Origin of the sequence: Pseudomonas sp. B22(2017), from assembly GCF_002113105.1 — a bacterium.
GTDB lineage: Bacteria > Pseudomonadota > Gammaproteobacteria > Pseudomonadales > Pseudomonadaceae > Aquipseudomonas > Aquipseudomonas asiatica.
Genome location: NZ_NEJN01000016.1, coordinates 55,205 through 111,145, shown reverse-complemented (window position 1 = coordinate 111,145; position 55,941 = coordinate 55,205). Strand labels below are relative to the sequence as shown.

Genomic DNA, 55,941 nt, shown 5'->3' with positions numbered 1-55,941 from the left:
GCGCACCGATGGGTCACGCTCCTGGCTGCCTGCCACCTGATCGACCCCGGCGCACTCTTCGGCAGTAGCGAACAGCGGGCCCGGGATCGGCATTTTGTGCACGATGAACTCGCGGCCCTTGGCATCGCGGGTGTTCTTCAGCACCTCCATGGCGGCATGGCAGCGTGCATAGTTGGGGTCGTTGGAATCATCGGTCCAGGCCAGTAACACTTCGCCCGGGCGCACGTAACAGCAGAAGTTGTCGACATGGCCATCGGTCTCGTCGTTGTACAGGCCATCCGGCAACCAGACCACGGTGTCCACCGCCAGATGATCGCGCAGCACCGCTTCGATCTGCTCGCGGTTCAGGTGCGGGTTGCGGTTGCGATTGAGCAGGCATTCTTCGGTAGTAATCACCGTGCCTTCGCCGTCCACGTGGATCGAGCCGCCCTCGAGCACGAAGCCTTCGGTGTGGTAGCGCTGGCAGCGCTCCATTTCCAGGACCTTGGCCGCCAGCTCCTCGTCACGGTTCCACGGTGCGTACAGGCCGCCGTCGAAGCCGCCCCAGGCATTGAAGCCCCAGTCCACACCACGCACTTCACCCTGGTCGTTGATGACGAAGGTCGGACCGGTGTCACGCACCCAGGCATCGTCATTGCTGATCTCGACCACGCGAATGTTCGGCTGGTCGAGCTGGCGGCGGGCATTCTCGTACTGGCCAGCGGAAACCGCGACGGTTACCGGCTCGAAGCGGGCAATGGCCTTGGCCAGGGTCACATGGGCAGCCTGCGCCGGCTTGCCGCCCAGGCGCCAGTTGTCCGGGCGCTCCGGCCAGACCATCCACACCTGGGTTTGCGGGGCCCACTCGGCGGGCATGTGGAAACCATCGGCACGGGGAGTGGAGTTGAGGGTTTTCATGATTGACCTCTGTGATGGCCCTGAGCCGGACTGTGCTGGGGCGTTTGTCAATTTATAACCGATATATATCGATATTTGAAGCCCTATAATCGGGAAAATCATGAGCGATCAAGGAAATTAAATCGATAAGAATCGATACAACCCCAACCTTGGCCGAGGAGCGAAACGGCACGACATCTACCATAGCCAGCCCTTGTGAATGCCGTTGAAGCCCGAGGCGGAAAAAACGGCCAGACCGGCTAGGGTCAATACATGAGCAGAACGGGCCAGCGAACCGCCATGAACATCATCCCTACCGCGATCCCTGAAGTACTGATCATCGAGCCGAAGGTTTTCGGTGACAGCCGTGGTTTTTTCTTCGAGGCATTCAACGCCCGCGAGTTCGCCCGGCAAACCGGCGTGAAGGCCGAGTTCGTCCAGGACAACCACTCGCGCTCCATCAAGGGTGTGCTGCGTGGCCTGCACTACCAGGTGGAAAACACCCAAGGCAAGCTGGTGCGCGTGGTGCAGGGGGAAATCCGTGATATTGCCGTGGACGTGCGCAAGAGCTCGCCAACCTTCGGCCAATGGGTCGCGGTGCAGCTGTCGGCCGACAATCATCGCCAGTTATGGATTCCACCAGGCTTTGCCCACGGCTTTGCGGTGATGAGCGAGTCGGCCGAGTTCCTCTACAAGACCACCGACTACTACAACCCGGGTGCCGACCGCTGCATCCGCTGGGATGACCCGACGCTGGCCATCGACTGGGGGCTGCAGCAGCCACCGGTGCTGTCGGACAAGGACAAGCTCGGCCTGCCGCTGGCAGAGGCGGAACTGCTACCTTAACTAGCGCATAATTGCGGCAGACTTTTCTGGCGCATTTACGTGATGATTGCAAAACCCACGCCCCCACGCCGTCCCCGCTGGCGCAGCCTGGCCCTGTTGGCCGTGTGCCTGGTCCCGTTATTGTGGCCCCTGCATCACCTGGCCGAACGTTACTACCAGGAAGAACTGGCCTCGCAGAACCGCCAGACCCTCGACCTGTATGTCGCCAACCTGCTCGGTACCCTGCACCGCTATGAAACCCTGCCGCAGATACTCGGCGACCTGCCGGCGCTGCGCGGGGTGCTGGCCGACCCGTTCCGCCTGGAAGCGGTGACCAATGCCAACCGCCTGCTCAAGGACATCGTCCAGCAGACCGGCGCCGAGGTGATGTACCTGATGGACGTCAGCGGCAACACCCTGGCCGCCTCCAACTGGGACAAGCGTGACAGCTTCGTCGGCCGCAACTTCGCCTTCCGCCCGTATTTCAACGAAGCCATGGCCGGCCGCCTGGGGCGCTTCTTTGGCCAGGGCACCACATCGGCCAAGCGCGGTTACTTCTTCGCCGCCGCCGTGCGAGACCGTGAACGCATCGTTGGCGTACTGGTGGTCAAGGTCGACCTCGACCACACCGAAACCTTGTGGGGCCGCACCCCCGAGCAGCTGTTGCTGACCGACCACAATGGCGTGGTCATCCTGACCTCGCGGCCCGACTGGCGCTTCCGCGCGACCCGTGCGCTGACCGAGGCCGAGCGCCAGGCCATCATCGCCATCCAGCCCTACCCGACCCAAGCCCCGCAACCGCTGGTACTCAACCCGGACGCCTGGATCAGCCAGACCCGCGACATCAAGGAAACCGGTTGGCAGGTCAGCATCCTCGCTCCGCGCATGCTGGTCGACCGTTCGGTGCAAACCGTCATGGCCATCGGCGCTGGCACCCTGCTGGTGCTGATACTGCTGGCTGGCCTGGTGATGCAGCGGCGCCGTCACTACATCGACCGCATCGACTTCGAGGCACGCGGCCGCCAGGAACTGGAAAAACGCGTGGCCGAGCGCACCGCCGACCTTGAAGGCCTGAACACCCGGCTCAAGAGCGCCGTACTGGAGCGTGAGAACGCCCAACAGGAGGCCGTGCGCGCCCAGGACGAACTGGTACAGGCCGGCAAGCTGTCGGTGCTCGGCACCATGTCGGCCAGCATCAGTCACGAACTCAACCAGCCGCTGGCCGCCATCCGCAGCTACGCGGAAAACGCCGAGATCCTGCTCGACCACCAGCGAACCGAAGAAGCCCGCGGCAACCTCAAGCTGATTGGCGAGCTGACCGGGCGCATGGCCTCGATCATCGCCCACCTGCGCGCCTTCGCCCGCCGTGACCGCCATGCCCCGGAGAGCGTGGCCCTGCAGCCGGCCCTGGACGACGCCCTGGCGCTGCTGGCCAAGCGCCGCCGGGCAATGGCCGTGGAACTGATCCGCGACCTGCCGGAAGCCACCTTGTGGGTACAGGCCGGCGAGACCCGCCTGCGCCAGGTGCTCGGCAACCTGCTGGCCAATGCCCTCGACGCCCTGACCGAAAAAGCCAACCCGCGCCGCCTGTGGCTAAGTGCCGAACAGCGCGATGACTGCGTCTACCTGTACATTCGCGACAACGGCCCCGGCTTCAGCCGCCAGGCCCTGGAGCACGCCAAGGAGCCGTTCTTCACCACCAAGACCCGCACCCAGGGCCTGGGCCTGGGCCTGGCCATCTGCGAAAGCCTGATGCGTGCCCTGGGCGGTGAACTGCTGCTGGCCAACCACCCGGAAGGTGGCGCACTACTGACCCTGCAGCTGCGTGTGGCCGCGCCTGGCGCTACTTTGCCCAATTCGGAGGACCCCTCGGCATGACCACCGAGACACTGATCGACAGCCGAGCCCAGGTCATCCTGGTCGATGATGACCCGCACTTGCGCCAGGCCCTGAGCCAGACCCTGGACCTGGCCGGGCTCAAGGTGGTCGCCCTGGCCGACGCCCAGGGCCTGGCCGAACGCATCGAGGCCGACTGGCCCGGGGTGGTGGTCAGCGACATCCGCATGCCGGGTATCGATGGCCTGCAGCTGCTGGAACAACTGCACGGCCGTGACAACGAGCTGCCGGTATTGCTGATCACCGGCCACGGTGATGTGCCGCTGGCGGTGCAGGCAATGCGCGCCGGGGCTTATGACTTCCTGGAAAAACCCTTTGCCAGCGACGCCCTGCTGGACAGCGTGCGCCGCGCCCTGGCCCTGCGCCGCCTGGTGCTGGACAACCGCAGCTTGCGCCTGGCCCTGAGCGACCGTCAGCAATTGGCCACCCGCCTGGTGGGCCAGTCGCCGTCCATGCAGCGCCTGCGCGAGCAGATCGGCGCCCTGGCCGGCACCCGCGCCGATGTGCTGATCCTGGGTGAGACCGGTGCCGGCAAAGAGGTGGTGGCCCGCGCCCTGCACGACCTGTCCAGCCGCCGCGACGGGCCGTTCGTGGCGATCAATGCCGGCGCACTGGCCGAGTCGGTGGTCGAAAGCGAGCTGTTCGGCCATGAGCCCGGGGCGTTCACCGGCGCGCAGAAACGCCGCATCGGCAAGTTCGAGTTCGCCAACGGCGGCACACTGTTCCTCGACGAAATCGAGAGCATGAGCCTGGATGTGCAGGTGAAACTGCTGCGCATGCTTCAGGAACGGGTGGTCGAGCGCTTGGGTGGCAACCAGCTGATCCCGCTGGACATCCGCATCATCGCCGCGACCAAGGAGGACCTGCGCCAGTCCGCTGACCAAGGGCGGTTCCGCGCCGATTTGTATTACCGCCTGAACGTGGCGCCGCTGCGTATTCCACCGCTGCGCGAACGCGGCGATGACATCCTGGTGCTTTTCCAGCACTTCGCCGACGCCGCCAGCGAGCGCCATGGCCTGCCGCCACACGCCCTGCAGCCGGCCCAGCGCGCCATGCTGCTGCGTCACGACTGGCCCGGTAACGTACGCGAGCTGCAGAACGCCGCCGAGCGTTTCGCCCTTGGCCTGGAACTGGCTCTGGACGGTCAGGCGCCGCCGGCGGCAATGCCTTCGGTACCGATGCCGAGCGGCAACCTCAGCGAACAGGTCGAGCAGTTCGAGCGCTCGCTGATCGCTGCCGAACTGGCCCAGCCACACAGCTCCATGCGCAGCCTGGCCGAGGCGCTGGGCATCCCCCGCAAAACCCTGCACGACAAGCTGCGCAAGCATGGCTTGAGCTTTGATGGCGGTAGCGGCGGGCATGACGATCAAGAGGACAACCGTTAATGAACACCGATAGCCAGTACCTGCAGACCGTCCTGCACGGCGACATCCCCCTGACCCGCGAAATGGGCCTGGAAGTGCTCGATTGGCAGCAGCACACCCTGCGCCTGCAATTGCCGCTGGCGGCCAACGTCAACCACAAGAGCACCATGTTCGGCGGTAGCCTGTACTGCGCCGCGGTGCTGGTGGGTTGGGGCTGGCTGCACCTGCGCCTGCGCGAGTCGGGTATCGATGACGGGCATATCGTCATCCAGGAAGGGCAGATCAGTTATCCGCTGCCGGTTACCGGGGCGGCGGTGGCGCGCTGTGCGCCGCCGGATGAGAAGACCTGGGAGCGGTTCCTGACCATGTACCAGCGGCGCGGGCGGGCACGGTTGACGCTGGAGACCACGGTGAGCAATGCCGGTAGTGACGAGCCTGCTGTTACCTTCAGCGGCCAATACGTGCTGCACCGCTGACCGCGGGCAAGTACTGATGCCAGTCAGTTAGTGCTGTTGGGTCTGCTGCGCAGCCCATCGCCGGCAAGCCAGCTCCCACAGGTGCAGCGCCATGCTGAAGGTCTGCGCAGTACTTGTGGGAGCTGGCTTGCCGGCGATGGGCCGCAAAGCGGCCCCGGCGATATAGGCGGCGAAGCTGAAGTCCTGAGCTCCAACAGAGTGTGATGATACCCGTCAGATCAGGCTCAGGAAGGCTTCGCGCCAAGCAGCATTTGCCGGCAACGCCAGGAAATGCGGGTTGAGCAACAACTCCCGCGCCGGGTACCGGAACGGCAAGCCATCCAGCCCGATTACCTCCCCACCAGCCCCTTCCACCACCCCCTGCGCCGCCGCGGTATCCCACTGCGAGGTCGGTGCCAGGCGGGGATAGCAATCGGCGCTGCCCTCGGCCAACAGGCAGAATTTCAACGAACTGCCGATATTGGCCAGCTCCAGTTCACCCACCGCCGCCCCCAACCCGGCCAACAGCGCTTCCTGTTCCGGGCTGGAATGGCGACGGCTGGCAACCACGGTGAAACGCCCACCTGCCGGCGGCGCGTCGCGAACCTGGATCGGCTGCGGAGCCTCACCCGCTTCCGCACGCCAGGCGCCCAACCCACGCCCACCGAAGTAGCAGCGCCCGTTGGTCGGCATGGATACCACGCCGAACACCACCTCGCCGTTTTCGACCAGGGCGATGTTGACCGTGAACTCCTCGCTGCCGGCGATGAATTCCTTGGTGCCGTCCAGCGGGTCGACCAGCCACCAGCGGCTCCAACCCTGACGCTCGGCCAGCGGAATGTTGCAATCTTCTTCAGACAGCACCGGGATCTGCGGCGCCAGCGCCAGCAGGCCATCGGCAATCACCCGGTGCGCCGCCAGGTCGGCGGCGGTGACCGGCGAATCGTCGGCCTTGTTGGTCACGGCCACATCGGCGCGCCAGAACGGCAAGATCGCTTCGCCCGCCGCAAGGGCCAGCTTGACCACTTCGTGCATCAATTGCAGGTCGTTCATGCTTCCAGCAGCCCCCGCTGAATCAGTAGGTCACGCGCCAGATACAACGCCGCCAAGGCACGCCCCTCGGTGAACTGTGGGTGCATGGCCAGGGCCGAGAGTTCGCGCAGGTTGACCTTGTCGACCCGCATCGGCTCCGGCTCATCGCCCTCCAGGCGCTCCTCGTACAGGTCGCTGGCCAGCACCACCTGGATCTTCTGGCTCATGTAGCCCGGCGACAGCGACAGCTCGGTCAGGTGCTCCAGCTGGCGCGCGCCAAAACCGGCCTCTTCCTTGAGCTCCCGGTCGGCTGCCGCCAGCACGTCCTCGCCCGGCTCGATCAGGCCTTTGGGCAACGACAGCTCGTATTCGTCGGTGCCGCCGCAGTATTCCTCTACCAGCACCGCGTGCTCGGCATCGAGCATGGCCACGATCATCACCGCGCCGTAACCATTACCCCGGCCCACCAGGCGCTCGTAGGTACGCTCGTTGCCATTGCTGAAGCGCAATTGCACGGCTTCGACGCGAAACAGGCGGCTGCTGGCGACGATTTCGCGGCTGAGGACGGTGGGTTTCTGGCGCATGGGGCGGCTCCTTGGCGTGAACGGGTTACTATACCGTGGCTTGCCGACTGATCGAGAGTTTCCCATGCCTGTTCTTCCCTGGTCCGCCATCGATACCGTCCTGCTGGACATGGATGGCACCCTGCTCGACCTGCATTACGACAACCGCTTCTGGCTGGACCACCTGCCCCAGCGCTATGCCGAGCTGCACGGGGTGAGCCGTGCCATGGCGGAAATGGAACTGCAGCCGCTGTTCGAACGCAATGCCGGCACGCTTAACTGGTATTGCCTGGACTTCTGGAGCCGCGAATTGCGGCTGCCGATCCGTGAGCTGAAACAGGAAATCGCCGACCTGATCGCCCTGCGCCCGGATGCCGATACTTTCCTTGCCGCGATCCGCGACGCGGGCAAGCGCGTGGTGATGATCACCAATGCGCACCGGGATTCGCTGTCACTGAAGCTGGAGCGGGTGGAGCTGGCGCCGTACTTCGAACGGCTGATCAGCTCGCATGACTACGGCTACCCGAAGGAAAGCCCGCAGTTCTGGGACGCGTTGCAGGCGGACATCGGCTTTGAACCGGAGCGCAGCCTGTTCATCGATGACACCTTGGCGATTCTGCGCAGTGCGCGAAGGTTTGGCGTGGGGCATCTGCTGGCGGTGCGCCAGCCGGATAGCCAGGCAGGGCCGCGGGATACCGAGGAGTTTGCGGCGGTGGAGGATTACCGGGAATTATTGGTAGGCCTGTGAGGGCCCTTTCGCCGGCAAGCCAGCTCCCACATGTACCTCGCAGGCCCTCAGGCCTGTGGTAATCCTGTGGGAGCTGGCTTGCCGGCGATAGGGCCGGTACAGGCTGCAGAGATCAGTCAGGAATACGCAACACCTGCCCCGGATAGATCTTGTCCGGGTGCTTGAGCATCGGTTTATTGGCCTCGAAGATCTTCTGGTACTTGTTGGGGTCGCCATACACCTTCTTCGAAATGGCGCTCAACGTATCACCCTTTTCCACCGTCACGAACCGCGCGGCCTTGGCCACCGGTCCGGTCACGGTGATCTGGTCATCCACACTGGCAACGCCCGCGACGTTACCCGCCGCCAGGATGATCTTCTCCTTCTCCTCCTGGCTGGCCACCTCACCCTTGAGGATGATCGTGTCTCCCTCTACAGTGGCCGTGATATTCGGGTTGCCCAGGCCGACACTTTCCACGTGTTTCTTCAGTTGCTCTTCGGCATTGGCATTGCCGGGGGTCAGCAGGTCGATCAACTTCTCGCCCGCTTCCTTGACGAAACTGAACAAGCTCATAACGCTCTCCTTGTTGACGAAACCTCGGACACAGCAGTCTAGGCCAGCTTTTCCCCTGGCGCCCCATGCGACCAATCGACGCGGTCTATCAAGGCATAGACCCTAGCGATTAGACGCCGCCAGCCCGCACGCCTAGGCTTGTGCTATCTGAAAGTTGCCGATAGCCCGATGAACAGTCAGCTCCGATGAACAGCAAGCCTCCGGTCTGCGCGGCCTCATCGCCCTTGACCATGCCCGCCGCCAGCAACACCTACGATTACGTCCAGCTCAACGATGCCAGACGCGACAGCACGCCCCTGGCCGAAGAAGTGGCCCTGGCCATTGCCTACAACGGCCTGAACCAGGCGGTGATGCTGGTCAGCCCCACCGACCTGGAAGACTTCGCCGTCGGCTTCAGTGTCGGCAGCGGCATAGTCGAAGGCACAACGGAAATCTACGACCTGAAACTCTCCGGCAGCGGCTCGGCAATGTACGCCGACCTGGAGATTTCCAGCCGTGCGTTCTGGAACCTGAAAAACCAACGCCGCCAGTTGGCCGGCACCAGTGGTTGCGGCCTGTGCGGGGTCGAAGCGCTGGAGCAGGCACTGCCAGAGCTGGCCAAGCTGCCTGGCGCACCTTTGCCACCCGCGCAATGGTTGGTCGGCCTGCGTGAGCGCATCGATGCCTTCCAGCCCCTCGGCCAACACTGCGGCGCGGTGCATGCGGCGCTGTTCATGGACCGCCACGGCGAACTGCTGCTCGGCCGCGAAGACATCGGCCGGCACAACGCCCTCGACAAGCTGATCGGCGCCTTGCTGCGCCAAGACATCGACAGCCAGGGTGGCCTGGCCATCGTCACCAGCCGCTGCAGCCTGGAGCTGATCCAGAAGGTGCTGCGGGCCGGTATCCAGACCCTGGTCAGCCTGTCGGCGCCCACCGGCCTTGCCCTGCAATGGGCGCGCAAGCACAACCTCAACCTTATCCATCTGCCCAAGCACAGCGCACCGCGGGTCTACAGCCCAGCGGCGGAGTCGTAACAGTCGTGACCTCGTACCAACACCTCCCGGACAACGCCCCAGCCTCTCCACCTCGTTACAAGCCCTACCACGGCCCCGCCGGTGGCTGGGGCGCGCTGCGCAGCGTGGCCAAGGCCTGGGTTGGCAGCGATAACGCGCTGAAGAACATTCGCGCGCTGCTCAAGACCAACCAGAACGGCGGCTTCGATTGCCCCGGCTGTGCCTGGGGCGACTCGCCGGAAAGCGGCATGGTCAAGTTCTGCGAGAACGGTGCCAAGGCAGTGAACTGGGAGGCGACCAAGCGCCGCGTCGATGCCGCCTTTTTCGCCCGCTACAGCGTCACTTCGCTGCTGCAGCAGAGCGACTACTGGCTGGAGTACCAGGGGCGCCTGACCGAGCCGATGGTCTATGACGCGTCCAGCGACCGCTACCGGCCGATCAGCTGGGAAGCCGCCTTCACCCTGATCGCTCGCGAGTTGAACAAGCTGGCCAGCCCTGACCAGGCCGAGTTCTACACTTCGGGGCGCGCCAGCAACGAAGCAGCGTACCTGTACCAGCTGTTCGTGCGGGCCTACGGCACCAACAACTTCCCCGACTGCTCGAACATGTGCCACGAGGCCAGCGGCGTGGCCCTGGGGCAAAGCGTCGGGGTCGGCAAGGGCACCGTCACCTTCGACGACTTCGAGCACGCCGACGCGATTTTCGTCTGGGGCCAGAACCCCGGTACCAACCACCCGCGCATGCTCGACCCGCTGCGCGATGCGGTAAAGCGCGGTGCCCAGGTGGTGTGCATCAACCCGCTCAAGGAGCGTGGCCTGGAGCGCTTCCAGCACCCGCAGAACCCGCTGGAGATGCTGACCAACAGCGACCGGCCGACCAACACCGCATTCTTCCGCCCGGCCTTGGGCGGCGACATGGCGCTGCTGCGCGGCATGGCCAAGTTCGTCCTGCAATGGGAACGCGAAGCCCAGGCCAACGGCGAACCGGCAGTCTTCGACCACGCCTTCATCGCCGAACATGGCCATGGCGTCGACGACTACCTGGCGGTAGTGGATGCCACCCCGTGGGAGCACATCCAGACCCAGTCCGGCCTGGCGCTGGCCGACATCGAACTGGCCGCGCGCATGTACTGCCGTGGCAAGCGGGTGATCATGTGCTGGGCGATGGGCATTACCCAGCACCGCCACTCGGTGCCGACCATCCAGGAAATCGTCAACCTGCAGATGCTGCGCGGCAATATCGGCGTGCCAGGCGCAGGACTGTGCCCGGTGCGTGGCCACAGCAACGTGCAGGGTGACCGCACCATGGGCATCAACGAGCGCCCGCCGGTGGCCCTGCTGGACGCCATCGAGCAGCGCTTCGGCTTCCCCGTGCCCCGGCACAACGGCCACAACACCGTCGAGGCGATCCATGCCATGCTCGACGGCCGGGCCAAGGTATTCATCGGCCTGGGCGGCAACTTCGCCCAGGCAACGCCGGACACCGAGCGCACCGCCCAGGCACTGCGCAACTGCGAGCTGACCGTGCACATCAGCACCAAGCTCAACCGCAGCCACCTGGTGCACGGCAAGCAGGCACTGATCCTGCCGTGCCTGGGGCGCACTGACATCGACCTGCAGGCAGAAGGGCCACAGGCGGTAACGGTAGAGGACTCGTTCAGCATGGTCCACGCCTCCAATGGCCAGCTGAAGCCGCTGTCAACGCAGATGCGCTCGGAGCCGGCGGTCATCGCCGGTATCGCCGCCGCCACCCTGGGCAAGAAGCCCGTGGACTGGCACTGGCTGGTGGCTGACTACGACCGTATCCGCGAGCTGATCGGCGACACCATCGCCGGCTTCAGCGGCTTCAACCAGCGCCTGCGCGAGCCGGGCGGTTTCTACCTGGGCAACAGCGCCGCCAGCCGCGAATGGAATACCAGCACCGGCCGCGCGAACTTCAAGGCCAACCTGCTGCCCGACACGCTGCTCGACGAGCGTGTACGGGCCAGCGGCCAGGTGCCAGACCTGATCATGCAGTCAATGCGCTCGCACGATCAGTACAACACCACCATCTACGGCCTGGACGACCGCTACCGTGGCGTGCGTGGCCAGCGCGAGGTGCTGTTCGCCAACGAAGCCGACATCATCCGCCTGGGCTTCCAGCCGGGGCAGCAGGTCGACATCGTGTCGTTGTGGGGGGATGAGCATGTGCGCCGTGTGCACGGCTTCACCCTGCTGGCCTTCGACATCCCGGCCGGGCAGGCGGCGGCGTACTACCCGGAGGTGAACCCGCTGGTGCCGCTGGAGAGCATTGGCGATGGCAGCCATACGCCGACGTCGAAGTTCATTGCCATCAAACTGGAGCGGGCGCGGGACGACGGGCGCATCCTGTAGGAACGGTGTTGGCCTCTTCGCGGGTAAACCCGCTCCCACAGAGGCAACTCAAGGACCGAGAGCGGTGATATCCCTGTGGGAGCGGGTTTACCCGCGAAGAGGCCGGAAGCCCCTGCGCAAAAATCAAAAAAGCCCTGTTCCATACGCGGTTCAGGGCTTCGTCATAAAGGTCTCAGACAGCGAAAAAACGATAAAGTTTCACAGTAAATACAGTAAGTTAGAGAATTGTGTACAACTCGTGTTACTCGTCGGATTTCCGTTGCCAGCCGCGCCTGTAAGGCTCAAAAATCGCCCCGTCATCCTAATGAGGCTCTCTTGATGAAGAAGTACTCCTCGATACTGTTGTTGTCTTTCAGCTTGCTCAGCGGCGTTGCCATGGCAGGCGGCACCACCGAGGCCGGCATTGGCGGCGCATTGGGTGGGGTACTGGGCTCCGTGGTGGGCAACTCCATCGGTGGTAGCACCGGCGGCGCCATTGGTGCCGGCCTGGGCGGCGCGGCTGGCGGTGCCCTGGGTGCCGACAAGCGTCAGCGTGGGGAAGCCGCAATCGGCGGCGCGCTGGGCGCAGCAGGCGGTAACGTGGTCGGCCGCTCCGTGGGCGGCACTACCGGTAGCTACATTGGCGCAGCAGCCGGCGGTGGTGCCGGTGGCGCACTGGGTAACTACCTTGGTAAAGAGGCCGACAGAGACGATTACCACGATGGCCGCCGTTACCGTCGTGGTTATGACGACGACCGCCGCCACTGGGACCGCGGCCATCATTACGGCCATCGCAAGCACAAGCGCCACTGGCGCGACTAACGCCTGAGGGCCCTGCCCCGGCAACAAAAGCCCCGCCCCTGCCAGCGGGGCTTTTTTATGCCTGCTGTTCCAGCACTACACCAGACAGGATCACCTGCAGCGTCTCTGGCAATGCCACTGGCCGGCCACTGGCGCGTTCGATGAACACCTGCACCACCGTGCCTGCCGCACACGCCTCCGGCTCCCCTGGGCGGAACAGGGCCAGGCGGTACTCCACCGTGCTGCCCGCCAGGCGCGTCACCCCCAGCCCCACTTCCAGTACATCCGGGAACCCTGGCAGCGCGTAGAAATCCGCCGCCGAACTGACCACGAAGGCCGCCAGCTCGCCGTCACGCAGGTCCAGTTCGGCCTGTTCGACGAGGAACGCTTGGATGGCGGTTTCGAAAAAGCCATGCACGGTGGCACCGGCGACGTGGCCATTCAGGTCATTGTCCTGGGGGCGAGTGAGGATGGGGTGGAAGTGGGAGAAGGCAGTGCGCTGAGGGGATTCGGTCATCTGGCTGGCTCTTGTCTTCGCAATGAATGCTGACAGTGAAACAGAAAAACCGGATTTCCGCTGCTTGTGCCGGCCTCTTCGCGGGTCACGCTCCTACAAGAGACTGCACTCGCCGGGAATCAGAAAACAAAAAAGCCGCCCCAAGGGGCGGCTTTCTCGTTGCGGGCGGGTGCAGCTTACAGCTGCGGGCCAGCGGCCTTGATGGCGTCGGAAACTTCGAACTTCTTGAAGTTTTCGATGAACAGCTTGGCCAGGCCTTTGGCGGCCTCGTCGTAGGCAGCCTTGTCAGCCCAGTTGGTGCGCGGGTTGAGCAGCTCGGTATCAACGCCCGGAACGGCCTTAGGCACGTCCAGGTTGATGATGTCCAGGTGCTCGGTTTCGGCACCGATCAGCGCGCCGCTCTGGATCGCAGCGATCACGGCACGTGTGGTCGGGATGCTGAAGCGCTTGCCAACGCCGTAGCCACCGCCGGTCCAGCCGGTGTTGACCAGGTAGACCTTCGAGTCGAAGCCCTTGATACGCTTGATCAGCAGCTCGGCGTACTCGCCAGCCGGGCGCGGGAAGAACGGGGCGCCGAAGCAGGTGGAGAAAGTCGACTTGATGCCGCTGCCCGAACCCATTTCGGTGGAACCGACCAGCGCGGTGTAGCCGGACAGGAAGTGGTAGGCAGCCTGCTCGTTGTTCAGGATCGAAACCGGAGGCAGAACACCAGTCAGGTCGCAGGTCAGGAAGATGACTGCGTTCGGCTCGCCGCCCAGGTTCGCTGCGGAACGCTTGGCAACGTGCTCCAGCGGGTAGGCCGCACGGCTGTTCTGGGTCAGGCTGACATCGGTGTAGTCGGCGTGCTTGTTGGCGTCGAGGACGACGTTTTCCAACACGGCGCCATGCTTGATGGCTTTCCAGATGACCGGCTCGTTCTTCTCGGACAAGTCGATGCACTTGGCGTAGCAGCCGCCTTCGATGTTGAAGACCACGCCCTCGCCCCAGCCGTGCTCGTCGTCACCGATCAGGTAACGGCTTTCGTCGGCCGACAGGGTGGTCTTGCCGGTGCCGGACAGGCCGAAGAACAAGGTCACATCGCCTGCTTCGCCGATGTTGGCGGCGCAGTGCATCGGCAGCACGTCGGCAGCCGGCAGCAGGAAGTTCTGCACCGAGAACATGGCTTTCTTCATTTCGCCGGCGTAGCGCATGCCAGCGATCAGCACCTTCTTCTGGGCGAAGTTGATGATCACGCAACCATCGGAGTTGGTGCCGTCACGCTCAGGCTCGCACACGAAGTTGGCGACGTTGAGGACCTGCCACTCGCCACGGCCAGCCGGGTTGTACTGCTCCGGGTTGATGAACAGGCAACGACCGAACAGGTTCTGCCAGGCAGTCTGGGTGGTCATCTTCACCGGCAGGTAGTGCTCGGCGGCCGCCCCTACGTGAACGTAGGAAACGAAGTGATCCTGGGCGTTGTTGAACGCCTCGACGCGGTCCCACAGGGCATCGAACTTGTCGGCCGGGAACTTGCGGTTGATCGGGCCCCAGGCAATGGCGTCCTGGGTGGAAGGCTCTTCGACGATGAAACGGTCAGCCGGCGAACGGCCAGTACGGTGACCGGTCTCCACGACCAGTGCGCCAGTATCGGCTAGTACGCCTTCACCGCGTTGCAGCGCTTCTTTTACCAGCTCATCGACGCTCAGGTCGGTGTACACGGTGTTGTTGGCTTGCGTCATGAGATACCCCATCCGGCCCGAGGCCGAGTGCTCCAAACGTTTTGTAGTTGTCTTGAAAAAACTACTACAGCGAAAAAAGTGGCCGGATTATGCCAGAAACGCCCAAAAAAAGTAGGCCCCTCCTGTCAGAACTGCGCTTTTGCGCAATTCGACAGGAGATTGTCCTGTAGTTAAACGTTTCAGTGACGAGTTTCTGAGGCTACGTCAGTGCCGCCACCGGCAAACAGTTGCGCCACATCGCTGGCGTCGAAGAAATAGCGCTCGTTGCAGAACTGGCAATCGATCTCCACCTGCCCGCCGCATTCTTCCACCAGCGCCTTGGCATCGTGCTCGCCCAAACTGACCAGCGCATTGCCGGAACGTTCGCGAGAGCAGCTGCAGTTGAAGCGCAACGGCTGGATATCGAACAGGCGCACGGCATCTTCGTGGTACAGGCGGTGCAGCAGGGTTTCGTTGTCCAGCGCCCACTCATCGGCCTTGAGCGTGGTGGCCAATGCCACAACGTGCTGCCAGCTTTCTTCACGCTCTTCATCGTCCGGCTGGCGATCGCGCGGCAGTTGCTGCAGCAGCAGACCACGGGCCTTGCCGCCTTCGGCGTTGAGCCAGAAGCGCGTGTTGAGCTGTTGCGACTGGACGAAGTAGTTGGTGAAGCACTCCGACAGGGTGGCGCCGTCGAGGTCGACGGTGCCCTGGTAGCGCTGGCCCTTGACGGGATCGATGGTCAGGGTCAGGTGGCCGTCGGGCATCAGCTGCGACAGGGTAGCATCCGCCGGGATCTGGTCCGCTTCGTAACGGGCCATGCCACGGATGTCCCGGTCACCCGAACATTCGACCATCAACAGCGGGATCGGCCCTGCGGAACGCGCCTGCAGAATCAGCAGGCCGTCGAACTTCAGCGCCCCCACCAGCAAGGCGGTGGCGGCCATCAGCTCGCCCAGCAGTGCCTGCACCGGCTGCGGGTACTCATGACGCGCCAGCACCGCGGCGTAGCTGTCATCGAGAGACACCCACTCGCCGCGCACATCGCGCTCGTCGAAGATGAAACGTTGGGTGAAATCGGTATCAGGCAAGTCGCTCATAGGTTTTGGCTATCTGAAAAATAATGACAAAATGGTTACAAGGGTTGTCGGAAAACATGCGAGAACCCCGTGACAGAGCGCTCACAAGGCGCTCCGATTCCTGTTTGCAATAGAGGTATTTTATGGACAATCGACCACTGTTCCAAGCAAGGTGGTCCTGGGGGCCATTGGCAGCCTGTACGCTGCTTCCTATCGCTCTACTGTGTTTCTGGTTATGGCCCATTGGCCAGATCTTGTGCCTGACTTTCGACGAGTGGCTGTTCCACAGCCTGAATGCGCCGCTGGCCGACAACACCACCTGGCGCTACATCTGGACCGTCGGTAGCCTGCGCCCATTCGACATCGTCGTCGGCCTGATCCTTCTGGCAGTGCTTATCCGTGGTGACTGGGTGTTCAAGGCAACCCAGGTGCGCCAGGCCTTTTTCGGCTTCCTGGTCACGCTAATCCTCTTAGTGGTGATTCGCGCGCTGTTTTCCAAGTGGGTGGATGCAGCCGGCTGGCAGCACAAGAGCCCGTCGATGATGTTCGACGAGGTGGTGCACCTCAGCGACTACTATCCGAACCTGGAGGCGGCCTGGGAGCTCAAGGACCGTTCCAGCAAGAGTTTCCCGGGGGATCATGCCTCGGTACTGCTGGTCTGGGCGCTGTTCATGAGCGTGTTCAGCCGCCGCCTGGTGCAGTACCTGGTGGTCTGGGGGCTGGCGGTATTGTTCATGTTGCCGCGTCTGGTGGCCGGTGCCCACTGGGGGCAGGATGACTACATCGGCGGGCTGCTGATGGCGGTGCTGGCGTTGGGCTGGAGCTGCTATACGCCGCTGGCGGCCAAGGGGAGTGCAGTGCTGCTGCGCTGGACGGCGCCGTTGTTCGCGATAGCGGCCAAGTTACCGTTGGTCGGGCGCTTGGCGGTGACCCGCTAGATCCTTGGGGCTACTGCGTAGCCCATCGCGGCACAAGGCCGCTCCTACAGGGGGGCGCAGGCCTCAGGCCTTGTGCTGGCTGCCGTGGCCTCATCGCCGGCAAGCCAGCTCCCACAGGGATTGCACAAGTTTCAGGGCTTGCGCAGTACCTGTGGGAGCTGGCTTGCCGGCGATGGGCCGCAAAGCGGCCCCGGCTATTCGAAGCTCCCATGCAACTGGTGAATCTGCCGCCGCTGCTTCTTGGTCGGCCGCCCATCGGTGGTCACGCCCATCGCCCCGGCCTTGCGCAGTTCCGCCGCCTGTTCACGCCGGCGCACGCTGTCCTCGGTCTCTTCGTACAACGTCTGCGCCTCTGGCGCCCCACGCCGCACCACCGACAGAGCCTTCACCACCACGGTGCGCTCGTCGAATCCGGTGCGCAGCACGAACTCGTCACCCACCCGCGGCTCCTTGCCCGGCTTGCAGCGCTCACCCCGGCAATGCACCTTGCCGCTCTCGATCGCAGCCTTGGCCAGCGCGCGAGTCTTGTAGAAGCGTGCCGCCCACAGCCATTTGTCCAGGCGGACCTTGTCGTCGTCTTCGGCTTTTTGTGCCATCCCGTTACCTCGAACGCTGTGTTTCATCGAACTGTACTACCGTAACGATCGGATGCAAAAAATCCCCGCCGTGCTTACAGTTCACCACCTCATCCGCAGGGTGCGTTTCGTGAAGACATTTGACCATTTGACTGTGATCGGCCTGCGCGAGTGGGTCGCCCTGCCCGACCTTGGAGTGGCCGGGCTGCGCGCCAAGATCGACACCGGTGCCAGCACCTCCAGCCTGCACGCCACCGAAGTGGAACCGTTCGAGCGCGACGGCCAGCCCTGGGTCCGCTTTACCGCACATCTTGGCTCGGTAGTGCAGTTGCGCCACCGCCGCTGCGAGGCACCGCTGGTGACCATGAAAACCATCAAGAGCTCCAACGGCCAGGCCCAGACCCGCTATGTCATCCGCACGTCACTGGCCCTGGGCGACGGTGTGTGGGAAGTGGAGTTCACCCTGGCCTGCCGCAAGAACATGCGTTATCGCCTGTTGCTGGGTTCCAAGGCCCTGATCCATGGTCAGCTGGTGGTCAACCCTGGCCTCAAATACGTACAAGACAAACCGGCCTTCCCGGCCACCCTTTCTACTGCCACAGGTGCTGCATGAAGATCGCTGTGCTGTCGCGCAATCCGCGTCTGTATTCCACCCGCCGCCTGGTCGAAGCCGGTACCCAGCGGGGCCACGAAATGGTGGTGATCGACACCCTGCGGGCCTACATGAACATTGCCAGCCACAAACCGCAGATCCACTACCGCGGCAAGCCGCTGGAAGGCTTCGATGCGGTGATCCCGCGCATCGGTGCATCGGTGACCTTCTATGGCTGCGCAGTGCTGCGCCAGTTCGAGATGATGGGTGTGTATCCGCTCAACGAGTCGGTAGCGATAGCCCGCTCCCGCGACAAGCTGCGTTCACTGCAATTGCTGTCGCGGCGCGGCATCGGCCTGCCGATTACCGGCTTCGCCCACTCGCCGGACGACATCCCCGACCTGATCCAGATGGTCAACGGCGCCCCGCTGGTGATCAAGGTGCTGGAAGGCACACAGGGCATCGGCGTGGTGCTGTGCGAAACCACCAAGGCCGCCGAATCGGTGATCGAGGCGTTCATGGGGTTGAAGCAGAACATCATGGTGCAGGAATACATCAAGGAAGCGGGTGGCGCGGATATCCGCTGCTTCGTGGTCGGCGACAAGGTCATCGCGTCGATGAAGCGCCAGGCCAAGCCGGGGGAATTCCGCTCCAACCTGCACCGAGGTGGGGTGGCCAGCCTGATCAAGATCACCCCGGAAGAACGCATGACCGCCATACGCGCGGCCAAGGTGATGGGCTTGAGTGTGGCGGGTGTGGATATCCTGCGCTCCAACCACGGGCCGCTGGTGATGGAGGTGAACTCGTCGCCGGGGCTGGAGGGGATTGAAGTGACCACCGGCAAGAACGTGGCCGCCATGATCATCGAGCATCTCGAGAAGAATGGCGGGCCTAATCAGACTCGGACCAAGGGTAAGGGCTGAGATTTTGGGGCTGCTGCGCAGCCCATCGCGACACAAGGCCGCTCCTACAGGATTACGCGATCCTCTTTAGGAGCGGCCTTGTGTCGCGAAAGGGCCGCAAAGCGGCCCCGGCAATCACACGGCATTACGCGGCAGCAACAGCCCCAAAGGCAACCGTACCCGCGCCTCGATCCCACCCCCGGACCGATTGCGCAACTCCACATTCCCGCCATGCTGCGCCGCGATCCGCTTGACGATCGCCAGCCCCAGCCCGGTGCCCTTGCCCCCCCGGGCCCGGTCACCACGAATGAACGGGTTGAAGATGGTCTCCAGCTCCGACTCGTCGATCCCCGTCCCGCGGTCCAGTACGCTCAGCACCACATACGGTGCACTCTCGTCGCCCGACACATAGGCGGCCACCTCGACCCCCTTGCCGGCGTGGTGCAGGGCATTGCCGATCAGGTTGCCCAGCATGCGCTTGAGCGAAACCCGGCGCAGCGGGAACGGTGGGATCGGCTCCAGGCACAGCCGCACCCGTTCTTCCGGCTGGTTGTACGGCGCCACCACTTCGCGCACCAGGTCGGCCAGGTCGACCTCCTCAACCGGCTCGTCACGGCCGTCGCGGATAAAGGCCAGGAACTGGTCGAGGATCGCGTCCATGTCCTCGATATCGCGGACCATGTCGTCACTCAGTTCGCTGTCGCTGTCCAGCAACGACAACGACAGGCGCAGGCGCGTCAGCGGTGTGCGCAGGTCGTGGGAAACCCCGGCCAGCATCAGCTCGCGCTCGCGCCCGGCCTGCTCGACATCCTCAGCCATCTGGTTGAAGGCCTTGTACACCTCGGTCATCTCGCTGGGCGTATCGCTGATCGGCAGGCGCACGCTGCGCCCCTGGCCCAGTTGCCGGGCGGCGAACACCAGGCGCTTGAGCGGCTGGTTCAGCTGGCGCACGAAGATCCAGGCCGAAGCTGTGGACAACAGGCCGATGGCCAGGAACCAACCCAGCACGTTCCAGATCTTCTGCCCACGCAGCGGGTGCGGGTACAGCGGTACCTTCAACCAGCCCGGCCCCAGGCTTGGCGCATTGACCCACAACGCCGGCGGTGCATGAATGCGCAACCGTACCTCGGTGTCTTCGCCCAACTCGGCCTGCATCTGCCGTTGGTAGATTTCGCTGTAGGGCCAGTGCTGCTCACCCTCGGGCACGCCCGAGCCGGTGACCCGGATAAGGCCTGCCGCTTCGGCGATCTTGTCGCGGTTTTCTTCGTCGGCTGCCCAATAGGCGCGCAGGGTCAGCGCAACACCGTGGCTGTACTGACGGTCGACCAGCACGTCCTCGTTCATCAGCAGGTAGACCAGGGTCAAGGCCTTGGAGAACAAGACGACGATCAACACCAGCCACAGGGTGCGGGCGAAGAAACTTTGCGGAAACCAGAGCGGTGTTTTCATCGACGGCGCGGCATCATTTACCGGCGTTTCCGTCCGGCACGAACACGTAGCCCACGCCCCACACGGTCTGGATATAACGCGGCTTGGACGGGTCCGGCTCGATCATGCGGCGCAGACGCGAGATCTGCACGTCGATGGAGCGTTCCAGCGCATCCCATTCACGGCCACGCGCCAGGTTCATCAGCTTGTCGCGGGTCAGCGGCTCGCGCGCGTGCATCACCAGCGCCTTGAGCACGGCGAACTCGCCGGTAGTGAGCATGTGCACTTCGTCGCCACGCTTGAGTTCGCGGGTGGCCAGCGACAGCTCGTAGTCGCCGAAGGTGACCGACTCGTCTTCGCTACCCGGCGCACCCGGCACGCTCGGTGCCTGGCGGCGCAGCACGGCCTTGACCCGGGCCATCAGCTCGTCGGGGTTGAACGGCTTGCCCAGATAATCGTCAGCGCCCAGCTCCAGGCCCTTGATACGGCTGAGCTCGTCGCCCTTGGCGGTGAGCATGATGATCGGGATCTGGTTGTTCTGCTGGCGCAGGCGCTTGCACGCCGACAGGCCATCCTCGCCGGGCAGCATCAGGTCGAGAACCACCAGGTTGAACACCTCACGCTGCAGCAGGCGGTCCATCTGCTCGGTGTTGGGCACCGCGCGGGCACGGTAGCCCTTGCTGGTGAAGAAACGTTCCAGCAGGCTGCTCAGCCCCGGGTCGTCGTCGACGATGAGAATCTTGTCACCTTCAGCGGTGTTTGGCGTGCCGGTCATGAATAACTCCTCTGATATCGCCGCGCATTATGGCGTAGCCATTGCTGCACGTTGCGTGAGCATTGTTAGCAGATTTTTCCCCCGGCGCCAGTTCCGGCTGGCCGGGCGCCATCACCGCAAGCCGTTTGCGATGGGTATAATGCGCGGCTTTCATCCAGCGCCGCCGGGCGACAGGCCCACAGGCGACCCCCGTATTCACAAATGTCAGGTGGTTTACATGGACAGCATCAACAGCCGTATCGCCGAGGAACTGGGCGTACGCCCCCAGCAGGTCGAGGCGGCCGTGGGCCTGTTGGACGAAGGCTCGACCGTGCCCTTCATCGCCCGCTACCGCAAGGAAGTGACCGGTAGCCTGGACGACACCCAGCTGCGCCATCTGGAAGAGCGCCTGCGCTACCTGCGCGAACTCGACGAGCGCCGTGCCAGCATCCTGGCCAGCATCGAGGAGCAGGGCAAGCTGACCCCGGAACTGGCCCGCGAGATCAAGCTGGCCGATACCAAGACCCGCCTCGAAGACCTGTACCTGCCGTACAAGCAGAAGCGCCGCACCAAGGGCCAGATCGCCCTGGAAGCCGGCCTCGGCGAGCTGGCCGACGGCCTGTTCAACAACCCAGACCTTGCCCCGGAAAGCGAAGCCGCACGCTTCGTCAACGCCGACAAGGGCGTGGCCGACGTCAAGGCCGCGCTGGAAGGCGCCAAGTACATCCTCATGGAGCGCTTCGCCGAAGACGCCGCCCTGCTCGACAAGCTGCGCAGCTTCCTCAAGCAGGAGTCGGTGCTCAGCGCCCGCGTCGTGCCTGGCAAGGAAGAGGAAGGCGCCAAGTTCCGTGACTACTTCGCCCATGACGAACTGCTGCGCAACGCGCCGTCGCACCGCGCCCTGGCAATTTTCCGCGGGCGTAACGAAGGCGTGCTGAGCGCCTCGCTGAAAGTCGGCGAAGAACTGCCCGGCACCCTGCACCCGTGCGAACTGATGATCGGCAACCACGTCGGCATCGAGAACCGCAACCGCCCGGCCGACAAGTGGCTGGGCGAAGTGGTGCGCTGGACCTGGAAGGTCAAGCTCTACACCCACCTGGAAACCGACCTGTTCGGCGAGCTGCGCGACAACGCCGAAGGCGAGGCGATCAATGTGTTCGCCCACAACCTGCACGACCTGCTGCTGGCCGCCCCGGCCGGCCCGCGCGCCACCCTGGGCTTCGACCCGGGCCTGCGTACCGGCTGCAAGATCGCCGTGGTCGATGCCACAGGCAAGTTGCTGGACCACACCACGGTCTACCCGCACGCGCCGAAGAACGACTGGGACCGCACCATTTCGATCATGGCTGCACTATGCGCCAAGCACTCGGTGGAGCTAATCGCCATCGGTAACGGCACCGCCAGCCGCGAAAGCGACAAGCTGGTGGCGGAGCTGGTCAAGAAGTACCCAGCGCTGAAGATCACCAAGATCATGGTTTCCGAGGCCGGCGCTTCGGTGTACTCCGCATCGGAACTGGCCGCCCGCGAATTCCCGGACCTGGACGTGTCGATCCGTGGCGCCGTGTCGATTGCCCGCCGCCTGCAGGACCCGCTGGCCGAGCTGGTGAAGATCGACCCGAAATCCATCGGTGTCGGCCAGTACCAGCATGACGTGTCTCAACTGAAACTGGCGCGCGGCCTGGACGCCGTGGTCGAGGACTGCGTGAACGCCGTGGGCGTGGACGTCAACACCGCCTCGGTGGCCCTGCTGACGCGCATCTCCGGCCTTAACGCTACCCTGGCGCAGAACATCGTCGCCCATCGCGATGCCAACGGCCCGTTCGCCACTCGCGCGGCACTGAAAAAGGTCAGCCGCCTGGGTGAGAAAACCTTCGAACAGGCCGCCGGCTTCCTGCGTGTGATGAACGGCGACAACCCGCTGGATGCCTCCGCGGTGCACCCCGAGGCCTACCCGCTGGTGCAACGGATTGCCGCCGATACCGGCCGTGACATCCGCTCGCTGATCGGTGACAGCAGCTTCCTCAAGCGCCTGGACCCGAAGAAATTTACCGATGAAACCTTCGGCCTGCCGACCGTCACCGACATCCTGCAAGAACTGGACAAGCCTGGCCGCGACCCACGCCCCGAGTTCAAGACCGCCACCTTCCAGGACGGCGTCGAAGACCTCAAGGACCTGGAACCGGGCATGATCCTCGAAGGCGTGGTGACCAACGTCACCAACTTCGGTGCCTTCGTCGACATCGGCGTGCACCAGGACGGCCTGGTGCACATTTCGGCGCTGTCCGAGAAGTTCATCAAGGACCCGCGTGAAGCGGTCAAGGCCGGCGACGTGGTCAAGGTCAAGGTCATGGAAGTGGACATCCCGCGCAAGCGTGTCGGCCTGTCCATGCGCATGAGCGACACCCCTGGCGAGAAGGTCGATGGCAACCGCGGCGGTAACCGTGGCAATGGCGGCAACCGCCAGCAGCAGGCGCCGCGCCAGCGCGAAACCGCCACCGCAGCACCGGCCAACAACGCCATGGCAGCCCTGTTCGCCAACGCCAAGCAGCTGAAGAAGAAGTGATGGACGTTCCACGCGAATACGTCGAAAGCGCCTTCAGCCAGCTCCTCGGCTGCCGCCTGCAACGCCTGGAGACAGGTGTTGCCGAGGTAGCCCTGGCGCTCGAGCCACACTTGCGCAACCGTGGCCAGAAGCTGCACGGCGGGGCGATCTTCAGCCTGGTGGACATCGCCATGGGCCTGGCCTGCTCGGCCAGCCATGGTTTTGACCAGCAAAGCGTCACCATCGAGTGCAAGATCAACTACATGCGCGCCGTCAGTGACGGCGAGGTGCTGTGCACCGCCCGCGTGCTGCACGCCGGGCGGCGTACCCTGGTGGTCGACGCCGACGTAGTTCAGGGCGACAAGCTGGTGGCGAAAGCGCAAGGAACCTTCGCGGTTCTCTAGCTCACCAAGCATTATCTGCGGTATTTTCAGCAGTGCGCTGGCACTGCTGGATCCGCGTTAACCAGGCGACAACGCCAGTTCCTTTCTTCCTACCCTTGTAGACCGTTATCTCTACCCCCATATTGGGGCGACTGACGCGTGAAGGAATACATCTTGAGCGACCTCCTCAACCGCCGCCTGAGCCTGCTCGGCGCCAATCTTCCCCTGCTCAAGCAGTGCCTGCACGGTATTGAGCGCGAATGTCTGCGCGTGACCGACGAAGGTCGCCTGGCCCAGACCCCGCATCCGCAAGCCCTGGGATCGGCGCTGACCAACGAGCAGATCACCACCGATTATTCCGAGTCGCTGCTGGAGTTCATCACCCCGGCCCTTCCCGACCCGGCCAAGGTGCTGGAAAGCCTCGAAGAGACCCACCGTTTCGTCTACAGCAAGCTGGGCGACGAATATCTGTGGAGCCCGTCGATGCCCTGCACGCTGCCAGCCGAGGAGGACATCCCGATCGCCGAGTACGGCAGCTCGAACATCGGTAAGCTCAAGCATGTCTACCGCAAGGGCCTGGCCCTGCGCTACGGCCGCACCATGCAGTGCATCGCCGGTATCCATTACAACTTCTCGCTGCCCGAAGCGCTGTGGCCGTTGCTGCGCGCCGCAGAAGGCGGCAGCGAGAGCGACCGCGACTACCAGTCGTCGGCCTATATCGCGCTGATCCGTAATTTCCGCCGCTACAGCTGGCTGCTGATGTACCTGTTCGGCGCCTCGCCGGCCCTGGACAAAGGCTTCCTGCGTGGCCGCCCGCACCAGCTCGAAGAGCTGGACGCCGAAACCCTGTACCTGCCCTACGCCACCAGCCTGCGCATGAGCGACCTTGGCTACCAGAGCAACGCCCAGGCCGGCCTCACGCCGTGCTACAACAACCTGGCCAGCTACACCGACAGCCTGCGCAAGGCGGTGGGCACGCCCTACCCGCCTTACGTCGAAGTCGGCACGCACGTGGATGGCGAGTGGGTACAGCTGAACACCAACATCCTGCAGATCGAAAACGAGTACTACTCGAACATTCGCCCCAAGCGCGTCACCTACACCGGCGAGCGGCCGATCCAGGCCCTGACCTCGCGCGGCGTGCAGTACGTGGAAGTGCGTTGCCTGGACATCAACCCGTTCCTGCCGGTGGGCATCGACCTGACCGAGGCGCGCTTCCTCGACGCGTTCCTGCTGTTCTGCGCGCTGGAAGACAGCCCGCAACTGGACAACGGCGAATGCGGCCAGTGCACCAACAACTTCCTGACAGTGGTCAAGGAAGGCCGACGCCCGGGCCTGGAACTGCGCCGCAATGGCCAGCCGATCGGCCTGAAGACCTGGGCCAGCGAGCTGATCGAGCGAATCCGGCCACTGGCCGATCTGCTCGACCAGGCGCAAGGCGGTGCAGAGCACGGCAATGCCCTGGATGCCCAGCAGGCCAAGGTCGACGACGCCTCGCTGACCCCGTCGGCCCAAGTGCTGGCGCGCATGACCGAGCATAACGAAAGCTTCGTCAAGTTCGCCCTGCGCCAGAGTCGTATTCACGCCGAAACCTTCCGCGAGCAGCCACTGCCGGTCGAACGCCAGCAGGCCTTCGAAACCCTCGCCCGCGACTCGCTGGCCGAGCAGTCGCGCCTGGAACAGCAGGAAGTCGGCGACTTCGACCTGTTCGTCGGCGCCTACCAGGCCAGCATCCTGGCGATCAGCAACTGATGACCCGCACTGCCACCCCGCGCAAGCCGCGCGCCAGCAGCCAGGCCAGGATCGAGGCGATCCTGGCTGCTGCACGCGAGTTGCTGGCCGAGCTGGGGGTGGCGAGCCTGTCGATCTACAGCGTGGCCGAGCGCGCACAGATACCACCGTCGTCGGTGTACCACTTCTTCGCCAGCGTGCCGGCGCTGCTGGAGGCGTTGACGGCCGATGTGCACCGGGCCTTTCGGGAAGCGCTGAGCGCGCCGATCGACAGCAGTGCGTTCAACACCTGGCACGAGCTGTCACGGCTGATCGAGCAGCGGATGCTGAATATCTATAACGAGGACGCGGCGGCGCGGCAGCTGATCCTGGCCCAGCATGGCCTGAGCGAAGTGGTGCAGGCCGACCGGCAGCACGACATGGAACTGGGCGACTTGATGCACAAGTTGTTCGACCAGCATTTTCATCTGCCCGTGATGCCGGTGGATGTGGACGTGTTTGCCCTGGCCATGGAATTGAGTGACCGGGTGTATGCGCGGTCGGTGCAGCTGCATGAGGCGATCACCCCGCGCATGGCCGAGGAAGGCAAGCGAGTGTTCGAGGCGTATCTGGGGTTGTATCTGCCGCCATTTCTGGCCAAGCGTTAAATTTGATGGCCTCATCGCCGGCAAGCCAGCTCCCACAGGTACAGCACAAGGCCTGAAGCTTGTGGGCACCTATGGGAGCTGGCTTGCCGGCGATTGGGCTGCAAAGCAGCCCCATGGCCAACACCCATCACAGCTTGGCGATGGACACTTCAGTCGATTTCACGAAGGCAATCACTTCACTGCCCACCTGCAGCTCCAGCTCACGCACGGAGCGGGTGGTGATGACCGAAGTGACGATGCCCGAGGCAGTCTGCACGTCGATTTCCGACAGTACCGGACCTTCCAGGATTTCCTTCACGGTGCCTTTGAACTGGTTGCGAACGTTGATGGCTTTGATGGTCATGATTTGATTCCTTCTCTATGGCTTCAGTCTGGTAAGTGAGTCAGTCAGTGCGCCCAACGCAGTTGCGTGGGCAAAGGGGCTACAGGATCCGGCTCGGGCGCAGCGCCCGGGGCCGACAGAACACGGTTGAGCACTTCGCTTTCCAGCGCGGCCAGGCGGTGCGAACCACGCGCCCGAGGCCGTGCCAGGTCGACAGTGAGGTCGAGCCCGACTTCGCCGTCCTCGATCAGGATCACCCGGTCAGCCACGGCGACTGCCTCGCTGACATCGTGGGTAACCAGCAACACGGTGAAGCCGTGCTGACGCCACAGGCGTTCGATCAGTTGCTGCATCTCGATACGGGTCAATGCATCCAGTGCACCGAGCGGCTCGTCCAGCAGCAGCAGGCGCGGCTGGTGAATCAGCGCCCGGGCCAGGGCCACACGCTGCTTCTGGCCACCCGACAGAGCCGCCGGCCATTCATTGGCGCGATCGGCCAGGCCAACGGACTCCAACGCTTCCAGCGCACGCGGGCGCCAGTCGCCAGACAGGCCCAGGCCAACGTTGTCGATCACCTTCTTCCATGGCAGCAGGCGCGCGTCCTGGAACATCAGGCGGGTTTCTTCGCGGGCCTGTTCCAGCGGCGCGGCACCGGCCAGCAACTGGCCTGCAGTGGGCTGGTCGAGACCGGCCAGCAGGCGCAGCAAGGTGCTCTTGCCGCAGCCACTACGGCCGACGATCGCGACGAACTGGCCGGCAGGAATATGCAGCTCGATCCCCTTCAGCACTTCGCGCTGGCCAAAGGTCTTGCGCAGGCCGCTGGAAGCCAGCGGGATGCCACGCAGCAGGCGTGGCGGCTGTTCCTTGAGTACGGTCATGCGCCCTCCCTCCTGGCCACTTGATAGGCCGGGTGCCAGCGCAGCCAAACACGCTCCAGGCCCCGGGCTGCGAGGTCGGCAAGCTTGCCGAGCACGGCATACAGGACGATGGCCAGCACTACCACGTCGGTCTGCAGGAACTCACGGGCGTTCATCGCCAGGTAACCGATGCCGGCATTGGCCGAAATGGTTTCGGCAACGATCAGGGTCAGCCACATGAAGCCCAGGGCAAAGCGCACGCCTACCAGGATCGAAGGCAATGCCCCGGGCAGGATCACCTGGCGGAACAGGCTGAAGCCGGACAAGCCATAGCTGCGCGCCATTTCCACCAGCGCCGGGTCGACGTTGCGGATGCCGTGATAGGTGTTCAGGTAGATCGGGAACAGCGTGCCCAGCGCCACCAGGAAGATCTTTGCCGACTCGTCGATACCGAACCACAGGATCACCAGCGGGATCAGCGCCAGGTGCGGCACGTTGCGGATCATCTGCACCGAGCTGTCGAGCAGGCGTTCGCCCCAGTTCGACAGGCCGGTGATGAAGCCCAGCACCAGGCCGATGCTGCCACCGATGACGAAGCCCAGCCCGGCACGCCAGCCACTGATGGCCAGGTGGGTCCAGATCTCGCCGCTGCGCACCAGCTCGACGCCGGCGCTGACCACGGCGCTGGGCGCGGGCAGGATGCGCGTCGACAGCCAGCCGGCGCTTACCGCCAGTTGCCAGGCAGCCAGCAGCAGTACCGGCAGCGCCCATGGCGCCAGGCGCTGGCCAAGGTTGTTGGAAGTTGCACGACTCATGGCCTGGCCCTCAGCTCTGCGCAACGGACTTGGGCAGGATGTCGTTGGCCACCATTTCGCCAAACGGGCTCACATAGCCGCCGGCCTTGGCTTGCTCCGGGCGTTGCACATCCAGGTGCGGGAACAGCAGCTCGGCCACCCGGTACGACTCTTCCAGGTGCGGGTAGCCGGAGAAGATGAAGGTATCGATGCCCAGCTCGGCGTATTCCTTGATGCGTGCCGCGACGGTCGGGCCATCCCCCACCAGCGCGGTACCGGCACCGCCACGCACCAGGCCGACACCGGCCCACAGGTTGGGGCTGACCTCCAGCTTGTCACGGTTACCGTTGTGCAGGGCGGCCATGCGTTGCTGACCGACCGAGTCGAAGCGCGCCAGCGAGGCCTGGGCGCGAGCGATGGTGTCGTCGTCCAGGTGCGAGATGAGCTTGTCGGCAGCGGCCCAGGCTTCTTCGTTGGTTTCCCGCACGATCACGTGCAGGCGGATGCCGAAGCGCACTTCGCGGCCCTGAGCAGCGGCTTTCTCACGCACCTGGGCGATTTTTTCAGCGACCGCACTCGGCGGCTCGCCCCAGGTCAGGTACAGCTCGACCTGCTCGGCGGCCAGGTCCTGTGCGGCTTCGGAGGAACCACCGAAATACAGTGGCGGGCGTGGTTGCTGGATCGGCGGGTAGAGCAGCTTGGCGCCCTTCACCTGGATGTGCTTGCCGTCGTAGTCGACCACCTCGCCTTCCAGCACCTTGCGCCAGATACGGGTGAACTCTACAGAGGCTTCATAACGTTCCTGATGGTTCAGGTGCAGGCCGTCACCGGCCAACTCGTCCGGGTCGCCACCGGTCACCAGGTTGAACAGCGCGCGGCCGTTGGACAGGCGATCAAGGGTTGCTGCCTGGCGTGCCGCCACGGTCGGCGAAATGATCCCGGGGCGCAGGGCGACCAGGAACTTCAGCCGCTGGGTCACCGGGATCAGCGATGCCGCGACCAGCCAGGAGTCCTCGCAGGAGCGCCCGGTAGGTATCAGCACGCCACCAAAGCCGAGCCGGTCGGCCGCCTGGGCGATCTGCTGCAGGTAGCCATGGTCGACGGCGCGCGCGCCATCGGAGGTGCCCAGGTACTTGCCGTCACCGTGGGTAGGAAGAAACCAGAAGATGTCAAGGCTCATTGGAGTTGTCTCCTCAAGGGGGGCTCAGCCAGGGCGGCGCCCCGGCGCAGGCGAATCAATCAAGGCGCACTGGCGACCTTGGCCGGGGGTGTCCAGATCACGTCCTTGATGCTCAGCGGCTTGGGAATCAGCTTCAGTGCCTGGAACGTGTCGGCGATCTTCTGTTGCGCGGCCACCACTTCCGGGGTGAGCGGCGCGGCACCGTAGCCTTGGCGCTTGACCGAAGTCAGGGTGATATCGGCGGGCAGGCCGAGCAGCGGCGCGACCTGGTCGGTCACTTCCTGCGGGTTGGCCTGGGACCATCCACCCACGGCACGCACTTCTTCGATCAGGGTGTTGATCACCGCAGGGTGCTGGGTCGCGTAGTTGCGGGTGGCCAGGTAGAACTGATGGTTGTCGACCAGGCCCTTGCCGTCACGCAGGGTATGAGCCTGCAGCTGTTTCTCGGCGGCAGCCTGGTACGGGTCCCAGATCACCCAGGCGTCCACGCTGCCGCGCTCGAAGGCGGCGCGGGCGTCGGCCGGGGGCAGGTACACCGGCTGGATGTCGCTGTATTTCAGGCCGGCGTCTTCCAGGGCGCGAACCAGCAGGTAGTGAACGTTGGAGCCTTTGTTGAGGGCGACTTTCTTGCCCTTGAGGTCCTTGACCGACTGGATCGGCGAGCCCTTAGGCACCAGGATCGCCTCGCTGTGCGGTGCTGGCGGCTCGTAGGCGACGTACAGCAGGTCGGCACCGGCGGCCTGGGCGAACACCGGCGGGGTTTCACCGGTGACGCCAAAATCGATGGAGCCGACGTTCAGCCCCTCAAGCAGTTGCGGGCCGCCGGGGAACTCGGTCCATTGCACCTGCACGCCCTGCTCGGCCAGGCGCTTTTCCAGCGTGCCCTTGGCCTTTAGCAGCACCAGGGTGCCGTATTTCTGGTAACCGATACGCAGGCTCTCGGCCTGGGCTTGGGTGATGGCGCCGAAGGACACAGCCGCCGCAAACAGGGCGACCAGACCGCGACGCAAGAAGACTGTGCGCATGGCGCTCTCCTGTGCGAGTGGGTTCGGGTTGCACCTGCTTGCCTCGTTGTCGGGCGAGTAAGGTGATGAAGCGGGTTGGGCCGGTCAGATGCTCCAGCGAGCGCTGATCAGGCGTTCGTTCAATATGCCGGGCGCCACGGGGCGCGGCCGGCGGGCTAGTGCAACGTGGAAGGTTTCCAGCGCGTCCTGCAGGCGTTCTTCCAGCGCCGCTACCAGCTGCGCGGGCCTGGAGCCTTCTGCGTAGGCGACCTGGCTGTCGTCGGCGAAGATCCCTTGCAGGGTCTCTTGCGCCTTGAGTGCCGACAGCACGGGTTTCAGCGCGTAATCCACCGCCAGCATGTGGGCGATGCTGCCGCCGGTGGCGATCGGCAACACGATCTTGTGTGCCAGGGCGCGTTCGGGCAGCAGGTCGAGCAAGGTTTTCAGGGCACCGGCGAACGAGGCCTTGTACACCGGCGTGGCGACGATCAGGCCATCGGCCTGGGCCACCAGCTGCTGGAAGTGCTGCACCTGCGGGCTGTCGAAACGGGCGTGCAGCAAGTCTTCGGCGGGAAAGTCACGTACCTGGAACGTCACTACCTCGACGCCACGGTCCTGCAGCCACTGGCGAGAACGCTCCAGCAGCACGCCGGAGCGTGAACGGGTACTGGGGCTACCACCGATTGAGACGACCAGCATTGCAGCGCTTCCTTGTGTTTTGTTGGAGGTGACATTAACAGTCGTCGCATATATCTAGAAATCATATTTTTTCATTTATTTATTCCATTTTTATCAATCTCCTGTTTTGGCCCTTTCGCGGGTAAACCCGCTCCCACAGGGATCGCACAAGGCCTGGGACTTGCACTATTCCTGTGGGAGCGGGTTTACCCGCGAAGAAGCCCACGCAGTTTCAGCAGGCATAAAAAAGGGCCGTCGAAACGGCCCGAATATCCCTGCTTTGGCTAAGAGCAATGCAACGAGGAATCCTTTAACGATTGGGCTGCGGAGTCAGCCGCAGATAGGGTTTGACCGCCCGGTAACCTTTGGGGAAACGCTGCTTGATCTCTTCCTCGTCCTTCAGCGAGGGCACGATTACCACGTCGTCACCGTCCTGCCAGTTACCTGGCGTGGCGACCTTGTGGTTGTCGGTCAGCTGCAGCGAGTCGATCACCCGCAAGATTTCGTTGAAGTTGCGCCCGGTACTGGCCGGGTAGGTAATGGTCAGGCGCACCTTCTTGTTCGGGTCGATGACGAACAGCGAGCGCACGGTCAGGGTGTCGCTGGCATTCGGGTGGATCAGGTCGTACAGGTCGGACACCTTGCGGTCGGCGTCGGCAATGATCGGGAAGTTGACCACGGTGTTCTGGGTCTCGTTGATGTCATCGATCCAGCGGTGATGCGAATCGACCGGGTCCACCGACAGGGCGATGGCCTTGACCCCGCGTTTGGCGAAATCGTCTTTCAGCTTGGCGGTCAGGCCCAGCTCGGTGGTGCACACCGGGGTAAAGTCGGCTGGGTGAGAGAACAACACCCCCCAGCTGTTGCCCAGCCACTCGTGGAAGCGGATCTTGCCTTCGCTGGAATCCTGTTCGAAATCGGGGGCGATATCGCCGAGTTTTAGGCTCATGGGCTGCGGCTCCTGTGCTGGGTTCTGTACCGTGTGGGTTCAATGTGCCTGCATTCGATTAAAAATAAAAAGAATAAATACTGATTTGTTTATAACCAAAATAATACGATATTGCAGACACAAAAAAGCCTCGCACTAGGCGAGGCTTCTTGTTCAGCTACGGCTTACAGGAAGTTGTAAGTGTAGTTCACGATGAAGCGAGTCTGGTCTTTGTCCCCGATGCTTTCGCCGCTACCACGGTAAACACCCTGACGCAGGCTGAAGCCCAGGCCTTTGAGAGTGCCTTGCTGCAGGGTGTAGTCGACGCGTGCGTCACGTTCCCATTCGTTGTAGCTGCCGTCGCCCGACTTGTTGCGGATGTCGTCACCACGCAGGTAGGCCACCGAAGCCTTCAGGCCTGGAACGCCCAGGGACGCGAAGTCATAGGAGTACTGACCGAAGGTGGTGTTCTCACCGGCACGAGCGAACTGGTTGATCATGCTATCGGTGAACAGGTAGAAGCTCGAGCCGCCATTGCCTTCCAGCGACGAAGTGGAGCCGTCCTTGCGGACACTACCTTGGTTCAGCCAGACGAAACCACCATCGTCACCTACCTGCTGGTGACCGACCATCAGCGCATGGCCACCCAGGGTGTATGTGAACATGGCGCTCCAGGTCTTGTTGTCGACCTCGCCTGTGTTCTTCGCGTAGCCACCGTTGTTGTCGAAGGCGTAACCGGTCTCGCCATTCTTGCCGTCGCTGCGGCTATCGAAGTAGCGCAGGTCGGTCTTGAACGACTGGTTGTCGGCGATCTTGAAGACGTGGGTAGCACCCAGGAAGTGCTGCTTGTAGAAGTCTTCCAGGTTCGAGTAGTAGTACTGCAGGGTCAGGTCGGGAGTGAGCTTGTAGTCACCACCGGCGAACTGGAACTTGTTGCTGTCGCGGAAGGCGCCAGAAACGGAAAGACCGGTACGGTTGCTCGAAGCACGACCCATGGCGTGGGTCAGTTGACCTGCGTTGAAGGTCAGGTTGTCGATTTCCTTCGACTGGAGGGTGCCACCCTCGAAGGTCTGCGGCAGCAGACGGCCGTCGTTGGAGACCAGGATCGGCAGCATAGGCGCCAGGGCGCTACCGTAGTGGACCTCGGTCTTGGAGAAGCGAGCCTTGGCGTTACCACCAATGCGTGCCCAGTCGTGAACTGCCGAACCATCGGAGTCGCTTGGGAAGAAGGTGTTGTTGGCATCTGGACGGCTACCACGGCCACCATCCAGGTGAATGCCCCACAAAGCCTGGACGTCGACACCAAAACCTACGGTGCCTTCGGTGAAACCAGACAGGTAGTCGAGCTTGAAGCCCTGACCGCTTTCTTTCTGGTCGATACCGCTTTCGCGGTTGTCATCGTTGAAGTACATGGTGCGCGAGCTGAGCGACAGCTTGCTGTCTTCAACGAAACCGGCAGCGCCTGCTTGTTGGGCGAGAACCCCCAGTGCCACGGCCAGGGCCAGGCTGGACTTGTACATGTTTTGCTCCTCTACGTTCTAATTCTTGTGTATCTCTGGTGGCGGGATCTGCTGCCCCGCTCACCGTGGATTGGCGATTTAGTCCCAAAGCGTGACCGTAAAGTCAATCGTTTCTAAACGTTTCGCGACTTTGGTCTAAGACGCCAGCTGCGCTACAGGATAATGACAATCCTATAAATCCAAAATGACCGTTTTATGAATTGGTAAGATTTTTAAGGAATATGTTAGGAATTATTACTGCTATTCGTTAGAAGCAGGACTCTTTTCATAACTAATAGTTATTTGCAAACGTTTGCTCATAACCTAATTCCGTATCGTTCTATCGGGACGAAAAAGCCTAGCAGCACTCTCGGATTTCACCATTGAGCGAAATCACAGCGTTTCCCTGTTAACGCGTCTCAAACCATTGGCTCCTAAGCTAATGCAAAAAAGTTATTTATTTTACATTTCTTAGATCAATTAGCCTTCTCGTCATCCACCACACCTATTGCCTGACGAGAGGTTCACCATGATCCCGCACGCCCCGCTGCGCCTGTTCGCCGCCCTGACCCTCGCCAGCGCCAGCTGGTTGGCCCAGGCTGCTGACCTGACCGTGGCCTACCAGACCACCGTCGACCCGGCCAAGGTGGCGCAGGTCGATGGCGATTACGAAAAAGCCAGCAAGGCCAGCATCGACTGGCGCAAATTCGATAACGGCGCCGACGTGATCACCGCCGTAGCCAGCGGCGATGTACAGATCGGCTACCTGGGCTCCAGCCCGCTGGCCGCCGCAGCCTCCCGCAAGCTGCCGGTCGAGACCTTCCTGATCGCCACGCAGATTGGCGGCGGTGAAGCACTGGTCGCCCGCGACAGCATCAAGACTCCGCAAGACCTGGTCGGCAAGAAAGTCGCCGTGCCTTTCGTCTCCACCGGCCACTACAGCCTGCTGGCCGCGCTGAAGAGCTGGAACATCGACCCGGCCAAGGTGCAGATCCTCAACCTGGCGCCACCGGCAATCATTGCCGCCTGGAAGCGCGGCGACATCGATGCCACCTACGTCTGGGACCCGGCCCTGGGTGTGGCCAAGGAAAACGGCAAGGTGCTGATCACCTCCGGCGAGCTGGCCGAGAAAGGCGCACCGACCTTCGACGCATGGATCGTGCGCAAGGACTTCGCCGCCAAGCACCCCGACGTGGTCAAGGCTTTTGCCAAGGTCACCCTCGACGCCTACGCCGACTACCGCAAGAACCCGCAAGCCTGGCTGGCCAACCCCGACAACGTGAGCAAGCTGGCCAAACTGTCTGGCGCCAAGCCTGCCGACATCCCGGTGCTGCTACAGGGCAACGTCTACCCGCTGGCCGCCGACCAGGCCAACGCACTGGGCGCACCGACCACCCAGGCGCTGACCGACACGGCCACCTTCCTCAAGCAGCAAGGCAAGGTCGACGCGGTGCTGCCGGACTACTCCCCGTACGTCAGCGCCCAGTACCTCCCCAACTAAGCCTGTAGAAAACCGACCGGAGCCTGCCATGGCCTTGCTCGAACTGGAGCGCATCAGCGCACAGTACCCCGGTGCCGAAACCCCGGTACTGGCCGACATCAACCTGAGCCTGGGGCCGCGCCAACTGCTGGTGGCCCTGGGTCCTTCCGGCAGTGGCAAGACCTCGCTGCTCAACCTCATCGCAGGCTTCGTCGCCCCCAGCGGCGGGCGCATCACCCTGGACGGCGTGCCCGTCCAGGGCCCCGGCGCCGAGCGCGGCGTAGTGTTCCAGGACGATGCGCTGCTGCCCTGGCAGAACGTGCTGGGCAACGTCGCATTCGGCCTGGAACTGGCCGGCGTGCCACGCGCCGAGCGTGAGGCCAAGGCCCGCGAAATGCTGGCCCTGGTCGACCTTGACGGCTTTGGCGAACGGCGTATCTGGCAATTGTCCGGTGGCCAGAAGCAGCGTGTTGGCCTGGCCCGGGCGTTGGCAGCCGATCCACGAGTGTTGCTGATGGACGAACCATTCGGCGCACTTGATGCCTTCACCCGCGAGCAGATGCAGGAGTTGTTGCTGCAGGTATGGCAACGCACCGCCAAGCCGGTGTTCCTGATTACCCACGACATCGAAGAAGCCGTGTTCCTCGCCAGTGAACTGGTACTGCTGGCGCCCAACCCGGGGCGCGTGGTGGAGCGCCTGCAACTGGACTTCGGCCAGCGCTACGCAGCGGGTGAATCGGCGCGGGCTATCAAGTCCGACCCGGCTTTTATCGAAACCCGCGAGCACGTACTTGCGCGGGTGTTCTCTCAACGCCAAAGCCTGCAGGAGCGCGCATGAGCAGCCTGGACCTGCCGGTCACCGGCAAGCGCAACACCCAACCCCGGCCAGCCACCAAGCTGCGCCGCCCCCTGCCCACCCGCTGGATCAGCACCCTAACCCTGGCCAGCCTGCTGTTGGCCTGGTGGCTGGTGACCGCGGCCGGCTGGATCGAGCCGCTATTCCTGCCCTCGCCCGCCGACATCCTGGCCAAGGCCGGGACCCTGCTGACCCAAGGCTATATGGATGCCAGCCTGTGGCAGCATCTGGGTGCCAGCCTGGGGCGCATCGGCGTGGCCCTGCTTGCCGCCACCCTCACCGCCATCCCGGTGGGTATCGCCATCGGCTACAACCGCGTGGCCCGAGGCATTCTCGACCCGCTGATCGAGTTCTACCGGCCGATCCCGCCGCTGGCCTACCTGCCGCTGATCGTCATCTGGTGCGGCATCGGCGAGCTGTCCAAGGTGCTGCTGATCTACCTGGCAATCTTCGCCCCCATTGCCATTGCCACTGCCACCGGCGTGCGCACGGTCGACCCGGCCAAGCTGCGTGCCGCGCAGTCGCTGGGCGCGACCAAGGCCCAGCTGATCCGCCACGTGATCCTGCCCAGCGCCCTGCCCGACATCCTCACCGGCATCCGCATTGGCCTGGGGGTTGGCTGGTCGACCCTGGTGGCTGCCGAGCTGATCGCCGCCACCAGCGGCCTGGGCTTCATGGTGCAGTCGGCGGCGCAGTTCCTGGTCACCGATGTGGTGGTGCTGGGGATTTTGCTGATCGCCCTGATCGCCTTCGCACTGGAAATGAGCCTGCGTGCCTTGCAGCGCAGGCTGGTGCCTTGGCACGGGCAGAGCCACTGAATCCTGTGTGACCACGCCAGCAGCCTGGCGCCTGATTGAAGAGACCGACATGAGCCTGACCATCACCCCCCTCAGCCCGGCGCTCGGCGCCCAGATCAGCGGCGTGGACATCAGCCGCGATATCACCGTCGAAGAACGAGACGCCATCGAGCAGGCGCTGCTGCAGCACCAGGTGCTGTTCTTCCGCGACCAGCCGATCAACCCGCAGCAGCAGGCGCGGTTTGCCGCCCGCTTCGGCGACCTGCACATCCACCCTATCTATCCCAACGTGCCGGAAACCCCGCAGGTGCTTATCCTCGACACGGCGGTGACCGATGTGCGCGACAACGCCGTGTGGCACACCGATGTGACCTTCCTGCCGACCCCGGCCCTGGGCGCGGTACTCAGCGCCAAGCAGTTGCCGGCCTACGGCGGCGACACCCTTTGGGCCAGCGGCATCGCTGCCTTCGAAGCCTTGTCGGCGCCGCTGCGCGAGATGCTCGACGGGCTGACAGCCACCCATGACTTCACCAAGTCGTTCCCGCTGGAGCGCTTTGGTACCACGCCGGAAGACCTGGCGCGCTGGGAAGCAACCCGGCGGAACAACCCGCCGCTGTCACACCCGGTGGTGCGCACGCATCCGGTGAGCGGGCGCAAGGCGCTGTTCGTCAATGAGGGGTTCACCACGCGCATCAATGAGCTGGGCGAACTGGAAAGCGAGGCACTGTTGAAACTGCTGTTCGCCCATGCGACGCGGCCGGAGTTCAGCATTCGCTGGCGGTGGCAGGAGAATGACGTGGCGTTCTGGGACAACCGCGTGACCCAGCATTTTGCGGTGGATGACTACCGGCCGAACCGGCGGGTGATGCATCGGGCGACCATCCTCGGGGATGCGCCCTTCTGAAACTGGGAGGCCTTTGGCCTCCATTCGCAGCACAAGGCTGCTCCTACAGGGAAGCGCGATCCCTTGTAGGAGCAGCCTTGTGCTGCGAATGGGCCGCAAAGCGGCCCCAGCGATCTAGCGGACCAGATGCAGGTACTGCATGTGCCGTTCGTACTGGTCGAGGATGTCGTTGATGATCTGCTCCTTGCTGTAGCCCACCAGGTCATAGTTCTGGCTGCCTTCGCTCAGGTGCACCTCCGCCCGGTAGTAACGGCGGTTCTTCAACTCTTGCGTACCCAGCCCACCCAGGGCGAACGATGGCGTGAAGTAACCACGCATCTGCACCTGGTAAATGAACGGCTGTTCCTCGCCATGGCCAATCTTCAGGCTGACGTTGTCGTGGCTCGGGTCGTCCTGGGTAATCAGCACCAGGCCCTTCTGCTCGAACACTTCACGCACATCGGCAATTGCCGGGCGGACCACGTCGTCCATGAAGCGGTATACCTCATCACGCGACGGGAAGTGCACCGCCTGGCTCAGGCGCTGGCGCCAGCCGCCACGGCCGCGGCGTGACTGGGCGAACGGGGCCAGCGAATGCATCTGTGCGATCTGCCGTTGCGACTCCAGGTAGAACGCCTTGTGCAGCCCCCACATCATGCACAGCAGGATCAGCGAGAACGGCAACGAGGTCAGCACCACCGCCGACTTCAGCGAGTCGATGCTGCCGGCGAACAGCAGCGCGCTGGTGATCAGCGCGGTCATCGCCCCCCAGAAGATACGCAGCCAGTTCGGCCCATCCTCGTCCGCATCACCGCCCTTGGCCGACAAGGTCGACAGCACCACGGTGCCCGAGTCGGCCGAGGTGACGAAGAACACAAAGCTGATGAACACCGTCACGGCGATCACCGTCTTGCTCCAAGGGTAGGTCTCCAGCAGCAGGTACAGGCTCATCGACGGGTTATCCAGCGCCGACTGGCCCAACGCTGTCATGCCGTGGTTGATGACTTGGTCCAGGGCACTGTTGCCGAAGATCGACATCCACGCCAAGGTGAAGCCCAGCGGAATCAACAGCACACCAAAGACGAACTCGCGGATGGTGCGGCCACGGGAGATGCGGGCGATGAACAGGCCCACGAACGGCGCCCAGGCAATCCACCAGGCCCAGTAGAACACCGTCCAACCGCCCAGCCAGTCGCGGTTCTCGCCGTAGGCATAAACGTCGAAGCTCTTGCGCGGCAAGGCACCCAGGTAGTCGCCGAGGTTCTGGATCAGCGTGTTGAACAGGTGCTGGGTAGGCCCGGCGAACAACACGAACAGCAACAGCGCGCAGGCCAGGAACAGGTTGATGTCGCTCATAACCCGCACGCCCTTCTCCACCCCGGCGACCGCCACGGCCACCGCCGCGCCCATCATCAGGGTAATGAGCAGCACTTGCACCCACTGGCTGTGGTCGATGCCGAACAGGTAGTCGAGGCCGGCGTTCAGGTGCAGCACGCCAAAACCCATGTCGGCACCCAGGCCGAACACCGTGGCGATGATGCCGAAACCGTCCACCGCATAACCGATCGGCCCGTTGATGCGCTTGCCGATCAGCGGGTACAACGCCGATCGCAAGGCCAGCGGCAGGTTGTGCCGATAGGCGAAGTAGGCCAGGGCCATGCCGACGAAGGCGAACACGCCCCAGCCATGCAGGCCCCAGTGCAGGAACAGGATCTGCATCGCCTGGCGCCCGGCCTCGGCCGTGCCCGCTTCGCCCTGGGGCGGCTGCAGCATGTGGGTCAGGGGTTCGGACACGCAGAAGAAGAACAAGGTGATACTGATGCCGGCGGCGAACAGCATACCGGCCCATGACAGGTAGCTGAACTCGGGTTCGTCGTGGTCGGCACCGAGCTTGATCTTGCCGTAGCCGGACAAGGCGGTGACCACCACGAAGACCAGGTACAGCGTCATCGCCAGCATGTAGTACCAGCCGACCGTGTTGGCCGCCCAGTTCTGCGCCGCCAGCAACCAATCGCCTGCTGCTTGTGGATAGGAAATGACCACGAGGCCGAAGATGAGGATGAAACTTGCCGCGAAATAGAACACCGGGGGGTTCATGCGGATCTTGCCATTGGCAAGGGAAGGGGTCGGTGCACTCATTGGGGGCGCACCTCGTCGAATGACGTAAGGCTCGGAATGAACGGGTTCAGCAAAGGAATCCTCCTGTTGAACACCGGCAGCGGACCAGCGTTTTTTCATTGAACAAGCGTTCAAGTTAAACATGGATCGGATTTCAATGCGAATTGGGGCGCTGATTGGTGCCCTCCTGCACTGACCTCTTCGCGGGCTCGCCCGCTCCCACAGGGACCGCACGAACATTGAATTTTGTGCAGTAGCTGTGGGAGCGGGCAAGCCCGCGAAGAGTCCGGTACAGGCCAATGAAATGCCAGATCAGTTCTTGTCCTGGCAATCCAGCTGCAGGTTGGCCTGGGTAATGTTGCTCTCGGCCGGCACACTGCGGGTCAGCCACACATTACCGCCAATGGTCGAGCCTTTGCCGATGGTGATCCGCCCCAGCACCGTGGCCCCCGCATAGATCACCACATCGTCCTCAACGATCGGGTGGCGTGGCAGCCCCTTGTGCAAGGTGCCCGATTCATCGCTGGGGAAGCGCTTGGCGCCCAGGGTCACCGCCTGGTAGATGCGCACACGCTCGCCGATGATCGCGGTTTCGCCGATCACCACGCCGGTACCGTGGTCGATGAAGAAGCTCGGGCCGATCTGCGCCCCGGGGTGAATGTCGATCCCCGTGGCCGAATGCGCCAGCTCCGAGCTGATCCGCGCCAGCAGCGGCAGGCCGGCCTGGTACAGATGGTGCGCCAGGCGATGGTGGATGATCGCCAGGATGCCCGGGTAGCACAGCAGCACTTCATCGACACTGCGCGCAGCCGGGTCGCCGTGATAGGCGGCCAGAACGTCGGTGTCCAGCAGCACGCGCAGGCCCGGCAGGGCGGCGGCGAATCCCTGCACCAGGCTCAGCGCATGAGCATCGACGCCGGCCAGTTCGCCCTTGCTTTGTCGTGCGGCGTAGCGCAGCTCCAAGCGGGCCTGGGCCAGCAAGGCGGTCAGGGCGGCATCCAGCGTATGGCCGACGTAGAAGTCTTCGCTTTCTTCGCGCAGGTCGACCGGGCCAAGGCGCATGGGGAACAGTGCGCCGCACAGTTGCTCCAGGATGTGCCGCATCGCTTCGCGCGAAGGCAGCTCACGCCCGCCCTGCTCGCCGCTGCTGCGGCCATTGCGGGTGCGCCATTGTTCACGGGCGCCGCGCAGGCCGGTGACGATGCTCTGCAACTGCCAGTGCCCGGATGAAGGTTGTTCGCTCACGGTTTTCTCCTGCCTGAGTAGGCCAAACTCATTTTTATTTGCAGGTCCGGCCTCTTCGCGGGCTCGCCCGCTCCCACAGGGACCGCACAAATTCCAAGCCCTGTGCAGTACCTGTGGGAGCGGGCGAGCCCGCGAAAGGGCCGGACCTGCCTACATGCAATTCACTCTACGGCAAATCCGTCTCTTGGAAAAAACAACGCTTTATTCCATCCTGCGCTAAGTCAGGCATAAGCCGCGATGACGGAGCAGGCAACCTCGCCTACCCTCAATGCAGCCAGCACCTGGCAAAATCCAAAAGGAAATAACAAAATAATTTTTTAGTATTTCTTGGCCTAAGCAGCCGACCCTATAGTCGCCACCCACTACTTACACAACAAGCGCGGGGCTCTGAAATGTCGAAATTCGCCAAACCGCTACTCAACGCCAGCCTGGCACTCCTGCTGGGTGCCGGCCTGCTCAGTCAGGCCTTCGCTGGCGAGCAGCTCAAGACCATCCAGGAAAAAGGCGTGATCAACGTCGGCCTCGAAGGCACCTACCCACCGTTCAGCTTCCAGGACGAAAACGGCAAGCTGACCGGCTTCGAAGTGGAACTGTCCGAACTGCTGGCCAAGGAGCTGGGGGTAAAGGCCAAGGTGCAGCCGACCAAGTGGGACGGCATCCTCGCCGCACTGGAATCCAAGCGCCTGGACGTGGTGATCAACCAGGTGACCATTTCCGAAGAGCGCAAGAAGAAGTATGACTTCTCCGAGCCTTACACTATCTCCGGCATCCAGGCGCTGATCCTGAAGAAGAAGGCCGAGCAGCTGAACATCCACAAGGCCGCAGACCTGGCAGGCAAGAAGGTCGGTGTAGGCCTGGGTACCAACTACGAGCAATGGGTCAAGAAGGACGTGCCGCAAGCCGATGTACGCACCTATGAAGACGACCCGAGCAAATTCGCCGACCTGCGCAACGGCCGTATCGACGCCATCCTGATCGACCGCCTGGCCGCGCTGGAATACGCGCAAAAAGCCAAGGACACCGAACTGGCCGGCGATGCCTTCTCGCGCCTGGAAAGCGGCGTGGCCCTGCGCAAGGGTGAACCGGAACTGCTGGCAGCGATCAACAAGGCGCTGGACAAGCTCAAGGCTGACGGCACGCTGGCCAAGCTGTCCGAGAAATACTTCGGTGCCGATGTCACCAAATGATCGCTGAAAGCCTGCAACTCGTTGTCGACTCCGCGCCCTTCCTGCTGAAGGGCGCGGGCTATACAGTGCTGCTCAGTGTTGGCGGCATGTTCTTTGGCCTGGTGCTGGGCTTTGCCCTGGCACTGATGCGGTTGTCGAAGATATTGCCCCTGAACTGGCTGGCGCGGGTCTACGTGTCGTTCTTCCGCGGCACGCCGCTGCTGGTGCAGCTGTTCGTCATCTACTTCGGCATGCCGCAGATCGGCATCGAACTCGACCCGATCCCGGCTTCGCTGATCGGCCTGTCGCTGAACATGGCCGCCTACATCTGCGAAATCCTGCGCGCGGCGATTTCCTCGATCGACCGTGGCCAGTGGGAAGCCGCCGCCAGTATCGGCATGACCCGCGTCCAGGCCATGCGCCGGGCGATCCTGCCCCAGGCCTTGCGCACCGCACTGCCGCCGTTGGGCAACAGCTTCATCTCGCTGGTGAAGGACACTGCCCTGGCGGCAACCATCCAGGTGCCCGAGCTGTTCCGCCAGGCCCAGCTGATCACCGCACGCACCTTCGAAGTGTTCACCATGTACGTGGCGGTGGCGGTCATCTACTGGGTGTTGTGCAGCATCCTCGCGCACTTCCAGAACCGCATGGAAGCGCGAGTCAACCAGCATGACCAGGAGCATTGAGCATGATTGAAGTCAAAGGCCTGACCAAGCGGTTCAAAGGCCAGACCGTGCTCAACGGTATCGACCTGACCGTACAGCCCGGCGAAGTGGTGGCCATCATCGGCCCCAGCGGCTCGGGCAAGACAACCTTCCTGCGTTGCCTGAACCTGCTGGAAACACCCGATGCCGGGCAGATCCAGATTGGCGATATCAGCATCGACGCCAACCGCCCGCTGGGTGGGCAGCAAAGTGCGATTCGCCGCTTGCGCCAGCAGGCCGGGTTCGTGTTCCAGAACTTCAACCTGTTCCCTCATCGCACCGCCCTGGAAAACGTGATCGAGGGGCCGGTGATCGTCAAGAAGACGCCCCGCGAGCAGGCGATCGAACTGGGCCGGCGCCTGCTGGCCAAGGTCGGCCTGGCCGGCAAGGAAGACGCCTACCCGCGGCGCCTGTCCGGTGGCCAGCAACAACGGGTGGCCATCGCCCGCGCCTTGGCCATGGAGCCGGAGGTGATCCTGTTCGACGAGCCGACCTCGGCGCTGGACCCCGAACTGGTGGGTGAAGTGCTGGCGACCATCCGCGGCCTGGCCGAGGAGAAGCGCACCATGATCATCGTTACCCACGAGATGAGCTTTGCCCGCGATGTGGCGAACCGGGTGATCTTCTTCGACAAAGGCGTGATCGTTGAGCAGGGCGAGGCCAAGGCGCTGTTTGCGGCGCCGAAGGAAGAGCGTACCCGGCAGTTCTTGCGCAAGTTCCTCGGTACTGCTGCTTCCGAATAGGCACGCACATACACAGATCCCTGTAGGAGCGGCCTTGTGTCGCGACGGGGCGCGCTGCGACCCCAGGCTTTCAGCTTCACCGCCGAGATTGCCGGGGCTGCTGTGCAGCCCTTTCGCGACACAAGGCCGCTCCTACACCGATCGCGCCGGCCTGGAACAGACACTCTCCCCCTTCCATCTATACATATTCCAAAAAGTTAGTTCATAAACTTTTTATAAAGCATTAGGGTATATAAACCGGACCACCGGACCAGCACACATCTGTCGCGATCAGCTGTTAGCGACATAATTCATTTGTGAGGTCAGGAATGGTCAGGATCACGATCACCCCAGTGCGGAACGCCAGGGCATTGAGTGCAGCCAAGGAGCGGTACTGATGTCCAGCCAACCCGATACCCAATTCCACAGCGATCTCGACAGCTCGCCCCTGCTGCTGCCGGCCAAAGTTCTACGCAACGACACCGAAGCCCTGCAAGCAGCCCGCGAACTGGCCGAGGTCGCCCGCGAGCAGGCCGCCCGCCGCGACCAGCAACGCAAACTGCCATGGGCCGAGATCGAACTGTTCACCCGCAGCGGCCTTGGCAGCATCAGCGTACCCAAGGCACATGGCGGCCCGGAGGTGTCGTTCGAGACCGTGGCTGAAGTGTTCCGCCTCATCAGCGCCGCCGACCCGGCCCTGGGGCAGATCCCGCAGAACCAGTTCGGCATGCTGCAACTGTTGCGCCTGACTGCCACCGAGGCGCAGCAGGCGGTGATCTTCCGCAGCGTGCTCGATGGCTGGCGCATCGGCAATGCCGGCCCCGAACGCGGCACCAAGGACACCCTGACCCTCAAGGCCAGGATCACCCGCGTCGGCGACAGCTATCGCATCAGCGGCGAGAAGTTCTATTCCACCGGCGCCCTGTTCGCCCACTGGGTGGCGGTCAAGGCACTGGACGACCATGGTCGCCAGCGCCTGGCATTCGTCCGCCGAGGCAGCCCGGGGCTGCGCATCGTCGATGACTGGTCCGGTTTCGGGCAGCGCACCACTGCAAGCGGCACCGTGCTACTCGACCAGGTCCCGGTGGATGCCGACCTGGTGATCGACAACTGGCGCCAGCGCGACATTCCCAACATCCAGGGCGCTGCCTCGCAGCTGATCCAGGCGGCGATCGATGCTGGCATTGCCGAAGCAGCGATCGAGGACGCCATCAGCTTCGTGCGCGAAAAGGCCCGGCCATGGATCGAAGCCAAGGTCGACCGCGCCAGCGACGACCCTTACGTAATCGCCGACATCGGCCGCTTGAAGCTCGAGCTGCACGCCGCCGAAGCCCTGCTGCGCAAGGCCGCGCAGGTCCTCGACGAGGTCAACGCCGAGCCAATCGATGCAGCAAGCGCAGCGCGGGCCTCGATCGCGGTGGCCGAGGCCAAGGTGCTGACTACCGAGATTGCCCTGCAGGCCAGCGAAAAGCTGTTCGAGCTGGCCGGCAGCCGCGCCACCCTCGCCGAGTTCAACCTCGACCGCCACTGGCGCAATGCCCGGGTGCACACCCTGCATGACCCAGTGCGCTGGAAGTACCACGCAGTTGGCGCTTACCACCTCAACGGCACCTTGCCTGCACGGCATTCCTGGATCTGATTTGTGGGCCTTGGGGCTGCTTTGCAGCCCATCGCGACACAAGGCCGCTCCTACAAGGGATCGCGTACCTCCTGTAGGAGCGGCCTTGTGTCGCGATGGGCCGCAGAACGGCCCCGAGGCCCCGGAGAAACACCATGACTACAAACATCATCACCAGCGACACCGAAGCCCTGAACGTCGCCGAAGAAGTCGCCCGACACCTGCGCCGCGACAGCGCCCTGCGCGACCGCGAGCGCCGTCTGCCGCACGCCGAACTGGAACTGTTCACTCGCTCCGGCCTGTGGGCCATCAGCGTACCCAAGGCCTTCGGCGGCGCCGGCGTGTCCAACATCACCCTGGCCAAGGTAATCGCCCGCATCGCCCAGGCCGACGGCTCGCTAGGGCAGATCCCGCAAAACCATTTCTACGGCCTGGAAGTCCTGCGGGTAAACGGCACACCCGAACAGCAACAGCGCTTGTACGCCGAAGTACTGGCGGGCAACCGCTTCGGCAACGCCCTGGCCGAACTGGGCACCAAGACCGCCAACGACCGCACCACGCGCCTGTCCCGCGACGGCGATGGTTTTCGCATCAACGGCCGCAAGTTCTACTCCACCGGCGCCATATACGCCCAGCGCATTCCCACTTCGGTGGTCGATGAGCAGGGCGTGCAGCACCTGGCCTTCGTCCCGGCCGACAGCCAGGGCCTGCAGGTGATCGACGACTGGAGCGGCTTCGGCCAGCGCACCACCGGCAGCGGCTCGGTGGTGTTCGATAACGTGTATGTCAGTGCCGCCGACGTGGTGCCGTTCCAGAGCGCCTTCGAACGCCCCACCCCGGTCGGCCCGCTGGCGCAGATCCTTCATGCCGCCATCGACACCGGCATCGCCCGCGCCGCATACGAAGATGCCCTGCACTTCGTGCGCACCCGCAGCCGCCCCTGGGTCGACTCCGGCCTGGACAAGGCCAGCGATGACCCGCTTACGCTGAAGAGTTTCGGCCATCTGGCGATCCGTCTGCACGCCGCCGAAGCCTTGCTGGAGCGCGCGGGCGAATATCTGGACCGCGCCCGCGACGACAGCACTGCCGAAAACGTGGCCGCCGCCTCCATCGCGGTGGCCGAGGCCCGCGCCATCAGCACCGAGATTTCCCTCGCGGCCGGCACCACCCTGTTCGAACTGGGCGGCAGCCAGGCCACACTGGCCGAACACAACCTTGACCGCCACTGGCGCAACGCCCGCGTGCACACCCTGCACGACCCGGTGCGCTGGAAGTACCACGCCATCGGCAACTACTACCTCAATGATGCCAACCCACCACGCCGGGGGACCATCTGATGGCCAAGCAGATCCTGCTCAATGCTTTCAACATGAACTGCATCGGGCACATCAACCACGGCCTGTGGACCCACCCACGGGACACCTCGACCCAGTACAAGACCCTGGACTACTGGACCAGTCTGGCGCGGCTGCTGGAGCGCGGCTTGTTCGACGGGCTTTTCATCGCCGACATCGTCGGCACCTACGACATCTACGGCCAGTCGCTGGACGTCACCCTCAAGGAGTCGATCCAGCTGCCGGTCAACGACCCGCTGCTGCTGGTCTCGGCCATGGCCGCCGTCACCCGCCACCTGGGCTTCGGCCTTACCGCCAACCTCACCTACGAAGCGCCGTACCTGTTCGCTCGCCGCCTTTCCACCCTGGACCACCTGAGCCATGGCCGAGTGGGCTGGAACATCGTCACCGGCTACCTCGACAGCGCCGCCCGGGCCATGGGCCTGGCGCAGCAACCCGAGCATGACCGCCGCTACGACCAGGCCGACGAGTACCTGCAGGTGCTGTACAAGCTGCTGGAAGGCAGCTGGGCTGACGATGCCGTGGTCGCCGACCGCCAGCAGCGCGTCTATGCCAGGCCCGACAGGGTGCGCAAGGTCAACCACCAGGGCGAGTTCTACAAGGTCGACGGCTACCACCTGTGCGAACCCTCACCGCAGCGTACACCGGTACTGTTCCAGGCCGGCAGCTCGCAGCGTGGCCTGGCCTTCGCCGGCAACCATGCCGAATGCGTGTTCATCAGTGGCCAGGACAAGGCCGCCACCCGCGCCCAGGTCGACAAGGTGCGCGCCGCCGCCCAAGCCGCTGGCCGCGACCCGCAAGCGGTCAAGGTGTTCATGGGCATCACGGTGATCGTCGCCGCCACCGAGCAGCAGGCCCAGGCCAAGCATGCCGAGTACCTGCGCCATGCCAGCGCCGAGGCCGGGGTCGCGCACTTCGCAGCGTCCACCGGCATCGACTTCGCCGCCTACGCCCTGGACGAGCCGATTGCCTTCAGCCAGGGCAACGCCATCCAGTCGGCCACGCGCCAGTTGCAGGACAACGTCTGGACCCGCCGGCGCCTGCTGCAGCAGCACGCCCTGGGTGGCCGTTACGTGACCCTGGTCGGCGCGCCCGAGCAGGTGGCCGAACAGCTGATCGCCTGGGTCGATGAAACCGGTCTGGACGGTTTCAACCTGACCCGCACCGTAACCCCGGAAAGCTTCGAAGACTTCATCGACCTGGTCATCCCGCAGTTGCAACAGCGTGGCCGCTACAAGACCGCCTATGCCGAAGGCACCCTGCGCGAAAAACTGTTCCAGGCCGACCACCCGCATTTGCCCGCCGACCACCCTGGCTCGGCCTACCGCTTTACCTCTACCCCTGCCCCGACTGGAGCCCTGCACCATGCTTGATAAATTGTTCCGGCCCGTCGCGGCCATTGCCCTCTCCCTCGGTCTGTCCGCCAGCGCGCTGGCTGCCGAACCGCTGAAGATCGGCACCACCTCGGCCTTTGCCATCCCGCTGGAAGCCGCAGTGGAAGAAGCGCACAAGCAAGGCCTTGAAGTGAAGCTGGTCGAGTTCAGCGACTGGATCGCACCCAATGTCAGCCTCAATAGCGGCGACATCGACGTGAACTACTTCCAGCACATCCCGTTCCTGGAAAACGCCAAGGCAGCCGCAGGCTTCAACCTGGTGCCCTACGCCCCGGGCATCATCAACAACGTCGGCCTGTACTCGAAAAAGTACAAGAGCTTCGCCGACCTGCCCGAAGGCGCCAGCGTGGCCATCGCCAACGACCCGATCAACAGCGGCCGTGGCCTGCAGCTGCTGGCCAAGGCCGGGCTGATCACCCTCAAGCCGGGGGTCGGCTACAAGGCCACCGAGGACGATATCGTCGCCAACCCGAAAAAACTGAAAATCCTTCAGGTCGAGGCCGTACAGCTGGTTCGCGCCTATGACGACGCCGACCTGGTGCAGGGCTACCCGGCCTACATCCGCCTGGCCAACAGCTTCGACGCCGGCTCCGCACTGCTGTTCGACGGCCTGGAGAACAAGGAGTACGTGATCCAGTTCGTCATTCGACCGCAAAGCAAGGACGACCCACGCCTGGCCAAGTTCGTCGACATCTACCAGCACTCGCCAGTGGTGCGCGCAGCCTTGGACAAAGCCCACGGCAAGCTCTACCAGGCCGGTTGGGAGGGCTGACATGAGCCAGGCCAGCGCGCTGCGGGCGCCCACCACACAACCACTGCCGCCAACGGCCAGGGAGCAGGCCCTGCGCCCGGAGGTCAATGAAGCCCACGTGCGCTTCATCGGCCTGGGCAAGACCTACCCGGGCCAGGCGCAACCGGCCTTGCAAGGCATCGACCTGAACATCCGCCATGGCGAGATCTTCGGCATCATCGGCCGCAGCGGCGCCGGCAAGTCATCGCTGCTGCGCACCATCAACCGCCTGGAGCAACCCAGCCAGGGCCGGGTGCTGATCGACCAGGTGGACATCGCGCCCTTCGACGAGGACCACCTGGTAGCCCTGCGCCGGCGTATCGGCATGATCTTCCAGCACTTCAACCTGATGTCGGCCAAGACCGTGTGGCAGAACGTCGAGCTGCCCCTCAAGGTGGCCGGCGTGGCCAAGGCGGAGCGCCAGCGCAAGGTACGCGAACTGCTGGAGCTGGTCGGCCTGCGGGAAAAGCACCACGTGTACCCGGCGCAGCTGTCCGGCGGGCAGAAGCAGCGCGTGGGCATTGCCAGGGCGTTGGTGCATGACCCCGAGATCCTGCTGTGCGACGAGGCCACCTCGGCGCTGGACCCGGAGACCACTGCTTCCATTCTCGAACTGCTGCGCGACATCAACCAGCGCCTGGGCCTGACCATCGTGCTGATCACCCACGAGATGGCGGTAATCCGCGATATCTGCCACCGGGTGGTGGTGCTTGAACGTGGAGAAGTGGTCGAGCAGGGTGAGGTCTGGCGGGTGTTTGGCTCACCACGCCACGAAGTCACCCGTACCCTGCTGGCACCGTTGCAAGCCAGGTTGCCAGCCGCGCTGCAAGCCAGCCTGCGGGCCAACCCGGCAAGCCGCGACAGTGCCGTGGTGCTGAGGCTGACCCTGCTCGGCGAGCCCGAACTGTCTGCCCTGTTCAACGACCTTGGCGGCCGCGTACGCCTGCTGCAGGGTGGTGTGGAAACCATTGGCGAGCATGCCCTGGGGCAGCTGATCCTGTCGGTGCAGCACTCACCGCACGACACCCATCAATTGCTGGAGCGCGCCCGCCGCTGGGCTGAGGACGTGGAGGTACTGGGCCATGTGGTTTGATCGCCTGCTGGAAGGTTTGCTCGATACCCTGCTGATGGTCGGTGTGTCGTCGCTGATCGCCCTGCTGGTGGGGGTACCGATGGCGGTGCTGCTGGTCACCAGCGACAAGGGCGGGATCTTCGAGGCGCCGCTGCTGAACCGGGTGCTGGGTGCATTCGTCAACCTGTTCCGCTCGATCCCGTTCCTGATCCTGATGGTCGCGCTGATCCCCTTCACCCGCTTGGTAGTGGGTACCACGTATGGCGTGTGGGCGGCAGTGGTGCCACTGACCATTGCCGCCACTCCGTTCTTCGCGCGGATTGCCGAGGTCAGCCTGCGCGAAGTCGACCACGGCCTGGTGGAGGCTGCACAGGCCATGGGCTGCCGGCGCTGGCACATCGTCTGGCACGTGCTGCTGCCCGAGGCGCTGCCGGGAATTGTCGGGGGCTTCACCATTACCCTGGTGACCCTGATCAACTCCTCGGCCATGGCCGGAGCGATCGGTGCCGGGGGCTTGGGGGATATCGCCTACCGCTATGGCTACCAGCGCTTCGACAGCCAGATCATGCTGACCGTGATTGCCATGCTGGTGGCGTTGGTGGCGTTGATCCAGTTGGGTGGCGACCGGTTGGCGAAAGGCTTGAGCAAACGATAGTTCGGGGGCCGCTGCGCGCCCCATCGCCGGCAAGCCAGCTCCCACAGGGCCAGCGCTGCCCTCCAGCCTTGTGAGTACTTGTGGGAGATTACCCAGCCCTTTTGGGCTGCGCTGTCGCGCAGAGAACAAATATCGCTCGTCTGAGGCGGCCTTTGTAGGAGCAGCCTTGTGCTGCGAAGAGGCCGGTACAAGCAACAGACAGGCTTTGTCAGTACCGGCCTCTTCGCAGCACAAGGCTGCTCCTACAGAACCTCGCCGAACCAATGAGTCATGTGTTGTTCTATGAGAGCTGGCTTGCCGGCGAAAGGGCCGCAAAGCGGCCCCGGCGATCTCAACCCCAGCCCAAATCCCCGGCAGGCACCGGCCGCCCGAACCAGTACCCCTGCCCAAGCTGACACCGCTCATGCAGCAGGAAGCTGGCCTGCTCGGCCTGCTCGATGCCCTCTGCATGCACTTGCATGCCCATGCTGCGGGCCAGGGCGATGATCACCCGGACGATCGCGATATCGTCCTCATCCAGCGGCAACCCGGCAACGAAGCCTTGGTCGATCTTCAGCTTCTGCACCGGCAAGCGCTTGAGCCGCAGCAGCGATGAATAACCAGTGCCAAAGTCGTCGATAGCCAAGGTCACCCCCAGCTCGCGCAGGCGATGCAACTGCTCCAGCGCCACCTCCGGGTCCTCCATCACTGCGCTCTCGGTCACCTCCAGCTCCAGCAAGGCCGGGGCCAGGCCGGTGTCGTCCAGCACCTCGGCCACCTGCTGGTACAGCTCGTGCTGGCCAAACAGGCGGCTGGAAATGTTCACCGCCACGAATGCCAACTGCCGCCCTTCACCCTGCCATCGCACCATCTGCCGACACGCCTGGCGTAGTACCCAGGCGTCGATCTCGGCAATCAGCCCGGTACGCTCGGCAATCGGGATGAATTCGCCCGGTGGAACCAGGCCGCGCTCAGGGTGCTGCCAACGCACCAAGGCTTCGACGCCGACCTGGCGGCCGGTCGCCAGGTCGTGCACCGGCTGGTAGAACACCCGCAGCTCGTCCTGCTCCAAGGCTCGGCGCAGCTCGCCGGCGGTTTCGACCCGGTGTTGGGCGTGAGCGGTCAGTTCTTCGGTGTACAGCGCATAGCAGGCCCGCCCGTTGCTCTTGGCCTTGTACAACGCCGAGTCGGCATTGCGCAGCAACTGCTCGGCACTCAAGGCATCGCTGGGGAACAGGCTGATGCCCACGCTGACGCTGATGAACAGGCGGTGACCGTCGAACTGGAACGGCTCGCGCATGCGCTCGATGATGCCCTGCGCCAGCTTGCCCGCCTGGCCAACCTCATGGCAGTTTTCCGCCAGCACGCCAAATTCGTCGCCCCCCAGGCGCGCCAGGGTCACGCCGCTGCGCAGCACCTCTGCCAGGCGCTCGCCCACCAGCTTCAGCAACTGGTCGCCAATGGTGTGGCCAAGGCCGTCGTTGATGCTCTGGAAATGGTCCAGGTCCAGCAACAGCAGGGCACAACCACGCTTGTTGGCCTGGGCTGCGGCCAGCGCCTGCTCGACCCGGTCGTTGAACAGCAGGCGGTTGGGCAGGTCGGTCAGCGGGTCGTGGTGAGCCAGGTAGGCCAGTTCCTGTTCAGAATGCTTGATCGCGCTGATGTCGCTGAACACCGCCACGTAATGGCTGAGCTCGCCTTGATCGTCGCGGATGGCGCAAATGGTCTGCCATTGCGGGTAGATTTCACCGCTCTTGCGCCGATTCCATATTTCGCCGCTCCACTCGCCCTTTTCCGCCAGAGTGGCGAAGATCTGCTGGTAGAACGCCAGGCCATGGCGGCCCGACTTGAACTTGTTCGGGCGCTGGCCGATGACCTCGTCCTGCTGGTAGCCGGTGATACGCATGAAGGCACGGTTGACGTGCACGATCAGGCCATGGCGGTCGGTCACCAGCACGCCTTCGAGGGTGCTGTCGAACACTGCCGCAGCCATGCGCAGGCGTTCACGGTCTTCACCACGCATACGCGCGCCAACACCGATGAAGTCGAGCAGCCGCACCCGCGACACATAGATCAGAAAGGCGCTGAGCAGCACCCAGACCACCACGTTGATCTGCCGGCCCACGGTCAGTGCCAGGGGGTCGTCGGTCATGCCGTGCAACACCACCTCGGCCAGCGTCAGCCAGAGGATCGAGAGCACCACATACAGCGCGGCCATGCGCAAGGCGTCGCGAACGGAAACAGACATGTCGGGTGCAATTGCCCATGAAAAATGATGGGGCATTATAAAGGCTGAAACATGTCGTGACTTCCTATCTGAATGGGTAACTGTATTTATTTCCTGCCCAAGGGATAATCAGCCCCTCCTCCTGCATTCCGAGGGTATTTACACCTATGTGGTACAACGGCCTGCTCGACTTGTCGGCCTGGCAACTGGTCGGCATTACCCTGCTGATGACCCACGTGACCATCGTCAGCGTCACGGTCTACCTGCACCGTTACTCCGCGCACCGGGCCCTGGAGCTCAATGGCGCGCTCAAGCACTTCTTCCGTTTCTGGCTGTGGCTGACCACGGCGCAGAACACCCGCGAATGGACTGCCGTCCACCGCAAGCACCACGCCAAATGCGAAACCCCCGACGACCCCCATAGCCCGCTGTACAAGGGCCTGGGCACGGTGCTGCGCAAGGGTGCCGAGCTTTACCGGGAAGAGGCGCGCAACCCCGAAACCCTGCGCATCTATGGCAAGAACTGCCCGGACGACTGGATCGAGCGCAACCTCTACTCGCGCTACAAGCTGGGCGGCATCGCGCTGATGGCGGTGATCGACCTGCTGCTGTTCGGCACCATCGGCATCACCATCTGGGCAGTGCAGATGATGTGGATTCCGTTCTGGGCCGCCGGCGTGGTCAACGGCCTGGGCCACGCTCTCGGCTACCGCAACTTCGAGTGCCGCGACGCCGCGACCAACCTGGTGCCGTGGGGCATAGTCATCGGTGGCGAAGAGCTGCACAACAACCACCACACCTACCCCAACTCGGCCAAGCTGTCGGTCAAGCGCTGGGAGTTCGACATGGGTTGGGCGTGGATCCGCCTGTTCTGCCTGCTGCGCCTGGCCAAGGTACAGCGCGTGGCGCCCATCGCCCACCGGGTGGCAGGCAAGGCCAGCCTGGACATGGACACCGCCATGGCCATCCTCAACAACCGCTTCCAGATCATGGCCCAGTACCGCAAGCTGGTGATCGGCCCGCTGGTCAAGCAGGAGCTGGCCCGCGTCGATGCTTCGCTGCGTCACCACTTCCGCCGCGCCAAGCGCCTGTTGTCGCGCGAGACCAGCCTGCTGGAAGACCGTCACCATGTGCGCATCGAGTCGATGCTCGCCCACAGCCAGGCGCTGAAGACCATCTACGAAAAACGCCTGGCCCTGCAGCAGATCTGGGCGCGCACCAGCGCCAACGGCCACGACATGCTGGCCGCCATGAAGGACTGGGTACACGAGGCGGAAACCAGCGGCATCCACGCCCTGCGGGACTTCGCGGCACAGCTGAAGACGTACTCCCTGCGCCCGACCAGCGCCTGACCGCCGTTGATCGGCACGCCCATTTGGCCGGGCGTGCCGTCCGGAACTTCGCCCTCTCGTTTACACTCATATCTGGCACATCGCCCGCGTGGCGGGCCAGATGCTGGCCGCACGCTTTCACGCCGAGATCTGCTCCGTGCACATGGCCAAGAACATTCCGACGACACTGCCCGGCACCCCGCCTCCGGAAGCCGCCCAGACCTTGCTTGCGCTGTTCCACGCCCAAGGCGAGGTTGCCCGCCTGAGCGAGCGCGAACAGCTGTTCAGCTCGCTGCTCGACAGCGTCAATGCGGTGCTATGGGCCTTCGACTGGGAAACCCGTCAGGTGCTGTACGTCAGCCCCGCCTACGAACGCATCTTCGGCCGCCCGGCCAGCCTGGTGCTGGCCGACTACAACGAGTGGCGAGACAGCATCTACCCCGACGACCTGGAGTTCGCCGAGCGCAGCCTGGCCCAGGTACTGCTCAAGGGCTCGGTGGAAGACCGCGAGTACCGCATCCTCAATGCCGACGGCCAGCTGCGCTGGCTGAGCGACAAGTGCTACATCAACCAGCAACGCGATGGCGACCGGGTGATCATCGTCGGCATCGCAGAAGACATCACCGAGAAGAAGCAGCTCGAAGGTGAGCTGCAGCGCCTGGCCACCACCGACGTGCTGACCCAGAGCAGCAACCGCCGGCACTTTTTCGAATGCGCCCAGCAAGCCTTCGACAGCGCCCGCGAAGACGGTACACCACTGGCCTTCCTGCTGCTGGACATCGACGACTTCAAGCGCATCAACGACAGCTACGGTCACCAGGAAGGCGACCAGGTGTTGCAGCAGATCGCCGACAGCGGCAAGGCCGTGCTACGCCGAGGTGACCTGTTCGGGCGCATTGGTGGCGAGGAATTTGCGGCAGTGTTCCCCGGCTGTAGTGCCCAGGTCGCGGAGCAGATTGCCGAGCGCTTGCAGCGGCAGATCCAGCGGCTGAGCTTCAGCCATGGGGAGCAGACCTACGGGGTGACGGTGAGCCAGGGGGTGACCGGGCTGACTGACGAGGATGTGGCGCTGGACAGCCTGTATGCCCGGGCCGATGCGGCGATGTACCAGGCCAAGCGGCAGGGCAAGAACCAGATCGTCCGCGGCTGAGCTCTGGGGGTGCTCTGCACCCCAATCGCCGGCAAGCCAGCTCCCACAGGTACGGCGCAATCCTCCAGCCTTGTGCAGTACCTGTGGGAGCTGGCCTGCCGGCGATGGGCCGCAAAGCGGCCCCAAAATCTCAGCTGGAAACCTCGGCCTCAGCCACCGGCGGCTCTTCCTGCGGCTTCACCTCCGGGTTCTCCACCTTACGCAACCGCCTCAGCTCCGGCAGGCCAAGCTTGAGCAGGCGCGCCGTCTTGCTGCTGGCCACCTTCTCCAGCCCCTGCTCGGCCGACAGCCGCGACAACTGCCCGGCCAGGTTCATGGCCAGGATCTCCCGCGAGTAAACCCCGCCGCCCAGCTGGTATATCGCCGCGATCAACTCGCGCAAGCCCAGGGGCAACCGCCAGCGCGTACGCAGCGCCGAGCCGAACGCCGCACCGAACTCATTGAGCGACAGCTGCACCTGGTCCTCATCCAGCTCGCCCCCGGCCAGCCGCCATTCCTGCAGGCAGCGCAGCACCGCCAGGTCGCCCAGGCAATGCAGCAACCCCGCGCAATAACAACGCCCTTCGTCCAGCTCGAGCATGCGTGCCAAGGTGCGGCCATATTCGGCAGCGTGCAGCGACAACTCCCAGTAGCGGGCAGCATGCTCCGCCAGCAGCGGGTCGCTGAGGCGAGCGCTGCGCTTGAGGGTCATGCCCAGGATCAGGTTCATGCTCTGGGTGCTGCCAAGCTTGTTCAAGGCCTGCAGCAGCGTCTGCACTGGTGCTTCGCGGTGCAGCGCTGCGCTGTTGGCCGCCGCAATCAGCACGGCTGTGATCTGCGGGTCGCCCTGCACTTCCTCTTCGAGCACTCTCAGGTTCAGGCCCTGGGGGTTGAGCGCGCGCTTGATCGCCACC

52 protein-coding genes (2 of these 52 only partly in view) are annotated in these 55,941 nt (G+C 63.8%); 30 read left to right on the top strand and 22 right to left on the bottom strand.

All coding sequences use genetic code 11. The annotated features are described in order from the left end of the window. Positions 1-897, bottom strand: partial view of an agmatine deiminase gene (aguA, locus tag CAG18_RS23945; protein WP_054573395.1) — the 5' portion only. It extends 210 nt beyond the left edge of the window; 897 of the gene's 1,107 nt are visible here — the first part of the coding sequence; the start codon lies at positions 895-897; its stop codon lies off the left edge, out of view. A 279-nt stretch (positions 898-1,176) separates the two neighbouring features. Between aguA and rfbC the strand changes: the two genes are divergently transcribed. Genes rfbC through CAG18_RS23925 form a run of 4 tightly spaced genes read left to right on the top strand, consistent with a single transcriptional unit; the run spans position 1,177 to position 5,437 of the window. Further along, positions 1,177-1,722, top strand: a complete 546-nt coding sequence (gene rfbC, locus CAG18_RS23940; RefSeq protein ID WP_015268616.1) for a dTDP-4-dehydrorhamnose 3,5-epimerase — start codon at positions 1,177-1,179, stop codon at positions 1,720-1,722. 42 nt (positions 1,723-1,764) lie between these two features. After that, positions 1,765-3,579 (top strand): ATP-binding protein, encoded by a 1,815-nt coding sequence (locus CAG18_RS23935; protein ID WP_054573394.1) that lies wholly within the window; start codon positions 1,765-1,767, stop codon positions 3,577-3,579. After that, positions 3,576-4,982 (top strand): sigma-54 dependent transcriptional regulator, encoded by a 1,407-nt coding sequence (locus tag CAG18_RS23930; protein ID WP_015268614.1) that lies wholly within the window; start codon positions 3,576-3,578, stop codon positions 4,980-4,982. The genes CAG18_RS23935 and CAG18_RS23930 overlap by 4 nt, the downstream gene beginning before the upstream one ends. Then, positions 4,982-5,437, top strand: coding sequence for a YiiD C-terminal domain-containing protein (locus CAG18_RS23925; RefSeq protein WP_015268613.1), 456 nt, complete (start codon positions 4,982-4,984; stop codon positions 5,435-5,437). The genes CAG18_RS23930 and CAG18_RS23925 overlap by 1 nt, the downstream gene beginning before the upstream one ends. 213 nt (positions 5,438-5,650) lie before the next feature. Here CAG18_RS23925 and cysQ read toward each other — a convergent pair whose 3' ends face one another. Then, positions 5,651-6,469, bottom strand: coding sequence for a 3'(2'),5'-bisphosphate nucleotidase CysQ (gene cysQ / locus CAG18_RS23920; RefSeq protein ID WP_085721695.1), 819 nt, complete (start codon positions 6,467-6,469; stop codon positions 5,651-5,653). Then, on the bottom strand, positions 6,466-7,032 hold the full coding sequence (nudE, locus tag CAG18_RS23915) for an ADP compounds hydrolase NudE (RefSeq protein WP_015268611.1): 567 nt from the start codon (positions 7,030-7,032) through the stop codon (positions 6,466-6,468). The genes cysQ and nudE overlap by 4 nt, the downstream gene beginning before the upstream one ends. Before the next feature lie 64 nt (positions 7,033-7,096). Between nudE and yrfG the strand changes: the two genes are divergently transcribed. Continuing rightward, on the top strand, positions 7,097-7,759 hold the full coding sequence (gene yrfG, locus CAG18_RS23910) for a GMP/IMP nucleotidase (RefSeq protein WP_003257447.1): 663 nt from the start codon (positions 7,097-7,099) through the stop codon (positions 7,757-7,759). Between the two features lie 112 nt (positions 7,760-7,871). Here the strand turns inward: yrfG and lysM are convergent, their stop codons facing one another. After that, positions 7,872-8,312, bottom strand: a complete 441-nt coding sequence (gene lysM / locus CAG18_RS23905) for a peptidoglycan-binding protein LysM (protein ID WP_054573391.1) — start codon at positions 8,310-8,312, stop codon at positions 7,872-7,874. 185 nt (positions 8,313-8,497) lie between these two features. Here lysM and fdhD point away from each other — a divergent pair, with 185 nt between their 5' ends. From fdhD to CAG18_RS23890, 3 genes are all read left to right on the top strand, one after another. Continuing rightward, positions 8,498-9,328 carry a formate dehydrogenase accessory sulfurtransferase FdhD gene (fdhD, locus tag CAG18_RS23900; protein WP_015268609.1) on the top strand — a complete coding sequence of 277 codons (831 nt, stop codon included), beginning with the start codon at positions 8,498-8,500 and terminating at the stop codon, positions 9,326-9,328. A 5-nt stretch (positions 9,329-9,333) separates the two neighbouring features. Further along, a complete protein-coding gene (locus CAG18_RS23895; RefSeq protein ID WP_015268608.1) occupies positions 9,334-11,679 on the top strand; it encodes an FdhF/YdeP family oxidoreductase in 2,346 nt (781 codons plus the stop codon). A gap of 318 nt (positions 11,680-11,997) precedes the next feature. After that, positions 11,998-12,480, top strand: coding sequence for a glycine zipper domain-containing protein (locus CAG18_RS23890; protein WP_015268607.1), 483 nt, complete (start codon positions 11,998-12,000; stop codon positions 12,478-12,480). A 55-nt stretch (positions 12,481-12,535) separates the two neighbouring features. On the opposite strand, the gene CAG18_RS23885 is transcribed toward CAG18_RS23890, so the two are convergent. From CAG18_RS23885 to hslO, 3 genes are all read right to left on the bottom strand, one after another. Further along, complete coding sequence (locus CAG18_RS23885) at positions 12,536-12,976, bottom strand: thioesterase family protein (protein ID WP_015268606.1); 441 nt, start codon at positions 12,974-12,976, stop codon at positions 12,536-12,538. 176 nt (positions 12,977-13,152) lie between these two features. Further along, entirely contained in the window at positions 13,153-14,694 is a 1,542-nt protein-coding gene (locus CAG18_RS23880; RefSeq protein ID WP_015268605.1) for a phosphoenolpyruvate carboxykinase, read from the bottom strand. 179 nt (positions 14,695-14,873) lie between these two features. Continuing rightward, entirely contained in the window at positions 14,874-15,773 is a 900-nt protein-coding gene (gene hslO / locus CAG18_RS23875) for an Hsp33 family molecular chaperone HslO (RefSeq protein WP_015268604.1), read from the bottom strand. Positions 15,774-15,895: 122 nt separating this feature from the next. On the opposite strand from hslO, the gene CAG18_RS23870 reads away from it, so the two are divergent. Continuing rightward, positions 15,896-16,690 carry a phosphatase PAP2 family protein gene (locus CAG18_RS23870; protein ID WP_015268603.1) on the top strand — a complete coding sequence of 265 codons (795 nt, stop codon included), beginning with the start codon at positions 15,896-15,898 and terminating at the stop codon, positions 16,688-16,690. A 194-nt stretch (positions 16,691-16,884) separates the two neighbouring features. Here CAG18_RS23870 and CAG18_RS23865 read toward each other — a convergent pair whose 3' ends face one another. Next, positions 16,885-17,286, bottom strand: a complete 402-nt coding sequence (locus CAG18_RS23865; protein WP_013970457.1) for an RNA-binding S4 domain-containing protein — start codon at positions 17,284-17,286, stop codon at positions 16,885-16,887. Between the two features lie 109 nt (positions 17,287-17,395). Here CAG18_RS23865 and CAG18_RS23860 point away from each other — a divergent pair, with 109 nt between their 5' ends. Together CAG18_RS23860 and rimK are read left to right on the top strand one after the other, a co-directional pair. Next, positions 17,396-17,878 (top strand): ATP-dependent zinc protease, encoded by a 483-nt coding sequence (locus tag CAG18_RS23860; RefSeq protein ID WP_003257436.1) that lies wholly within the window; start codon positions 17,396-17,398, stop codon positions 17,876-17,878. After that, positions 17,875-18,780 carry a 30S ribosomal protein S6--L-glutamate ligase gene (gene rimK / locus CAG18_RS23855; RefSeq protein WP_013970455.1) on the top strand — a complete coding sequence of 302 codons (906 nt, stop codon included), beginning with the start codon at positions 17,875-17,877 and terminating at the stop codon, positions 18,778-18,780. The genes CAG18_RS23860 and rimK overlap by 4 nt, the downstream gene beginning before the upstream one ends. Before the next feature lie 114 nt (positions 18,781-18,894). On the opposite strand, the gene CAG18_RS23850 is transcribed toward rimK, so the two are convergent. Together CAG18_RS23850 and ompR are read right to left on the bottom strand one after the other, a co-directional pair. Then, entirely contained in the window at positions 18,895-20,208 is a 1,314-nt protein-coding gene (locus tag CAG18_RS23850) for an ATP-binding protein (protein WP_013970454.1), read from the bottom strand. 13 nt (positions 20,209-20,221) lie between these two features. Then, positions 20,222-20,962, bottom strand: a complete 741-nt coding sequence (ompR, locus tag CAG18_RS23845; protein WP_012270052.1) for a two-component system response regulator OmpR — start codon at positions 20,960-20,962, stop codon at positions 20,222-20,224. A 217-nt stretch (positions 20,963-21,179) separates the two neighbouring features. Here ompR and CAG18_RS23840 point away from each other — a divergent pair, with 217 nt between their 5' ends. From CAG18_RS23840 to CAG18_RS23825, 4 genes are all read left to right on the top strand, one after another. Then, entirely contained in the window at positions 21,180-23,504 is a 2,325-nt protein-coding gene (locus CAG18_RS23840) for a Tex family protein (protein ID WP_015268601.1), read from the top strand. Then, on the top strand, positions 23,504-23,887 hold the full coding sequence (locus CAG18_RS23835) for a PaaI family thioesterase (RefSeq protein ID WP_003257433.1): 384 nt from the start codon (positions 23,504-23,506) through the stop codon (positions 23,885-23,887). Before CAG18_RS23840 ends, CAG18_RS23835 begins: the two co-directional genes overlap by 1 nt. Before the next feature lie 153 nt (positions 23,888-24,040). Beyond that, positions 24,041-25,618, top strand: coding sequence for a glutamate--cysteine ligase (gshA, locus tag CAG18_RS23830; protein WP_015268600.1), 1,578 nt, complete (start codon positions 24,041-24,043; stop codon positions 25,616-25,618). Next, positions 25,618-26,244, top strand: a complete 627-nt coding sequence (locus CAG18_RS23825; RefSeq protein ID WP_054573387.1) for a TetR/AcrR family transcriptional regulator — start codon at positions 25,618-25,620, stop codon at positions 26,242-26,244. The genes gshA and CAG18_RS23825 overlap by 1 nt, the downstream gene beginning before the upstream one ends. Before the next feature lie 127 nt (positions 26,245-26,371). On the opposite strand, the gene CAG18_RS23820 is transcribed toward CAG18_RS23825, so the two are convergent. From CAG18_RS23820 to CAG18_RS23785, 8 genes are all read right to left on the bottom strand, one after another. Then, positions 26,372-26,587 (bottom strand): molybdopterin-binding protein, encoded by a 216-nt coding sequence (locus tag CAG18_RS23820; protein WP_003255829.1) that lies wholly within the window; start codon positions 26,585-26,587, stop codon positions 26,372-26,374. Positions 26,588-26,631: 44 nt separating this feature from the next. Further along, on the bottom strand, positions 26,632-27,444 hold the full coding sequence (gene ssuB / locus CAG18_RS23815; protein ID WP_013970450.1) for an aliphatic sulfonates ABC transporter ATP-binding protein: 813 nt from the start codon (positions 27,442-27,444) through the stop codon (positions 26,632-26,634). Beyond that, positions 27,441-28,238, bottom strand: coding sequence for an aliphatic sulfonate ABC transporter permease SsuC (gene ssuC, locus CAG18_RS23810; protein ID WP_015268598.1), 798 nt, complete (start codon positions 28,236-28,238; stop codon positions 27,441-27,443). Before ssuC ends, ssuB begins: the two co-directional genes overlap by 4 nt. A gap of 10 nt (positions 28,239-28,248) precedes the next feature. Next, the gene (ssuD, locus tag CAG18_RS23805; RefSeq protein WP_085721694.1) at positions 28,249-29,397 is read right to left on the bottom strand and encodes an FMNH2-dependent alkanesulfonate monooxygenase; all 1,149 of its coding nucleotides are present in this window, start codon (positions 29,395-29,397) and stop codon (positions 28,249-28,251) included. A 59-nt stretch (positions 29,398-29,456) separates the two neighbouring features. Further along, positions 29,457-30,422, bottom strand: coding sequence for a sulfonate ABC transporter substrate-binding protein (locus CAG18_RS23800; RefSeq protein ID WP_015268596.1), 966 nt, complete (start codon positions 30,420-30,422; stop codon positions 29,457-29,459). A gap of 84 nt (positions 30,423-30,506) precedes the next feature. Further along, on the bottom strand, positions 30,507-31,100 hold the full coding sequence (gene ssuE / locus CAG18_RS23795; RefSeq protein WP_054573384.1) for an NADPH-dependent FMN reductase: 594 nt from the start codon (positions 31,098-31,100) through the stop codon (positions 30,507-30,509). 289 nt (positions 31,101-31,389) lie between these two features. After that, on the bottom strand, positions 31,390-32,028 hold the full coding sequence (locus CAG18_RS23790; protein WP_013970445.1) for a peroxiredoxin: 639 nt from the start codon (positions 32,026-32,028) through the stop codon (positions 31,390-31,392). A 164-nt stretch (positions 32,029-32,192) separates the two neighbouring features. Then, entirely contained in the window at positions 32,193-33,527 is a 1,335-nt protein-coding gene (locus CAG18_RS23785) for an OprD family porin (RefSeq protein WP_041506347.1), read from the bottom strand. 508 nt (positions 33,528-34,035) lie between these two features. Here CAG18_RS23785 and tauA point away from each other — a divergent pair. Genes tauA through tauD form a run of 4 tightly spaced genes read left to right on the top strand, consistent with a single transcriptional unit; the run spans position 34,036 to position 37,543 of the window. Continuing rightward, positions 34,036-35,007, top strand: a complete 972-nt coding sequence (gene tauA / locus CAG18_RS23780; RefSeq protein WP_085721693.1) for a taurine ABC transporter substrate-binding protein — start codon at positions 34,036-34,038, stop codon at positions 35,005-35,007. Positions 35,008-35,035: 28 nt separating this feature from the next. Continuing rightward, positions 35,036-35,824, top strand: coding sequence for a taurine ABC transporter ATP-binding subunit (gene tauB / locus CAG18_RS23775; RefSeq protein WP_023660883.1), 789 nt, complete (start codon positions 35,036-35,038; stop codon positions 35,822-35,824). Next, the gene (gene tauC, locus CAG18_RS23770; RefSeq protein WP_085721692.1) at positions 35,821-36,660 is read left to right on the top strand and encodes a taurine ABC transporter permease TauC; all 840 of its coding nucleotides are present in this window, start codon (positions 35,821-35,823) and stop codon (positions 36,658-36,660) included. The genes tauB and tauC overlap by 4 nt, the downstream gene beginning before the upstream one ends. Positions 36,661-36,709: 49 nt before the next feature. After that, on the top strand, positions 36,710-37,543 hold the full coding sequence (gene tauD / locus CAG18_RS23765) for a taurine dioxygenase (protein WP_015268590.1): 834 nt from the start codon (positions 36,710-36,712) through the stop codon (positions 37,541-37,543). A 114-nt stretch (positions 37,544-37,657) separates the two neighbouring features. Here tauD and betT read toward each other — a convergent pair whose 3' ends face one another. Continuing rightward, entirely contained in the window at positions 37,658-39,619 is a 1,962-nt protein-coding gene (gene betT / locus CAG18_RS23760; protein ID WP_167506610.1) for a choline transporter BetT, read from the bottom strand. Between the two features lie 333 nt (positions 39,620-39,952). Further along, a complete protein-coding gene (epsC, locus tag CAG18_RS23755; protein WP_039614256.1) occupies positions 39,953-40,885 on the bottom strand; it encodes a serine O-acetyltransferase EpsC in 933 nt (310 codons plus the stop codon). A gap of 392 nt (positions 40,886-41,277) precedes the next feature. Here epsC and tcyJ point away from each other — a divergent pair, with 392 nt between their 5' ends. The 9 genes from tcyJ to CAG18_RS23710 all read left to right on the top strand — a co-directional run bounded on the left by tcyJ (position 41,278) and on the right by CAG18_RS23710 (position 50,361). Beyond that, entirely contained in the window at positions 41,278-42,072 is a 795-nt protein-coding gene (tcyJ, locus tag CAG18_RS23750) for a cystine ABC transporter substrate-binding protein (RefSeq protein WP_015268587.1), read from the top strand. After that, positions 42,069-42,737 (top strand): cystine ABC transporter permease, encoded by a 669-nt coding sequence (gene tcyL, locus CAG18_RS23745; protein ID WP_003255849.1) that lies wholly within the window; start codon positions 42,069-42,071, stop codon positions 42,735-42,737. Before tcyJ ends, tcyL begins: the two co-directional genes overlap by 4 nt. 2 nt (positions 42,738-42,739) lie before the next feature. Next, the gene (gene tcyN / locus CAG18_RS23740) at positions 42,740-43,498 is read left to right on the top strand and encodes an L-cystine ABC transporter ATP-binding protein TcyN (protein ID WP_013970435.1); all 759 of its coding nucleotides are present in this window, start codon (positions 42,740-42,742) and stop codon (positions 43,496-43,498) included. Positions 43,499-43,874: 376 nt separating this feature from the next. After that, positions 43,875-45,116, top strand: coding sequence for an SfnB family sulfur acquisition oxidoreductase (locus CAG18_RS23735; protein WP_085721691.1), 1,242 nt, complete (start codon positions 43,875-43,877; stop codon positions 45,114-45,116). A 134-nt stretch (positions 45,117-45,250) separates the two neighbouring features. Continuing rightward, a complete protein-coding gene (locus CAG18_RS23730) occupies positions 45,251-46,432 on the top strand; it encodes an SfnB family sulfur acquisition oxidoreductase (RefSeq protein WP_085721690.1) in 1,182 nt (393 codons plus the stop codon). Then, the gene (locus tag CAG18_RS23725; RefSeq protein ID WP_085721689.1) at positions 46,432-47,823 is read left to right on the top strand and encodes an LLM class flavin-dependent oxidoreductase; all 1,392 of its coding nucleotides are present in this window, start codon (positions 46,432-46,434) and stop codon (positions 47,821-47,823) included. Before CAG18_RS23730 ends, CAG18_RS23725 begins: the two co-directional genes overlap by 1 nt. Beyond that, positions 47,816-48,616, top strand: a complete 801-nt coding sequence (locus tag CAG18_RS23720) for a MetQ/NlpA family ABC transporter substrate-binding protein (protein WP_054573381.1) — start codon at positions 47,816-47,818, stop codon at positions 48,614-48,616. Before CAG18_RS23725 ends, CAG18_RS23720 begins: the two co-directional genes overlap by 8 nt. Before the next feature lies 1 nt (position 48,617). Beyond that, on the top strand, positions 48,618-49,727 hold the full coding sequence (locus CAG18_RS23715; protein ID WP_085721688.1) for a methionine ABC transporter ATP-binding protein: 1,110 nt from the start codon (positions 48,618-48,620) through the stop codon (positions 49,725-49,727). Further along, complete coding sequence (locus CAG18_RS23710; RefSeq protein WP_085721687.1) at positions 49,717-50,361, top strand: methionine ABC transporter permease; 645 nt, start codon at positions 49,717-49,719, stop codon at positions 50,359-50,361. The genes CAG18_RS23715 and CAG18_RS23710 overlap by 11 nt, the downstream gene beginning before the upstream one ends. A 331-nt stretch (positions 50,362-50,692) precedes the next feature. Here CAG18_RS23710 and dibA read toward each other — a convergent pair whose 3' ends face one another. Further along, complete coding sequence (dibA, locus tag CAG18_RS23705; protein ID WP_085721686.1) at positions 50,693-52,588, bottom strand: phosphodiesterase DibA; 1,896 nt, start codon at positions 52,586-52,588, stop codon at positions 50,693-50,695. Positions 52,589-52,734: 146 nt separating this feature from the next. Here dibA and desA point away from each other — a divergent pair, with 146 nt between their 5' ends. Together desA and CAG18_RS23695 are read left to right on the top strand one after the other, a co-directional pair. Next, a complete protein-coding gene (gene desA / locus CAG18_RS23700; RefSeq protein WP_085721685.1) occupies positions 52,735-53,919 on the top strand; it encodes a delta-9 fatty acid desaturase DesA in 1,185 nt (394 codons plus the stop codon). 100 nt (positions 53,920-54,019) lie between these two features. After that, on the top strand, positions 54,020-55,048 hold the full coding sequence (locus CAG18_RS23695) for a sensor domain-containing diguanylate cyclase (RefSeq protein WP_023662094.1): 1,029 nt from the start codon (positions 54,020-54,022) through the stop codon (positions 55,046-55,048). A gap of 130 nt (positions 55,049-55,178) precedes the next feature. On the opposite strand, the gene CAG18_RS23690 is transcribed toward CAG18_RS23695, so the two are convergent. Further along, positions 55,179-55,941: the 3' portion of a response regulator gene (locus CAG18_RS23690; RefSeq protein ID WP_085721684.1), read on the bottom strand. It continues 497 nt past the right edge of the window; 763 of the gene's 1,260 nt are visible here — the last part of the coding sequence; its start codon lies beyond the right edge, outside the window — the gene reads right to left on this strand; the stop codon is at positions 55,179-55,181.

What these genes read in the sequence shown, in the direction of transcription:
- rfbC (WP_015268616.1), top strand. Translation starts at nt 1,177, where the DNA reads ATGAACATCATCCCTACCGCGATCCCTGAAGTACTGATCATCGAGCCG.
- CAG18_RS23935 (WP_054573394.1), top strand. Translation starts at nt 1,765, where the DNA reads ATGATTGCAAAACCCACGCCCCCACGCCGTCCCCGCTGGCGCAGCCTG.
- CAG18_RS23930 (WP_015268614.1), top strand. Translation starts at nt 3,576, where the DNA reads ATGACCACCGAGACACTGATCGACAGCCGAGCCCAGGTCATCCTGGTC.
- CAG18_RS23925 (WP_015268613.1), top strand. Translation starts at nt 4,982, where the DNA reads ATGAACACCGATAGCCAGTACCTGCAGACCGTCCTGCACGGCGACATC.
- cysQ (WP_085721695.1), bottom strand. Translation starts at nt 6,469, where the DNA reads ATGAACGACCTGCAATTGATGCACGAAGTGGTCAAGCTGGCCCTTGCG.
- nudE (WP_015268611.1), bottom strand. Translation starts at nt 7,032, where the DNA reads ATGCGCCAGAAACCCACCGTCCTCAGCCGCGAAATCGTCGCCAGCAGC.
- yrfG (WP_003257447.1), top strand. Translation starts at nt 7,097, where the DNA reads ATGCCTGTTCTTCCCTGGTCCGCCATCGATACCGTCCTGCTGGACATG.
- lysM (WP_054573391.1), bottom strand. Translation starts at nt 8,312, where the DNA reads ATGAGCTTGTTCAGTTTCGTCAAGGAAGCGGGCGAGAAGTTGATCGAC.
- fdhD (WP_015268609.1), top strand. Translation starts at nt 8,498, where the DNA reads ATGAACAGCAAGCCTCCGGTCTGCGCGGCCTCATCGCCCTTGACCATG.
- CAG18_RS23890 (WP_015268607.1), top strand. Translation starts at nt 11,998, where the DNA reads ATGAAGAAGTACTCCTCGATACTGTTGTTGTCTTTCAGCTTGCTCAGC.
- CAG18_RS23885 (WP_015268606.1), bottom strand. Translation starts at nt 12,976, where the DNA reads ATGACCGAATCCCCTCAGCGCACTGCCTTCTCCCACTTCCACCCCATC.
- CAG18_RS23880 (WP_015268605.1), bottom strand. Translation starts at nt 14,694, where the DNA reads ATGACGCAAGCCAACAACACCGTGTACACCGACCTGAGCGTCGATGAG.
- hslO (WP_015268604.1), bottom strand. Translation starts at nt 15,773, where the DNA reads ATGAGCGACTTGCCTGATACCGATTTCACCCAACGTTTCATCTTCGAC.
- CAG18_RS23870 (WP_015268603.1), top strand. Translation starts at nt 15,896, where the DNA reads ATGGACAATCGACCACTGTTCCAAGCAAGGTGGTCCTGGGGGCCATTG.
- CAG18_RS23865 (WP_013970457.1), bottom strand. Translation starts at nt 17,286, where the DNA reads ATGGCACAAAAAGCCGAAGACGACGACAAGGTCCGCCTGGACAAATGG.
- rimK (WP_013970455.1), top strand. Translation starts at nt 17,875, where the DNA reads ATGAAGATCGCTGTGCTGTCGCGCAATCCGCGTCTGTATTCCACCCGC.
- CAG18_RS23850 (WP_013970454.1), bottom strand. Translation starts at nt 20,208, where the DNA reads ATGAAAACACCGCTCTGGTTTCCGCAAAGTTTCTTCGCCCGCACCCTG.
- ompR (WP_012270052.1), bottom strand. Translation starts at nt 20,962, where the DNA reads ATGACCGGCACGCCAAACACCGCTGAAGGTGACAAGATTCTCATCGTC.
- CAG18_RS23840 (WP_015268601.1), top strand. Translation starts at nt 21,180, where the DNA reads ATGGACAGCATCAACAGCCGTATCGCCGAGGAACTGGGCGTACGCCCC.
- CAG18_RS23835 (WP_003257433.1), top strand. Translation starts at nt 23,504, where the DNA reads ATGGACGTTCCACGCGAATACGTCGAAAGCGCCTTCAGCCAGCTCCTC.
- CAG18_RS23825 (WP_054573387.1), top strand. Translation starts at nt 25,618, where the DNA reads ATGACCCGCACTGCCACCCCGCGCAAGCCGCGCGCCAGCAGCCAGGCC.
- CAG18_RS23820 (WP_003255829.1), bottom strand. Translation starts at nt 26,587, where the DNA reads ATGACCATCAAAGCCATCAACGTTCGCAACCAGTTCAAAGGCACCGTG.
- ssuB (WP_013970450.1), bottom strand. Translation starts at nt 27,444, where the DNA reads ATGACCGTACTCAAGGAACAGCCGCCACGCCTGCTGCGTGGCATCCCG.
- ssuC (WP_015268598.1), bottom strand. Translation starts at nt 28,238, where the DNA reads ATGAGTCGTGCAACTTCCAACAACCTTGGCCAGCGCCTGGCGCCATGG.
- ssuD (WP_085721694.1), bottom strand. Translation starts at nt 29,397, where the DNA reads ATGAGCCTTGACATCTTCTGGTTTCTTCCTACCCACGGTGACGGCAAG.
- CAG18_RS23800 (WP_015268596.1), bottom strand. Translation starts at nt 30,422, where the DNA reads ATGCGCACAGTCTTCTTGCGTCGCGGTCTGGTCGCCCTGTTTGCGGCG.
- ssuE (WP_054573384.1), bottom strand. Translation starts at nt 31,100, where the DNA reads ATGCTGGTCGTCTCAATCGGTGGTAGCCCCAGTACCCGTTCACGCTCC.
- CAG18_RS23790 (WP_013970445.1), bottom strand. Translation starts at nt 32,028, where the DNA reads ATGAGCCTAAAACTCGGCGATATCGCCCCCGATTTCGAACAGGATTCC.
- CAG18_RS23785 (WP_041506347.1), bottom strand. Translation starts at nt 33,527, where the DNA reads ATGTACAAGTCCAGCCTGGCCCTGGCCGTGGCACTGGGGGTTCTCGCC.
- tauA (WP_085721693.1), top strand. Translation starts at nt 34,036, where the DNA reads ATGATCCCGCACGCCCCGCTGCGCCTGTTCGCCGCCCTGACCCTCGCC.
- tauB (WP_023660883.1), top strand. Translation starts at nt 35,036, where the DNA reads ATGGCCTTGCTCGAACTGGAGCGCATCAGCGCACAGTACCCCGGTGCC.
- tauC (WP_085721692.1), top strand. Translation starts at nt 35,821, where the DNA reads ATGAGCAGCCTGGACCTGCCGGTCACCGGCAAGCGCAACACCCAACCC.
- tauD (WP_015268590.1), top strand. Translation starts at nt 36,710, where the DNA reads ATGAGCCTGACCATCACCCCCCTCAGCCCGGCGCTCGGCGCCCAGATC.
- betT (WP_167506610.1), bottom strand. Translation starts at nt 39,619, where the DNA reads ATGAACCCCCCGGTGTTCTATTTCGCGGCAAGTTTCATCCTCATCTTC.
- tcyJ (WP_015268587.1), top strand. Translation starts at nt 41,278, where the DNA reads ATGTCGAAATTCGCCAAACCGCTACTCAACGCCAGCCTGGCACTCCTG.
- tcyL (WP_003255849.1), top strand. Translation starts at nt 42,069, where the DNA reads ATGATCGCTGAAAGCCTGCAACTCGTTGTCGACTCCGCGCCCTTCCTG.
- tcyN (WP_013970435.1), top strand. Translation starts at nt 42,740, where the DNA reads ATGATTGAAGTCAAAGGCCTGACCAAGCGGTTCAAAGGCCAGACCGTG.
- CAG18_RS23735 (WP_085721691.1), top strand. Translation starts at nt 43,875, where the DNA reads ATGTCCAGCCAACCCGATACCCAATTCCACAGCGATCTCGACAGCTCG.
- CAG18_RS23730 (WP_085721690.1), top strand. Translation starts at nt 45,251, where the DNA reads ATGACTACAAACATCATCACCAGCGACACCGAAGCCCTGAACGTCGCC.
- CAG18_RS23725 (WP_085721689.1), top strand. Translation starts at nt 46,432, where the DNA reads ATGGCCAAGCAGATCCTGCTCAATGCTTTCAACATGAACTGCATCGGG.
- CAG18_RS23720 (WP_054573381.1), top strand. Translation starts at nt 47,816, where the DNA reads ATGCTTGATAAATTGTTCCGGCCCGTCGCGGCCATTGCCCTCTCCCTC.
- CAG18_RS23715 (WP_085721688.1), top strand. Translation starts at nt 48,618, where the DNA reads ATGAGCCAGGCCAGCGCGCTGCGGGCGCCCACCACACAACCACTGCCG.
- CAG18_RS23710 (WP_085721687.1), top strand. Translation starts at nt 49,717, where the DNA reads ATGTGGTTTGATCGCCTGCTGGAAGGTTTGCTCGATACCCTGCTGATG.
- dibA (WP_085721686.1), bottom strand. Translation starts at nt 52,588, where the DNA reads ATGTCTGTTTCCGTTCGCGACGCCTTGCGCATGGCCGCGCTGTATGTG.
- desA (WP_085721685.1), top strand. Translation starts at nt 52,735, where the DNA reads ATGTGGTACAACGGCCTGCTCGACTTGTCGGCCTGGCAACTGGTCGGC.
- CAG18_RS23695 (WP_023662094.1), top strand. Translation starts at nt 54,020, where the DNA reads ATGCTGGCCGCACGCTTTCACGCCGAGATCTGCTCCGTGCACATGGCC.